At 65.6% G+C, this 57,671-nt stretch carries 47 protein-coding genes and 2 pseudogenes (1 of these 49 running past the window's edge); 26 read left to right on the top strand and 23 right to left on the bottom strand.

Annotated elements, in window-relative coordinates:
- Positions 1 to 311, top strand: partial view of a DinB family protein gene (locus E0H73_RS41380; protein WP_131366040.1) — the 3' portion only. Its footprint begins 478 nt before the window's first position; 311 of the gene's 789 nt are visible here — the last part of the coding sequence; its start codon lies beyond the left edge, outside the window; it ends in the stop codon at positions 309 to 311.
- On the opposite strand, the gene E0H73_RS41375 is transcribed toward E0H73_RS41380, so the two are convergent.
- Complete coding sequence (locus tag E0H73_RS41375) at positions 264 to 1,424, bottom strand: MFS transporter (protein ID WP_238164609.1); 1,161 nt, start codon at positions 1,422 to 1,424, stop codon at positions 264 to 266. The two genes, E0H73_RS41380 and E0H73_RS41375, sit on opposite strands and share 48 nt — an antisense overlap.
- A gap of 181 nt (positions 1,425 to 1,605) precedes the next feature.
- Between E0H73_RS41375 and E0H73_RS41370 the strand changes: the two genes are divergently transcribed.
- Positions 1,606 to 2,343 (top strand): class I SAM-dependent methyltransferase, encoded by a 738-nt coding sequence (locus tag E0H73_RS41370; protein ID WP_238164608.1) that lies wholly within the window; start codon positions 1,606 to 1,608, stop codon positions 2,341 to 2,343.
- Here the strand turns inward: E0H73_RS41370 and E0H73_RS41365 are convergent.
- Complete coding sequence (locus tag E0H73_RS41365) at positions 2,334 to 2,816, bottom strand: Lrp/AsnC family transcriptional regulator (protein ID WP_131366034.1); 483 nt, start codon at positions 2,814 to 2,816, stop codon at positions 2,334 to 2,336. The two genes, E0H73_RS41370 and E0H73_RS41365, sit on opposite strands and share 10 nt — an antisense overlap.
- Positions 2,817 to 2,916: 100 nt before the next feature.
- Between E0H73_RS41365 and E0H73_RS41360 the strand changes: the two genes are divergently transcribed.
- The 3 genes from E0H73_RS41360 to E0H73_RS41350 are packed head-to-tail and all read left to right on the top strand — an operon-like array spanning position 2,917 to position 4,593.
- Positions 2,917 to 3,324, top strand: a complete 408-nt coding sequence (locus E0H73_RS41360; RefSeq protein ID WP_165556073.1) for a DUF2000 domain-containing protein — start codon at positions 2,917 to 2,919, stop codon at positions 3,322 to 3,324.
- 5 nt (positions 3,325 to 3,329) lie between these two features.
- Positions 3,330 to 4,073, top strand: coding sequence for a class I SAM-dependent DNA methyltransferase (locus E0H73_RS41355; RefSeq protein WP_131366030.1), 744 nt, complete (start codon positions 3,330 to 3,332; stop codon positions 4,071 to 4,073).
- A gap of 58 nt (positions 4,074 to 4,131) precedes the next feature.
- Complete coding sequence (locus E0H73_RS41350) at positions 4,132 to 4,593, top strand: VOC family protein (protein ID WP_131366028.1); 462 nt, start codon at positions 4,132 to 4,134, stop codon at positions 4,591 to 4,593.
- A 3-nt stretch (positions 4,594 to 4,596) separates the two neighbouring features.
- Here E0H73_RS41350 and E0H73_RS41345 read toward each other — a convergent pair whose 3' ends face one another.
- On the bottom strand, positions 4,597 to 6,066 hold the full coding sequence (locus tag E0H73_RS41345; protein ID WP_131366026.1) for an alpha/beta fold hydrolase: 1,470 nt from the start codon (positions 6,064 to 6,066) through the stop codon (positions 4,597 to 4,599).
- A 117-nt stretch (positions 6,067 to 6,183) separates the two neighbouring features.
- Here E0H73_RS41345 and E0H73_RS41340 point away from each other — a divergent pair, with 117 nt between their 5' ends.
- A complete protein-coding gene (locus tag E0H73_RS41340; protein ID WP_131366025.1) occupies positions 6,184 to 7,053 on the top strand; it encodes an LLM class flavin-dependent oxidoreductase in 870 nt (289 codons plus the stop codon).
- 3 nt (positions 7,054 to 7,056) lie between these two features.
- Here E0H73_RS41340 and E0H73_RS41335 read toward each other — a convergent pair whose 3' ends face one another.
- Together E0H73_RS41335 and E0H73_RS41330 are read right to left on the bottom strand one after the other, a co-directional pair.
- Positions 7,057 to 7,836 (bottom strand): AfsR/SARP family transcriptional regulator, encoded by a 780-nt coding sequence (locus tag E0H73_RS41335; protein ID WP_165556071.1) that lies wholly within the window; start codon positions 7,834 to 7,836, stop codon positions 7,057 to 7,059.
- Between the two features lie 148 nt (positions 7,837 to 7,984).
- Complete coding sequence (locus tag E0H73_RS41330) at positions 7,985 to 8,212, bottom strand: hypothetical protein (RefSeq protein ID WP_131366021.1); 228 nt, start codon at positions 8,210 to 8,212, stop codon at positions 7,985 to 7,987.
- 226 nt (positions 8,213 to 8,438) lie between these two features.
- Between E0H73_RS41330 and E0H73_RS41325 the strand changes: the two genes are divergently transcribed.
- From E0H73_RS41325 to E0H73_RS41305, 5 genes are all read left to right on the top strand, one after another.
- Positions 8,439 to 8,630 carry a hypothetical protein gene (locus E0H73_RS41325; protein WP_131366020.1) on the top strand — a complete coding sequence of 64 codons (192 nt, stop codon included), beginning with the start codon at positions 8,439 to 8,441 and terminating at the stop codon, positions 8,628 to 8,630.
- A gap of 75 nt (positions 8,631 to 8,705) precedes the next feature.
- A complete protein-coding gene (locus tag E0H73_RS41320; protein WP_202867843.1) occupies positions 8,706 to 8,903 on the top strand; it encodes a hypothetical protein in 198 nt (65 codons plus the stop codon).
- 63 nt (positions 8,904 to 8,966) lie between these two features.
- The gene (locus tag E0H73_RS41315) at positions 8,967 to 11,276 is read left to right on the top strand and encodes a MinD/ParA family ATP-binding protein (protein WP_131366018.1); all 2,310 of its coding nucleotides are present in this window, start codon (positions 8,967 to 8,969) and stop codon (positions 11,274 to 11,276) included.
- Positions 11,273 to 11,944: a hypothetical protein gene (locus tag E0H73_RS41310; RefSeq protein WP_131366016.1), complete on the top strand. Its 672-nt coding sequence runs from the start codon at positions 11,273 to 11,275 to the stop codon at positions 11,942 to 11,944. Before E0H73_RS41315 ends, E0H73_RS41310 begins: the two co-directional genes overlap by 4 nt.
- A gap of 13 nt (positions 11,945 to 11,957) precedes the next feature.
- Complete coding sequence (locus tag E0H73_RS41305; RefSeq protein WP_131366015.1) at positions 11,958 to 12,380, top strand: hypothetical protein; 423 nt, start codon at positions 11,958 to 11,960, stop codon at positions 12,378 to 12,380.
- On the opposite strand, the gene fes is transcribed toward E0H73_RS41305, so the two are convergent.
- The gene (fes, locus tag E0H73_RS41300) at positions 12,365 to 13,603 is read right to left on the bottom strand and encodes an enterochelin esterase (protein ID WP_131366013.1); all 1,239 of its coding nucleotides are present in this window, start codon (positions 13,601 to 13,603) and stop codon (positions 12,365 to 12,367) included. The two genes, E0H73_RS41305 and fes, sit on opposite strands and share 16 nt — an antisense overlap.
- A 230-nt stretch (positions 13,604 to 13,833) precedes the next feature.
- Between fes and E0H73_RS41295 the strand changes: the two genes are divergently transcribed.
- Complete coding sequence (locus tag E0H73_RS41295; RefSeq protein ID WP_131366012.1) at positions 13,834 to 14,169, top strand: hypothetical protein; 336 nt, start codon at positions 13,834 to 13,836, stop codon at positions 14,167 to 14,169.
- On the opposite strand, the gene E0H73_RS41290 is transcribed toward E0H73_RS41295, so the two are convergent.
- A complete protein-coding gene (locus E0H73_RS41290; RefSeq protein WP_131366010.1) occupies positions 14,156 to 14,374 on the bottom strand; it encodes a hypothetical protein in 219 nt (72 codons plus the stop codon). The genes E0H73_RS41295 and E0H73_RS41290 overlap by 14 nt on opposite strands.
- Positions 14,375 to 14,556: 182 nt before the next feature.
- Positions 14,557 to 16,053 carry an MFS transporter gene (locus tag E0H73_RS41285; protein ID WP_131366009.1) on the bottom strand — a complete coding sequence of 499 codons (1,497 nt, stop codon included), beginning with the start codon at positions 16,051 to 16,053 and terminating at the stop codon, positions 14,557 to 14,559.
- A 106-nt stretch (positions 16,054 to 16,159) separates the two neighbouring features.
- Between E0H73_RS41285 and E0H73_RS41280 the strand changes: the two genes are divergently transcribed.
- Entirely contained in the window at positions 16,160 to 17,203 is a 1,044-nt protein-coding gene (locus E0H73_RS41280; RefSeq protein ID WP_202867842.1) for a hypothetical protein, read from the top strand.
- Between the two features lie 404 nt (positions 17,204 to 17,607).
- On the opposite strand, the gene E0H73_RS41275 is transcribed toward E0H73_RS41280, so the two are convergent.
- A complete protein-coding gene (locus tag E0H73_RS41275; RefSeq protein ID WP_131366005.1) occupies positions 17,608 to 17,697 on the bottom strand; it encodes an ALF repeat-containing protein in 90 nt (29 codons plus the stop codon).
- Positions 17,697 to 18,401, bottom strand: coding sequence for an SDR family NAD(P)-dependent oxidoreductase (locus E0H73_RS41270; RefSeq protein WP_131366003.1), 705 nt, complete (start codon positions 18,399 to 18,401; stop codon positions 17,697 to 17,699). Before E0H73_RS41270 ends, E0H73_RS41275 begins: the two co-directional genes overlap by 1 nt.
- A gap of 80 nt (positions 18,402 to 18,481) precedes the next feature.
- On the opposite strand from E0H73_RS41270, the gene E0H73_RS41265 reads away from it, so the two are divergent.
- Positions 18,482 to 18,844 (top strand): winged helix-turn-helix transcriptional regulator, encoded by a 363-nt coding sequence (locus tag E0H73_RS41265; protein ID WP_131366002.1) that lies wholly within the window; start codon positions 18,482 to 18,484, stop codon positions 18,842 to 18,844.
- A gap of 143 nt (positions 18,845 to 18,987) precedes the next feature.
- On the opposite strand, the gene E0H73_RS41260 is transcribed toward E0H73_RS41265, so the two are convergent.
- A complete protein-coding gene (locus tag E0H73_RS41260) occupies positions 18,988 to 20,319 on the bottom strand; it encodes an SWIM zinc finger family protein (RefSeq protein WP_202867841.1) in 1,332 nt (443 codons plus the stop codon).
- Positions 20,316 to 22,883: a hypothetical protein gene (locus E0H73_RS41255; protein ID WP_131366000.1), complete on the bottom strand. Its 2,568-nt coding sequence runs from the start codon at positions 22,881 to 22,883 to the stop codon at positions 20,316 to 20,318. The genes E0H73_RS41260 and E0H73_RS41255 overlap by 4 nt, the downstream gene beginning before the upstream one ends.
- 83 nt (positions 22,884 to 22,966) lie before the next feature.
- Here E0H73_RS41255 and E0H73_RS41250 point away from each other — a divergent pair, with 83 nt between their 5' ends.
- Complete coding sequence (locus E0H73_RS41250; protein ID WP_238164607.1) at positions 22,967 to 23,395, top strand: VOC family protein; 429 nt, start codon at positions 22,967 to 22,969, stop codon at positions 23,393 to 23,395.
- Positions 23,396 to 23,471: 76 nt separating this feature from the next.
- On the opposite strand, the gene mraY is transcribed toward E0H73_RS41250, so the two are convergent.
- Positions 23,472 to 24,557 (bottom strand): phospho-N-acetylmuramoyl-pentapeptide-transferase, encoded by a 1,086-nt coding sequence (mraY, locus tag E0H73_RS41245; RefSeq protein ID WP_131365999.1) that lies wholly within the window; start codon positions 24,555 to 24,557, stop codon positions 23,472 to 23,474.
- Positions 24,558 to 24,858: 301 nt separating this feature from the next.
- Between mraY and E0H73_RS48680 the strand changes: the two are divergent.
- From E0H73_RS48680 to E0H73_RS41230, 5 genes and pseudogenes are all read left to right on the top strand, one after another.
- Positions 24,859 to 25,125 (top strand): annotated as a pseudogene (locus E0H73_RS48680) (helix-turn-helix domain-containing protein); the annotation flags it as partial.
- The gene (locus E0H73_RS46790) at positions 25,125 to 25,637 is read left to right on the top strand and encodes a DDE-type integrase/transposase/recombinase (RefSeq protein WP_337590348.1); all 513 of its coding nucleotides are present in this window, start codon (positions 25,125 to 25,127) and stop codon (positions 25,635 to 25,637) included. The pseudogene E0H73_RS48680 and the gene E0H73_RS46790, both read left to right, overlap by 1 nt.
- Positions 25,638 to 26,207, top strand: coding sequence for an integrase core domain-containing protein (locus E0H73_RS48545; RefSeq protein WP_202867848.1), 570 nt, complete (start codon positions 25,638 to 25,640; stop codon positions 26,205 to 26,207).
- A 605-nt stretch (positions 26,208 to 26,812) separates the two neighbouring features.
- Positions 26,813 to 27,643 (top strand): DNA adenine methylase, encoded by an 831-nt coding sequence (locus E0H73_RS41235; RefSeq protein WP_131365997.1) that lies wholly within the window; start codon positions 26,813 to 26,815, stop codon positions 27,641 to 27,643.
- A 23-nt stretch (positions 27,644 to 27,666) separates the two neighbouring features.
- Positions 27,667 to 29,940, top strand: coding sequence for a DGQHR domain-containing protein (locus E0H73_RS41230; RefSeq protein ID WP_202867837.1), 2,274 nt, complete (start codon positions 27,667 to 27,669; stop codon positions 29,938 to 29,940).
- Here E0H73_RS41230 and E0H73_RS41225 read toward each other — a convergent pair.
- The 9 genes from E0H73_RS41225 to E0H73_RS41185 form a co-directional block, all read right to left on the bottom strand.
- Positions 29,919 to 30,443, bottom strand: coding sequence for an IS110 family transposase (locus E0H73_RS41225; RefSeq protein WP_131365993.1), 525 nt, complete (start codon positions 30,441 to 30,443; stop codon positions 29,919 to 29,921). The genes E0H73_RS41230 and E0H73_RS41225 overlap by 22 nt on opposite strands.
- Positions 30,434 to 30,946 carry a transposase gene (locus E0H73_RS41220; RefSeq protein WP_165556070.1) on the bottom strand — a complete coding sequence of 171 codons (513 nt, stop codon included), beginning with the start codon at positions 30,944 to 30,946 and terminating at the stop codon, positions 30,434 to 30,436. Before E0H73_RS41220 ends, E0H73_RS41225 begins: the two co-directional genes overlap by 10 nt.
- 280 nt (positions 30,947 to 31,226) lie before the next feature.
- Complete coding sequence (locus tag E0H73_RS41215; protein ID WP_238164605.1) at positions 31,227 to 34,391, bottom strand: helicase-related protein; 3,165 nt, start codon at positions 34,389 to 34,391, stop codon at positions 31,227 to 31,229.
- Positions 34,388 to 36,163: a phospholipase D-like domain-containing protein gene (locus E0H73_RS41210; protein WP_131365987.1), complete on the bottom strand. Its 1,776-nt coding sequence runs from the start codon at positions 36,161 to 36,163 to the stop codon at positions 34,388 to 34,390. Before E0H73_RS41210 ends, E0H73_RS41215 begins: the two co-directional genes overlap by 4 nt.
- On the bottom strand, positions 36,163 to 37,437 hold the full coding sequence (locus tag E0H73_RS41205; protein WP_131365985.1) for a DUF6361 family protein: 1,275 nt from the start codon (positions 37,435 to 37,437) through the stop codon (positions 36,163 to 36,165). The genes E0H73_RS41210 and E0H73_RS41205 overlap by 1 nt, the downstream gene beginning before the upstream one ends.
- A 4-nt stretch (positions 37,438 to 37,441) precedes the next feature.
- A complete protein-coding gene (locus E0H73_RS41200; RefSeq protein WP_131365983.1) occupies positions 37,442 to 38,653 on the bottom strand; it encodes a hypothetical protein in 1,212 nt (403 codons plus the stop codon).
- Between the two features lie 182 nt (positions 38,654 to 38,835).
- Positions 38,836 to 43,857: an AAA domain-containing protein gene (locus tag E0H73_RS41195; RefSeq protein ID WP_165556069.1), complete on the bottom strand. Its 5,022-nt coding sequence runs from the start codon at positions 43,855 to 43,857 to the stop codon at positions 38,836 to 38,838.
- A 408-nt stretch (positions 43,858 to 44,265) separates the two neighbouring features.
- Positions 44,266 to 44,967, bottom strand: a complete 702-nt coding sequence (locus tag E0H73_RS41190) for a DUF4352 domain-containing protein (RefSeq protein WP_131365979.1) — start codon at positions 44,965 to 44,967, stop codon at positions 44,266 to 44,268.
- A gap of 48 nt (positions 44,968 to 45,015) precedes the next feature.
- The gene (locus E0H73_RS41185; RefSeq protein WP_131365977.1) at positions 45,016 to 46,434 is read right to left on the bottom strand and encodes a Fis family transcriptional regulator; all 1,419 of its coding nucleotides are present in this window, start codon (positions 46,432 to 46,434) and stop codon (positions 45,016 to 45,018) included.
- A 176-nt stretch (positions 46,435 to 46,610) separates the two neighbouring features.
- Here E0H73_RS41185 and E0H73_RS41180 point away from each other — a divergent pair, with 176 nt between their 5' ends.
- The 6 genes from E0H73_RS41180 to E0H73_RS41155 all read left to right on the top strand — a co-directional run bounded on the left by E0H73_RS41180 (position 46,611) and on the right by E0H73_RS41155 (position 57,321).
- The gene (locus tag E0H73_RS41180) at positions 46,611 to 48,485 is read left to right on the top strand and encodes a helix-turn-helix transcriptional regulator (protein ID WP_131365975.1); all 1,875 of its coding nucleotides are present in this window, start codon (positions 46,611 to 46,613) and stop codon (positions 48,483 to 48,485) included.
- 40 nt (positions 48,486 to 48,525) lie between these two features.
- Positions 48,526 to 50,109, top strand: coding sequence for a class I SAM-dependent DNA methyltransferase (locus E0H73_RS41175; RefSeq protein WP_238164611.1), 1,584 nt, complete (start codon positions 48,526 to 48,528; stop codon positions 50,107 to 50,109).
- Positions 50,102 to 51,289 carry a restriction endonuclease subunit S gene (locus tag E0H73_RS41170; RefSeq protein WP_131365974.1) on the top strand — a complete coding sequence of 396 codons (1,188 nt, stop codon included), beginning with the start codon at positions 50,102 to 50,104 and terminating at the stop codon, positions 51,287 to 51,289. The genes E0H73_RS41175 and E0H73_RS41170 overlap by 8 nt, the downstream gene beginning before the upstream one ends.
- Positions 51,289 to 54,456, top strand: a complete 3,168-nt coding sequence (locus E0H73_RS41165) for a type I restriction endonuclease subunit R (RefSeq protein ID WP_131365972.1) — start codon at positions 51,289 to 51,291, stop codon at positions 54,454 to 54,456. Before E0H73_RS41170 ends, E0H73_RS41165 begins: the two co-directional genes overlap by 1 nt.
- 31 nt (positions 54,457 to 54,487) lie before the next feature.
- Complete coding sequence (locus E0H73_RS41160; RefSeq protein WP_131365970.1) at positions 54,488 to 56,263, top strand: hypothetical protein; 1,776 nt, start codon at positions 54,488 to 54,490, stop codon at positions 56,261 to 56,263.
- 533 nt (positions 56,264 to 56,796) lie between these two features.
- Entirely contained in the window at positions 56,797 to 57,321 is a 525-nt protein-coding gene (locus E0H73_RS41155) for a hypothetical protein (protein WP_131365968.1), read from the top strand.
- A gap of 67 nt (positions 57,322 to 57,388) precedes the next feature.
- Here E0H73_RS41155 and E0H73_RS47685 read toward each other — a convergent pair.
- Positions 57,389 to 57,671, bottom strand: a pseudogene (locus E0H73_RS47685) (hypothetical protein); the annotation flags it as partial.

The raw sequence follows: 57,671 nt of genomic DNA, 5'->3' as shown, positions 1-57,671 counted from the left end.
CCGCCACCAAGAACGACGGCGCGGATACGTCGGCCCTCACGACGACCGAGCCGGCGTACGCCGAGGTCCTCGAGGTCCGCGCCGGTCACGTCGCCACGGTGCGGGACTTTGTCGCCGCGGTGACACCGGAGCAGTTGGCCGAAGCGCGCAAGAACCCGCACGCCCCCGAGTACCCCGAGACTGTCCTCTCCTGCCTCCACGTGATCCTCGAAGAGGAATGGGAACACCACCGGTACGCAGTACGCGACCTCGATGCCATCTCGTCAGGTCAGGCGGGGCAGGTTGCGGATGCTGGGGACGCAGAGGGCTAGCAGCAGCGTTGTGGTGAAGGCTGCGGCCGCTGCGAGTTCGACTGTGCGGGGGCTGGTGTCGATGAGGCCCACGGTGAGTTGAGCGAGCGGCATAGCGGCGTACGTGGCGAGCATGACGTACGACGAGATCCGGGACAGCTTGCCGAGTGGGATGTGCTGACCGAGTGCCGTGTCGACGCCGACGCTGATCGCCTGGAATCCGATGCCGACGCCGAGCGCGCACAGGGCCACCAGGGGGAGCCGGGGTGCCAGGGCGAGGCACAGCAGCGCGGGGATCATCAGCAGGATGCCGAGAATGCCGAAGCGCAGTGGGTGGCTCGGTTTCACCCTGAGGACGAGGAACCCGCCGGTGAGAAAGCCGAGGCCCAGGAACACGTTCGAGATCGCCCAGCCGGCCCGGCCGAGCGACTCGTCGGCGATGACTGGGCCGAGGGTCACCCAGCAGCCGACCCAGACGAACTGATTCGCGAACATCACCAGGCTGATCACGACGACCCACCGGGTCCGGATGAAGTCCGACCAGCCTTCGACGAGGTCCTTGAGCAACGACTTCGACGTACGGGCGAGACGGGTCAGTGGAAGGCGGGACAGCAGTGACGCGGCCAGCAGGAATGCGGCGGCATCGACGGCCAGCCCGGGCGCAGGACCGATGAACCCGACGATGACACCGGCGACGGCGCCACCGAGGAGGGTCCCGGTGGATCGAGCGATCCCGGAGGCCGCGTTCGCCTGCGGCAGTTCGGCCGCGTCCACCAACTCTGGCAAGATTCCCGACAACGCGGGTAGTGACACCGCGGTCGCGACGCCGTTTGTTGCCCCGAGCACTATCAGGTGCCAGATCTCGGCCTGGCCGCTCAGGAGCAGAACTGCTGCCGTCGCCTGCGTCGTACCGCAGACGAGGTGTGCCACCACGAGCACCAGCCGGCGGGGCAGCCGATCGGCGATCGCTCCACCGAGCAACATCAAACCGACCATCGGCACGCTCTGCGACGCCAGCACCAGGCCCAATGTCCTCGCGGAGTCGGACAGATCCAGGACCGCGAATGCCAACGCAATCGGGCCCACCGCCGAGCCGAGCAACGAGACGAACCGGGCGCTCAGAAACAGCCGCACCTCGCGATGCCGCAAGACCGCAAAATCCGCGCGCCAACTCACAGTGATCCACTCGCTCGTCCCGACTCACTCTTACACCTGCGCGGGGTCGCCCTTCCGGTCCCACGAAAAGGTCATGAATTGCCGGGACGCTCGTGCCAGGATGCTCGGCATGTCTGGTCGCGCGTTGAGTTTCGGAGCAATGGCGGAAGCGTACGAACGGTTCCGGCCGGGATATCCCGTCGAGCTTTACGACCTGGTGATGACGTACGCCGGCCGGCCGGTTCGGACCGCCCTGGAGATTGGCGCCGGCACCGGCAAGGCGACCCGTCTGTTTGCCGAACGCGGGGTCGCAGTCACCGCGACCGAGCCCGACGACGCCATGCTCGCCGAACTGCGTAAGCATGTGCCGGCGAACGTCACGCCGATGCGAGCCGCCTTCGAGGACCTGAGATCAGGGGAGCGGTACGGGCTTGTCTATGCGGCTGCTGCGCTGCACTGGACGAATCCAGATGGCCGGTGGTCGCGCGTTGCCGGGCTGCTGGAGGCGGGTGGCGTGTTCGCGTCGTTCGGTGGACCTGTCGGGCTGGCTGACCCGGCGGTCGAGGACGCGGTTCGCGCGGCCCGGGCGCCGTACTTGGAGAGCGACGATATTCCGTCGCCCGATGGGACGCCTCCCGAACATGAGATGCAGTGGCCGGGAACGGAGCTCCAACGGTCTGAGTGGTTCAGCGATGTTCGGCAGGTGGTGATCGAGCGGCGCTGGACGATGAGTGCGGGCGACTACGTCGGCCTGCTGTCGACGATCTCGGCGTACCTGGAACTGCCGGTCGCGGTCCAGGAGCAGGCATTCCGCGACATCCTGCAGGTGCTGCCCGAGACAGTCGAGATCGCCGCCGACATCACCATCCATCTCGCGCGCCGGCGCTCTCAGTCATAGCTCTTGAGGTCCTCGAGGGCCCGCTTCTCGCCGTGGTCATAGACGATCGAACTGCGGAACTGGACGACCTCTCGACGACTGCTCAGCTTGTCCACCAAGAACGAGTGCAGGCCTTGGATATCCGGCACTCCGACGTGCACGAGGAAGTCGTCTCCGCCGGCCAGGACGAAGACCGCCATCGTTTCGGGCATCGCCAGTACGTCGCGGCGGAAGGTGGCGATGAGATCGCGGCTGAGTGGGCGGACCTGGGCGAAGACCATGGCCTGGACCGCGCGGCCGAGATTGGGCAGGTCCACGGCGGCATGGAATCCGGTGATGATCCCGCGGGACTGCAGTCGACGGATGCGTTCGGAGCAGGTCGAGGGTGCGACTCCGACGATCTCAGCGAGGTCGCGCATGGGGACTCGGGCGTTCCGCTGCAACTCCCTGACGATGTCCCGGTCCGTCCGATCGAGGTTCGAATCTGTGGCCATCTGCCGAACATATCGCCGATCCGCGCCGTACCGGCTGGGCGTCTGTGCAACGGTCATGCCCATGCATCAATCAATTCAACGATCTGAGGTGAAAGCCTCGATGCGGGTGGTTCTCACCGTCAAGACGGGCCTCCCGCTCGTGCACGCGGTGAATGCCGCCACGGTTCTGGGCGCAAGCGTCGGTGCCGCCGCAAGCCTGCCCCTCGGCCCGCCCGGCAACGACGCCTCCGGCACGCGCTACCCAGGCATCGTCACGACCCCGGTGCCGATCCTCCACGCCCCGGCAGAGGATCTGACGACTCTGTTCCGGACCGCGAACTCCCAGGAGGAACTCACGGTCCTCTGCCTCACCGAGACAGCCCGCCAGGCCCGAACGTACGACGACTACCTCACCACCCTGGCCACCACAAACGCCGCCGACAGCAACATCATCGGCCTCGTCATCGCCGGCCCAAGAACCAAAGTCACCAAACTGACCAAGCGCCTGCCCCTCCTCGGCACCCCCTGACCGCCATGTCAGAGGTCGTCGCACATTATGAGCAACTGCTGGCGCAGTACTACACGTGGATGTTGGGCGCGGATTTCGATGCGCTCGTCGCGGAGCAGCGGGACCTGCTGAAGTCATGCGGCATATCCAAGAGCGGTGTGGCTCTCGACCTCGGCTGCGGGTCGGGGCTCCACTCGGTCGCCCTGGCGCAACTCGGCTACAACTCGGTCCTAGCCGTCGACGTCAGCCCAACGCTCCTGGCCGAACTCGCCACTCGAGCGGTGCAGTTCCCGGGGATCCGCCCCATCCACGCCGACCTGTGCGCCGGCCTGCGACCCATCGTCGAACCGCAATCGATCACCACCGCGGTCTGCATGGGCGACACCCTGTCCCACCTGCCAGATCTCCCCGCAGTCCAACGACTTCTCGCCGACAGCTTCGAAGCCCTCATCCCAGGAGGAGTCTTGATCCTCTCCTTCCGCGATCTCACCAAGCCCGTCACCGGCCTCGACCGCTTCATCCAGGTCCGCGCCGACGACAGCCGAATCATGACCTGCTTCCTGGAGGACGAAGGCGACTACCTCCGAGTCCACGACCTGATTCACAGCAGAACCCCCGACAGCTCCTGGCAGCTGAACAAAAGCAGCTATCGCAAACTCCGCATCCCTCCAACGTGGCTCACCACCCAACTCCGCGACACCGGCTTCACCGTCGCATCCTCAGTGCCCGGTCCGCGAGGAATGCTCGTCGTCACGGCTTTCAGGCGGTAACTGTCCGTTGGTTGCGTCAGAGTGGGCGTATGAGAACCGCGACGGATGGAGTATGCCGATGAGCCAGGAATTCCAGGTCACCTTCGACGCGCATGACCCGCAGGCCCTGTCGAACTTCTGGCGCGACGTACTTGGCTACGTTCACCCCGGCCCGCCCGGGGTCGAGCTGCCCGAGGGCGCCGATCCGCTGGCGGCGTGGGACGAGTTCCTCGAGCGCGTCGGCGTACCGGAGGATGAACGCAACACGCGCTCGGCCCTCGAAGACCCGGACGGAAACGGCCCACGGCTGTTCTTCCAGCAGGTCCCGGAAGACAAGGCCGCCAAGAACCGCGTTCACCTGGACGTCCGCGCAGCCCCCGGCCTGCAAGGCGACGAACGCATGGCCGCCCTGGAGTCCGAGTGCGCCCGCCTGGTCGCCCTGGGAGCCCATCGAGTTCGCCGCTTCGACCCCGAACCACCCCTGGCCCTCGGCACCATCACCATGACCGACCCAGAAGGCAACGAATTCTGCCTGGACTAAGCCCTACGTGGCGCAGACCGGGGCCGGCGTGGATTGTTTCGTGAGGAGGAATTGGTCCGTCGCGTCGCGGGCGCAGTCGGAGGTGTAGTAGGAGGTGTGGCCGTCGCCGAGGCGGGAGAGGACGCTGCTGCCGCGGATCTGAGCGGCCAGGCCGAACGCCCACTGGTAGGAGACGGACGGGTCGTGCGTTGCGTGGACGATGAGGGTGGGCACGCCCTTCACGTTCAGGCTGCGCTGCGGGTTGGCGACCTTGAAGGGGTAGCCGATGCACAGGCCGCCCTGCCAGAACTCCGACGCGCCCTGCAGGTGCGGCGCCAGTTGCCGGCCCATCTCGATGCGCTGCTGCATCTCGGCGAAGGTGTGGATGTCGGACACGTAGTCACCGCAGTGATTCGCTATCCGGCTGAAGAGGAAGTCGGTCGGACCCCCGGGCGGCGGGAAGGCGAAGAACTGGGCGTCCCCGGCGACGGCTCGTCTGAGGACCTCCGAGAAGACAGGCCAGGACAGCTCGCCCGCGAGGACGTTGGGTGTCTTCGCGGCAAGCCAGTTCGGGGTGTTCATCCGGATGTCGTCGCCGGTGACGGGGCGCAGGGCTCCTTCGACCGGGATCGGATTCCGGTCGGCGCTCTGGACAAGGTTGTCGTAGACCGCACGAACGTCTTGTCCCCGCAGGACGCAGTCGGGAGCGGTGTCACACCAGTCGGCGAATCGTTCGAACGCCTCCTCCACGGTCTTGGCTGCATCGGCGATCAGTTGCACGTCCGGGCTGCTGTGGTCGAGAGCAGCGTCCAGGACCATCGCTCGCGTGCGCTTCGGGAACAACTGGGCGTACTGCGCTCCGACCTGCGTGCCGTACGACAGCCCCAGCCAGTTCACCTTCGAAACGCCGAGGGCGATGCGTACCGCCTCGTGGTCGCGGGCAACGCTCACGGTGTCCGCGTGCACGAACAGCGGTCCGGTCTGCTGCCGGCAGCTCCGCGCGAGCGCGCGGTTGTGCGCGACCATCGCGTCGAACTCTGCTTGCGTGCGCGGGAAGAAGCCGTAGTCAGGGGTCAGCGCCGGTACGCCGCAGGTGATCGGCGTACTCGCACCGACGCCCCTCGGATCGAGGCCGACGATGTCGAAGCGAGCCCGCAGCGTCGCGGAAAAGAAGGTCTCGGCCTCGACCACGTTGCCGACCGCGCCGTCGCCCGGGCCACCGGGGTTGTAGAACAGCGTGCCGATCCGGTGCGCGGGGTCGTCCGCGGGGCGGCGAGCCACCGCCACAGTGATCTTCGGACCCTTCGGCGCCGACCAATCCGCAGGCACCTGCAGCGTGCCGCACCGGACCACGGTCGATCCCGGACAAGGCTTGAAGTCGATGTGGTACGGCGAGGTCGCGGTATCGGACTGTGCCGCCGACACGAACGTCGTCGAGAACAGCAACCCGGAGCCCAGGACGGCCAGCACTTTGCGAATTCGTCGGATCTCCATCGGAATCCCACCCCCGCTTTCGACCCTCCTCGCGACCCACGACAGAGTCAAGACGAAGGTGCAGTCTGGTTGATGCCGCGAACATTCGGCCGCGAACGTTTGAATCAGGGAGCTCTCATGGATGTTGGTGTCGGTCTGCCGTCCACGATTCCGTGGAGTCGCGCTCGGCTGGTCCCGGACTGGGCGCAGGCCGCTGAGCAGGCCGGGTTCTTCACCCTGGCCACGCTCGACCGGCTGGTCTACGGGAATCTGGACGCGATACCGGCGCTGGCCGCCGCGGCGGCGGTGACCAGCCGGATCGGTCTGACGACGGCCATCATGATCGGCCCGTTCCGGGGCAACGGCGCCTTGCTGGCCAAGCAACTGGCCTCCGTGGATCGCCTCTCCGAGGGCCGGTTGACGGTCGGCATCGCGGTCGGAGCACGGCCGGACGACTTCGAGGCGACGGCATCGCCGTACGAGACGCGTGGGAAAGCTTTCGACGCGCAACTCGCGGAGATGCGGGCGGTGTGGGCCGGTGAGCCGCGCGGGTACGCCGGTGCGATCGGGCCGGCCCCGGTACAACCAGGCGGTCCACCGCTGCTCATCGGTGGTGGCTCGCCCGCCGCCTTCCGCCGGATGACGGAGTACGGCGCCGGCTGGATCCTCGGCGCCGGTGGACCGGAGGTCTTCGCCGGGGCAGCCGACAAGGCCAGGAGTGTCTGGCGCGAGGCAGGACGTGAAGGCGAGCCGCGCCTGGTCGCCATCGGCTACGTGAGCCTCGGCGACGACGCCGAGGAGCAGGCATGGCGCTACCTCGGCGACTACTACAATTTCGCCGGCCCGTACGCCGAGCGGATCATCGCCAACGCCCTGACCACCCAAGAAGCAGTCGCCGACGCAGTCGCCGGCTTCACCGCAGCAGGGTGCGACGAGTTGATCCTGTTCCCTGCCAACCCCGACCTCCAGCAGATCGCCTTGATCGCGGCCGCAACAGGCCTGACCTGACGTTCAGCGGGTTCGGGCCACCTTGCGGGACGCAACGGCCAGGTAGGGGCTCACGACCTCGCGGAACAGATCGCTGGGAGGGAGGCCCAGTTCGCGGCCGAGCATCTCCTGGAATCGTTGGTAATGGTTGATGGCTTCAACGAGATCGCCGTTGTCCAAGTGGGTTTCGACGATGGTCCGATGCGCGCTCTCGTGCAGCGGCTCGATGCTGATCGCGGCCCGCGCGGCCTGGAGCGCCTCGTGCGTACGTCGTTGCCGTCGGCGCCGAGTCGCGAGGGCGTCGAGCGCGCCCAGCCGCAGGTACTGCAGTCGTTCGCGGGCGGCCAGTACCCAGTCGTCGTACCACCCAGGGAGCAGCTCCGAGGAGTGCAGTACGACGAGAGCGGCGTCCTCGGCCTCGTCGGCGCCGCGGTCGGTGTGGTCGCGGATCAGCAACTCGGCGCAGTCGAGGAAGCGGTCGACGTCCACATCGACGTCGACCGCCAGAGACAGCGATGAGTCGCCGATCTCGAGCACGGGAGGTACGCCGACATGCCGGTGCCGCAGCCGCCACAGGACCGCGCGAAGACGGGCGGCCGCGACCTCGTCGGTACAGTCCGGCCAGAGCGTCGCGGCCGTGTGGGTCCGTGCGCAGCGGCCGTTGAGGGCAAGCAGCGCGATGAGGTGCTGCGGACCGGCCGGCAGATCGATCGGCTCCGCCGTGTCGGCCGGCTCGTCGGCAGCGGTCAGGAGCCAGTCGCCGAGCAACTGAAGTCGAAATTCACTCTCTAAGAACGTCCGCACCGCACGGCCTCCCCCTCGGGGAGCGACGGCGCGCGTCAATCGAGCCTGCCCCCCGGCTGTGTTGCTCGCAGATGTCCCCGCTGTGGGTGACGGCTGAACCACCAACCGCCACACACTCTCTGAAACATGGGACAGGAATGGCCGGATGTCAAGACTGACTGGCCGTTCGGCCGACGAACTCTTCGAGCCAGGCGCGGACCTCGCGGTAGACGGCCTCCGGCGAGGTCACCACAGCGGTCGTCTCGGCGTCGGCGGCCAGGTCGGGCCGCTGGGTGATGCGCGCCCTCATTCCGGTCTCGTCGGTCGGCTCCCGCCAGACCCGGATGACCAGTGCCGCAGCGTCGGGCACGGCCTCGGACTGCCCGTGATCGGTCATGATTCACTCCCCCGAGAGTCATCCGACCGGCAGCCTGGTGTCGTGCGGGCTCGGACCACCGGGAGACTCACGATGAGCCCAACGATCCCCGAAGTACGCCGTTACGTCGACCACCGTCTTCCTGACAACGCTGTGACAACGCCGGGACAACGCTGTGACAACACCCTGAGCATGCTCCCGGGCTTCCACTGGCTGTGAGCACCGAACAGGGCGGAGGAGGTGACTCATGAACGAGAAACTGACGGCGGTCGAACTCGACCTGGAGGAGATCCAGGTACTGCCGGAGCGGGAGGCGTTGGGTGGATTCAACTACGCGAACATCTACGCATCCAACACGGCGGTCGCGCTGAACGCGGCGTCGTACTGGTCAGTGGCGAAGGCCGCGGCCATCCAGACGATTGTGGTCAAGCAGCACTAGGCCGGCCGAATCGGGGTGTGCGGGCGGCGATGACCGAGTGCGCCGTCCGCATGCCGCAGGAACGAGGGGGTTTCGATGACGGATCTCGGCAGGATCTCGGGTACGGACGTCGCCGGCCAGTCGGCCGAGCTGCTGCCCGCGCGCGAGGCACTGGCACTGATCAACATCACCAACATCACGGCCGTCAACCTGGCGATCGCGGTGAATGCGGGGACGATCGGCTCGACCGCCACGGCCGCCGCACTGCAGCACCTGGCTGCCTTCCAGCGTTAGCTCCATCGGCGCACGGAACTGGCGGGGGGCCTGCGCCCCCCGCAGTGGGGGGACAACCGCATCGTGACAACGACAGAAGACCACCTCCGCGCGGTCCCGGTGCGCGGCGGACCCAGGCCGAGCCGGGTCGGCGGCGTACGCCTGCTCGGACGGTACGAGGGGTCCGGGTTCCGGGACGAGCGCTATCTGGTCGAACGGGCCGACCGGCAGATGGTCCTGCTGACCAAGCTGCTCTACCTGATCGTGGAGAACGCCGACGGACACTCGTCGACCGATCTGCTGGCCGACCGGGTGAGCCGCGCGTACGGTCAGCGTCTCGATCCCGACGACCTGGTCCGCCTGATCAACGACAAGCTCGGTCCGTCCGGCCTGGTCGCGCTCTGGAACGGCGCGCCGGTGCGACCGGAGAAGGCGGATCCCCTGCTCGCGTTGAGCCTGCGCGGCGTGCTGCTGCCGCCCGGTGCGGTCCGCACGATCGCACGGATCTTCGCACCGCTGTTCCACCGGCCAGTGATCTTCGCCGTCCTGGCGGCCGTGATCGCCTTCGACGTCTGGGTCCTGACCACCCTGGCGGCCTCGGACGTCTTCGCCGCCCTGGTCGATCCGGCCGGAGTGCTGGCCGTCCTGATTTTGTTGCTACTGGCAACGCTCTTCCACGAGTTCGGGCACGCGGCCGGCTGCCGGTACGGCGGCGCCAAGCCCGGACAGATCGGCGTCGGGCTCTACCTCTGGATCCCTGCCTTCTACACGAACGTGACCACCGCCTACCGGCTCAACCGGGCCGGCCGGCTCCGGACCGATCTGGGCGGCGTCTACTTCAACGCGGTCTACATCGTGATCGCGGCCGGGATGTACCTGTGGACCGGCTGGGCGCCCCTGCTCGCGGTGATCGCGCTGTCCCACCTGGAGATCATCCAGCAACTGCTGCCGGTGGTCCGGTTCGACGGGTACTACATTCTCGGCGACCTGGCCGGCGTACCGAATCTCTTCGGGCACGTCCGGCCCATTCTGCGCAGCCTTCTGCCGGGTCGCCGGAACGACGCCGGTGTGGCGACGCTGCGGTTCCGTACCCGGATCGTGGTCACCACCTGGGTGATGGTCACAGTCCCCGCCCTGCTCATCGGTCTGGGCGTCATGACCTGGAACGCGCCTGGCTACCTCGCCGGGTTCTGGGATCGCTCGAGTGAGCTGTGGGCCGGCGTACGAACACTCGTCGCGGCAGGGCAGATCGGCGCAGCGACGCTCGCGCTGCTGTCTCTGCTGGCGATCGCGCTCCCGATCGTCGGGCTGAGCGTCGTACTCGTCCGATCCGTGCTCCACGTCGTACGCGCGGTTCGAACCCGGCAGACCCCGCCGTCGCCGGCCGAGGAGGAACCGATGGACCACATCAGCGGGGCGACCGGTGCCGCCCTGTTCACCGAGGACAAGATGCTCCGCCGGCGGGTGACGCCGCCCCGGAACGGCTGGCGGCACGGCCTGTACTTCGTCTCGAGCGGCCGGATCAACGTCGGCCCCAGCCTCGCCGAGCAGCGCGAGCTCGAACGGATCGACCGGGTCCGTACGGCGCTGCGCGGCCCGCGCAGGGTAGTCACCCTGAGCCGTAAGGGCGGGGCAGGAAAGACCACAACCACTCTGATGCTGGGTCACACACTCGCGATGCACCGCGGCGACCGAGTGGTCGCGCTCGACGCCAACCCTGACGCGGGCTCGCTCATCTACCGGGTCCGCCGGGAGTCCCCGGCCACGGTGACCAACCTCCTCGGCGAGCGCGATCTGATCACGAAGTACGCCGATCTGCGCGAGTACACCTCGCAGGCGCCGAGCCGGCTCGAGGTGATCGCGTCCGATGACGACCCGACCATCAGCCAGGCGCTCGGCGACCGGGACTACCGCGCTGTGCTCGACCTGCTCACGCAGCACTACAACCTGATCCTGGTCGATACCGGCACCGGCATCCTGGACGGCGCCATCCAGGGCATCCTGCGTGAGGCCGACCAGATCGTCGTCGTGATGCCGCCGGCACTCGACGGCGCCCGGGTCGCGGCGGGGACACTGGACTGGCTGGACCAGCACGGACACGCCGACCTGGTGTCGTCCGCGGTTGCCGTGATCAACACCACCAGAGGCAAGCCGCGCTGGCTCCAGCTCGACGAGATCGAGAACCACTTCAACAGTCGCTGCGCCGGCACGGTCCGCATCCCCTGGGACCCGGCGCTGGACAGCGGAGCAGCAGTCGGCCTCGACGACTTGCGCTCGGCAACCCGCGATGCCTACCTGGAACTGGCCGAACTGGTCGCCGGCGGCTTCACCACGAACCGCTGGAGTCCCGTGTCGGTGGTTGATCCGTCCCTGACAGGCGAAGGAGCCTCATGAACCTCAGCCGGCGACTCCAAGCGATCACCGTCATCGCGTCCCTCATCCTGAGCGCGAGCGTGCTCACGTTCCGGGGTGGGCAGGACTTCGACCTGGTCGCGTCCGCCAACCCTGCGACGCCAGGCAGCTCGGACACCGACCGGACCGCGATGTTCGAACGTGCCCGAGGCAAGCGAGCCCAGGCTGATGCCGTGGCCACCGCATCGGCGACCTGCGACTCGTGCAGCGCCAGCGCTTCGGCAGTGCAGGTCATCTACGTGAACAAGGCCAAGAAGCGTACGGCGGACAACGTCGCGAACGCCTGGTCGAGTTGCAGCAACTGCCGCGCGACCAGCGTGTCCGTGCAGGTCATCGTGGTCCGGCCCGGTGCGACGGTCACCGCTCGCAACCGTGCCTTCGCGGTGAATGCGGCCTGTTCCGGCTGCACGACCTCGGCCGTCGCGGTGCAGATCGTGGTTGTCACCAGCAAGCACCGCGCGTTCTCGCGACACGGTCGGCAACAGCTCGAGGCGATGGCGCGAGAACTCGAGGCCCAGCTTTCGGCCGGCAGCAAGGCGGCTCGCCTCACCGCGGCGAAGAGCAGTGGGCTGACCGATATCGAAGCACTGGTCCGCAAGGAGTTGAAGCCGACCAGCCTGAAGCCACAACTGACAGTCAAGACCGGATGACCGGAGGCCCCCGATGTCTGCCCGCCGATGGACCGCCCTCGCGGTCGCACTTGTGGTCCCGCTGGTGCTGACCGGCTGCGAACCGATCAAGACCACACCCGGCGCCGGCACCGGCGCCGAGGGCAGCAGCAGCGGGAGCGGGAGCAGCAAGGGGAAGACGAAGACGAAGACGAGCACGCAGTCGGGGGCCACCGTCCGGATCACAGCATCGAAGAAGACCTGCTGGGCAGGCCGCATCGGCGCGACATCCAAGAAGGGATGTGGATCCGCCACGTTCCAGGTCAAGTCCTCGAACGGCTCCTACACCGTCAACCTGCACAAGACCAAGGGCGCCGACGGCCTCTCCGTCGTACTGGTCGTCAACGGCAAGAAGGTCGACAGCGGCAAAATCAGTAGCAGCTCAACCGTCGTGGCCATCAGCTACGCGGGCAACTGATCCGCCGTAACAGTGATGAGTGCGTCGGCGAGCGAGCCGCGCCAGCAGACGTAGTCGTGGCCGCCGTTGTACTCCGTGTACGTCACGTCGTAGCCCTTGCTGTGCAGGATGGTGCGGAAGTGGCGGTTCGCGACCACCATGGATGGACCGTCGTTGTCGGTTGGGCCGCGTTCTTGCAGGCCGACCTCGAGGTAGAGCCGCACTGGCCGTCGTTCGGCCTCGGCGTACTGGCGGGTCAGCCACTCGTGTTCGTGGTCGTCGTCGGGACTCCACCAGAACGATCCCGACTGCGAGATCACGGTGCCGAAGATGTCCGGACGGTTGAGCGCCGCGAACGCGGCGGCCTGACCGCCATGGCTCTGACCTGCCACGATCGTGCGCGCGGGATCGGTCGTGATCCGGTACTGCTCGCGGACCCAGGGCAGCAGTTCGTCGGTCTGGTACTCCAGGAAGGGCCTGCCGCAGGGGAGCTCGCGGTTGCGGACTTCCTGGCTCAAGCTGTCGACGAGGACGGCCACCATCGGCGGGATGCGGCCGTCGTCGATGAGGTTGTCCAGGATGGTGGGGAACGGCATCGGACCGCGTACGACGTCGCCGTCGAACAGCACGAGCAGCGGATACGGTTCGTCGTCCGGTCGATAGCCGGGCGGGGTGTAGATCCAGATGCGGCGTTGGTTGTCGAGGATCTCGCTACGGTGCAGATGCTGGACGAGCTCTCCGGGGTTGGCGTCGGGCCGCGGAGCCAGCCACGGTTGCGCGGGCGCGGCCGGTAGCTCGATCAACGACACCACGGTCTCGGCATTGCCAAGGAATTCGTCCTCGGGATAGACGAAGGTCGCCGGGTTGAGTGGATCGGTGAACCAGTTCGCCGTACGTTCCTCCCAGTCCTCCGCCTTGGCCGCGGCGCTGTCCACGTCATCGACCGCGAGCCGGTAGGTACAGCGCAGGTCGGCGCGGACCCGGTAGGTGAGGTACCAGACGTCGGTGCCGTCCAAGTGGTGCATCTGGTTGCCTGGTGCGCGCCATCCTGCTGGGCCGCCGAACACCGAGACATCGGTAACAGGCTCGCTCGACCGGTAGAGGAAGGTCAGCCAGACCTCGTGGTCGTCATCCAGCACAGGCTCCACCAGTGGCGCACCCTGCTCGGTGATCTCGGCCCAGAACTCCTCAGTTCCGGCCGGATCAAGTTTCCGCAAACGTGGGCTGTCGATCTCGTCGGCCATCCATCATCCCTTCGGCGTCGTCCCACCGTAGGTCAACCCCGGACCACCGGCGCCGGTGAACTCCTGCGGCGGCCGAATTCGATTGCCAAGCTGAATATGATCAAGCCTCACCTGCTGAGGTGTACACCGACCGCCTATCGATCAGAGTTACGGGGACAGCGATGCCGACCAGTGAGTGGACCTTGGCCGACGATGACTATGGCTCGCGTGCGCGGTCCAGGCGGACTCGGATGATCATCGGCTTTGGTTTGGTCGCGTTGATGGGCGTCGCCGTCGTGCTCTACCTGGCCGGGGTGACGGGAGGGACCGCGAAGAGCTACAAGACCAGCGTGGACTGCCAGGTGAACACCGTCGGATCGCAGGGCACGGTGACGATCAACGGCACGATCTCGGGCGACGCGTCGAGCTACTCGGTGACCGTCGAGGTCCTGGATGCAACCTCGCACCAGAGGATCGGCGGCCAGACCTTCGAGGTTCGCGGCACGACCACCTTCGGAGGAACCACCCCGGCGGAAGCTCCGATCGGCCCGGCAGGCATCGAATGCAAGATCGTCAAGGTCGCCTGACGGTTGCCAGTACTCCGATGGCGATGGCGATCCCCACTGTCGGCACCTGAAGCAGGAACCCCCGCAGGTTGTCGAAGCTGGAGATGACGTCCCCGCCGAGCAGGGCCGTGATGCCACGGAGCCCGAGCCCGCCGACAGTGAGCACGAAGAATCCGCCGACCACCAGGAGAAGGCGCGGCGGCCGATGGACAGCCCGGTGAGGCAAGCAGCACCTGCTCGGGCAGGACCAGGAGCGTGACGTCGATCCGGAACGCTCGCGAGACGCACGCGACGTACTTCTCGAGCATCTCGACACCTTCACCGCTGGAGGCCAGCAGAAGCTTGGCGATCCTCACTGTCACCGCGAACGGTGCGGGCGGGCTCATGCGCTGGCTTGCTCGGGGGAAGTCAGCTGGCTCGATCGGCGACGGGGGTTGCCGACGTGGGGAGGGTGTGCGTGTGGGCCGCGGCTGCGGCGGCTGCGTCCTGCAGGGTGCCGCGCGCTGTGGAGTGCCGTCCCATGACTATGGCCATCAGGAGTCCCGCGGCACTGATCACCGCCATCACCCAGGATGCGGCGCTCAGGCCAGAAGCCAGGGCGTCACCTTTCGAGGCACCTGCGGCGGTTTGATCAGCGATCACACTGCCGTAGATGGTGGCCGCGAGGGCCGTGGCCACGGCGGCGCCGACGTACCGGGCCATGTTGGAGACTCCTGACGCGGCGCCCACCTGGTTCTCCGCGACGCAGGCGGTCGACGCCGAGGAGGCCGGTCCGTTGGACAGCCCCATGCCGACCGCGATGGCGATCAGCGGAAGGATGAAGGCGGCGTACCTCCAGTCCGATTCGACGAACCCCACGGCGCCGAACCCGATGGCGGTGAGGAGGAATCCGGCCGCGATGACCTGCCGGCCACCGACGCGCGACGCGAGCCGGGGGACCAGGGGCGCGACCGCGACGAGGCCGGCCGTCGCCGGGAGGGTCGCGAGACCAGCTTGCAGAGGCGTGAAGCCCAGGGTGGCGGGATCCTGGAAGTAGAGGCTGAGCAGGTACATCAGCCCGTTGATGGTGCCCGCGCCGATGAGGATGGCGATGGTCGCTCCGACCAGGATCCGGTTGCGCAGCAGGGCGAGGTCGAGGAGTGGGACCTTGACGCGACCCTCGACGACGACGAAGAGGTAGCCGGAGACAACGGAAATCACGAGGCAGCCGATGGTGGCGACCGAGACCCATCCCCAAGCGCTGCCCTTGCTGAGGGCAAGGATCAGCGGGGCGAGGGTGAGGGCGACGAGCAGGGTGCCGGCATAGTCGATCGAACGGGAGCGGTTGGGGTCGCGCGACTCCGACACAGTGAAGTAGGTGAGGACCATGCAGAGCGCGGCGACGACCGCGTCGACCCAGAACAGGCCCTGCCACCCGGTGGTGTCCACGAGTACGCCGCCGAGCAGCGGACCCACCGCCGCCCCCACCGCAGCGGCTGCTCCCCACAGGGACACGGCACGTAGCTGTTCGGAACCGGTGTTGGCCACCGAGAGCAGGCTCAGCCCGCACGCCAGGATGGTCGCGCCGGCGGCTCCTTGGATGACGCGCCCGGCGATGACCATTCCGCCGCTGCTCGACAGCGCGATGAGCACACAGGAGGCGACGAACACCAGCAGGCCGAGCTGGAAGATCCGCTTGCGACCGAAGACGTCTCCCATCGACCCCGACGTCACGATCACCGCGGCGCCGACCAGTGAATAACCTGTCACCGCCCACTGGAGCGTCGTGACACCCATGCCGGTGTCCTCGCTGATCGCGGGCAGAAGGATGCTGACCGCGGACGTGTTCGCGTTGACGACCAGCGTGGACAGGCAAGTGGCGGCAAGCACGCCCGTAGCGCGCGTCTGGGTCGGGGCCTCACTCATATCCCGTCACGCTAATTCGCCGATCCGGCCCCCCGCCTCACCCGCCCCGGACTAGATGCAGTCGACGGCCTCCTCATCGAGCAGCGGCGGGTCTAGAGTCACGAGAGTGACTGCGACCTCGACCCCGCTGCCGATTCTGCCGACCTCGCTGGTGGGCAGCTACGCCCAGCCGGACTGGCTGATCGACCGGGCCAAGCTCGCCGGCCGCTTCCCGCCGCGGGTGCGGGCGAGAGAGCTGTGGCGGGTGCAGCCGGAGTACCTCGCGCAGGCGCAGGACGACGCCACGTTGCTGGCCATCCGCGCCCGGGAGGCAGCGGGACTCGACATCCTCACTGACGGAGAGATGCGGCGCGAGTCGTACAGCAACCACTTCGCCACCGCTCTCGAGGGAATCGACCTCGACAACCCCGGGACGGCCCTCGATCGCAGCGGACATCCCAACCCGGTGCCGCGGATCGCCGGCCCGATCGTGCGGTCGCACCCGGTCGGCGTACGCGATGTGGAGTTCCTGAAGGCGAACACCGATCACCTGGTCAAGATGACCGTGCCCGGCCCGTTCACGATGTCGCAGCAGGCGCAGAACGACCACTATCCCGACCTCGCGTCGGCGGCGCTGGCGTACGCCGCCGCGGTCAACGCCGAGATCAAGGACCTGCACGCCGCCGGCGCCGACCTGGTCCAGATCGATGAGCCGTACATGCAGGCACGGCCCGAGGCGGCCCGCGAGTACGGCCTCACCGCGCTGAACGCCGCGCTCGACGGCGTCACCGGCACGACCGCCGTACACATCTGCTTCGGGTACGCCGCGATCATCCACGAACGGCCCGAGGGGTACTCGTTCCTGCCCGAGTTGGCCGGCTGCCCGGCCGACCAGATCTCGATCGAGACCGCACAGTCGGGTCTCGATCTCGGCGTCCTGACCGACCTCAGCGAGAAGACCGTCATCCTGGGCGTCATCGACTTGTCGGACCACGAGGTCGAGTCAGCCGAACTGGTCGCCGACCGGGTACGCCGAGCCTTCGCCTACACCTCACCGGACCGGATCACGATCGCCACCGACTGCGGGATGAAGTACCTCCCACGCGCCAGTGCGGAGGGAAAGATGCGCGCCATGGCGGGCGCAGCATCAATCCTCCGCGCCGAACTCTGATCCTCCACCACACCCAACGACGACCCGGCACGTTGCCAAGGACCACCAACCCCGCCGCTACATGTACTCGGCCATGACCTTGGTGCAGGTGGTTCGCCAGGTCGAGGCGGCGATCACCCGCCGGAGAATCCTCGGTGGCGCCGGGGCGCGGACGTGCCCCACTCACCAACTTGCCCGTCGGCCCACCTCCACGCCCGAGGTGAGCGCGGCGACCTGAGCCTCCGAGTGGTTGGTGAGTGCGGCACGTCCGCCCATGCCGCGCGACCACCGGGCGCGACCAACGACCCCGGCTGATCGGCCGGCGTCCGGGTGCGTGCGAGACACGACTTTGAGCACGGGTCGGTCACGCGGGACGGGATTTGGTGGTTGATCGGTGCCCAAGGTCGGCCGTGGACAGCGGGCAACTAGATCTCGAACTGGCCGTGCTCCAGGAAGTACCGCGCCGCTTCCGGCGTACCTTCGTCGAGAGCCTGCTCCGCCGCCGCTCTGGGCATCAGCTGGATTTGTGGCGGGCGCCGCCCTCGATGTGGATCGTCTCGCCGGAGATGAAGCCCGCGCGGAGGAGCCACATCACCGTGTCGACAACGTCCTCGGTCTCGCCATGGCGTCCGACGAAGGTGCCGGCCGCGCTCTTGCTCAGCAACCCGGCCTTGTTGTCACCAAGGCGATCCCATGCGCCCGAGTCCACAACACCAGGCGAGACGGCATTGACCCGCACCGGAGCGAGATCCGCCGCCAGGTGGCGCGCGGCGTACTCGACCGCGCCGTTCGTGATCCCCTTGACCAGTGAGCCTGGACCAGGCCGCCATCCGACGACGCCGGAGAACATCACCATCGACCCGGTCGGCCGCAGTACCGAGGCGAAGTGCTTGGCGACCAGCAGGGGGCCGACCACCTTCGCCGTGAATGCCGCCAGCAGTTTCTCGCGATCCAGTTCGGTCGCGCGTACGTCGTGCGGCGCCGAACCGGTCGTCACGACGTGATCGATTCCGTCCTTCAGCTGCTCCGCCGCGGCCGCGATCGTCGACTCGTCCTGCAGATCGACCCGCACCGCGGTGGCGCCGATCTCGCGCGCCAGTACGTCGGCCGCCGCCAGATCACGCGCACCGACAACTACGTCGTACCCGTCCTTCACCGCACGTCTCGCCACGGCCGCGCCGAGCGCCCGTGCACCGCCGATGACCAGGATCCGCTCCATGCGTCTCGCTCCCTCTCGTAGGATCGGGTGCAACGGTATGGATTTGATACCGGTATCTTCAACGGAACTGGGAGCAGTCCATGGGCAAGGCGTACAACGTGATGGCAGCGACCTGCCCGAGCCGCACCGTCCTGCACCGCATCGGAGCCCGCTGGACCGTGTTCGTCGTCAACGCCTTGGACGACGGCCCGCGCCGCTTCACCGAACTGAAGGCCCACATCCAGGGCATCACCCCAAAGGTCCTCACCGAAACCCTGCGCTCCCTGGAAGCCGACGGCCTCATCGACCGCCACGAGTACGACGAAAACCCACCCCGCGTCGAGTACACCCTGACCCCGCTAGGCCGCTCCCTCCTTATCCCCCTCCGCGCCGTCCGCCTCTGGGCCGAACAACACGTCCCCGACATAGAAGCAGCCCGCTCCCGCTGGCAAAGCCACCCATAACCCAACTCGGCTGCCTCTCGGCGACCGCTGCGTGGGCAACCAGCACCCAGCGCATCCTCGCCGAAGCCTGCACATGGCAGGTCGCGACCTGACCCCCACGGAATGGGCCCGTCGTTCGGCGACCGTCCGTACCGAAAGACCTGCTAGTGCTGTGCTTGGACGTACAGGGTGACTGCCAGGACGTGTTTGCAGGGGCCGCGTTGGCCGTGGTATTTGGCCCACCACAGACAGGTGCAGGTGTAGGGATCGCCCTTGACCCAATGGCGGTGGTTGCCGGACGTGATCGACCAGCCGTTGGCGGATGGTGCGACCGCTCGGTCCTGCAGTAGTTGGCGGGCGTCCTTCAGCCGAGGGTTGTCACCCTCGATCCGTTCGCTGTTCCACGGCAACTCCCGGTGGAACCAGGTGCTTTCGTGCAGGTCGTAGCCCACCTTGCCGGACACGGCCAGGTAGCCGATGCCCGCGTCGACGTCGGCGAGGGGAAGGTCTGTCGTCGCCGCCAGCCGATCGCGATCGATGTCCGGCTGCCAGGCGAGATGTTCGAGTAGTCGGGCGGCAGCGGACGCGGCCGAAGGCGCCGTCAAGGTGGTCAGCAGGCCGCCTTCACCCGAGAAGCCTCGGTACGGTTCTGGGGAGAGCAGCAGCGTCAACCGCGCGCCCGGCAGTTCGAACACCCACGCGCTGGCGTGATCGTCGGAACCGAACACGCGCAGGCGGTGCGTGAAGCGCGCGACCCGCGCCGACGCTGCCAGCCGGGCGGCTCCGGCAAGATGCACGGACCCGGGCGATGGTCGGGTCGACTGTCGCATTCCGCCTGGCGCCGGGAGCAGGTGGTACGACGGACCCGGCGCAGACTTGGGCAGTGAGGCGAGCCATCGAGCCGCCGCCGGTCCGGCGAGCTCGGCCCGCTGCGTCATCCGTGCGGCGAGCACGGGCGTCTCGGCGAAGCCCCTGATCCATCGGTCCGGGAGATCGACCTTCCGTTCGTGGTGGGTCTCGTCGAGCGTCGCCACCGAGAGGCCTTCGGTTCCGACGTCGAGGTGGACAAGCTCGGCGCCGCCGACTCCGGCGAGTGCGGTGCGCAGCGGCTGGTTGATGTCCACGTTGGTGGTCCCGTGCGCGACCTCGCCCGAGTCGATGCCGTCGGCAAGCAGATCGAGCCGGGCGTGGACGCCGTTGCAGAGTGAGAACGCCTCGAACCGCAGCCGGTCGCCCGAGGCGGTGACCACGGGATCGAGGTTGCTGAGGCGGTGGACGAGACCCGCGTCGAAGTACCGGCTGTTGGCCACGTCGGCGACCGCGAGGATGCCGGCCGCGGTCACGTCCGGCCGCGCGAGCATTCCGCTGAAGAACCGCGGCTGCTCGACGAGTCCGCCGGGAGTCGCACCGAGCGCTGTCTCGAGCTCCAGCAGTGCGCTGCGATCGGTACGCCGTACGAGTGCCGAATCAGTGCGATAACCGGCCTCGATCGTCACGCTCTTCCTTCTCCCTGTGCGGCTGCTGCCACGAAAGCGGCTGCCTCCACCCGTGCCTTGCTACTACCCTTCGAGGCCGCCAGCTCCAGGACGGGTTCGGGGATCTGTGGATCGGGGACCGCGCTGACGTAGCGACGCAGTACGCCGTACAGGTCGGCCAGCCCAGCGGGCTTGCGCTCAAGCACCGAAGCCTTGCCGAGCACGGTCATCGCGGTCGGCCAGAGCGGTTGCAGCCCACCCGCGAGAATCAGCTGCTCCCACGAGTGGCCAAGGCGACCGAGACGCAGTACGCCGTCGTTGAGAAGATGCAGACAGCACTCGGTGTACGCCGTGCTGTCCCACCGACCGCGGCCCATCAGCGCCAGCGCTGCTTCCACGGCGACGAGCCGTCGATCCTCGTCGGCGTGGCACAGCGTGGCCGCGATGTCATGCTGGACAGCGAGACCGGGCCCGGGCGCGTATGCCATCATCGGCAGCCAGCGAGGTGGGTGCCGCGCCGCTTGGTCGTACTGCGTCTGCGTCTTGGCGGCCAACAGATCCGGCCAGGCCGGGACGATCCCGAACCCGGTTTCGGCTCTGATCGCCCACTCGTGGTACTCGCGATGGGTATCGCTCGTGTGACCGGCGAGGAGCCCAGGCGGGATGCCTGGGATGAGGCTGATGTCGATCGGAAGCCGGACCGGTTCGACGGTCACGGTTGCTCCGTCATGTCGAGCCACGAGCTTCGGGAGTCCGCCGCCTTCGATCCACTGTCGCAGCAGGTCGACCGCATCTCCGGTGTGTTTCGCCGTACGCCACCTGGATCCCGGGGACCACAGGTCGAGTGACAGTCCGTCGAGTTGGGTCACGCGTTCGGGTGGAGTGGCTTCGAGGCGGAGCAGTGCGAGGAAGAGATCCGTCGGGCCCACCGGCGTACGGCCGTAGCCTTTGAGACGGTCCACGAGGGCGTCGAAGGAGAGTAGGCCGTTCCATTGTGTCGGGGTGCTCAGCAGGTACGGGATCGTGCCGAGTCTGAGGGTCGTCTCGCTGGCGAAGATCTCGTGGACCGCGCCGGTCAGGGACAGGCTGGCGAACTCCCAGTCGGTCGGCGCGTGTACGCCGCTCGCGAATTTGTCGCACAAGGTCTTGTGGGTCTTCGCGGTCACGTCGGCCGCTGCGACTACTGCCCACAGAGCCGACGGCGGGCGCACCCCGTCGCCGAGGCTCTGGTGTGCGGACCAGGCCCAGTAGCGCACCTCTTGCGGCGATCTGGCAGACCAGCGGACGATCGCGTCCCAGAACACCGCGCCGTCAGCGGCCGTCGTTGACCTGATGATCCGGGAGAGAGCAGCGGCCAGCCCAGGCTCATCCGGCTCGATCGTGGCGGCGGGCCCGCTGTCATTGACCGGCAGAGGAGCGGCCCACAGATCAGACACGGGGGTCTCTGCGGCGGCTTCTTGGACGACTCCGATTGCGGTCAGCGCCTTGGTGGCTCGCTCCGCGAACGCCTGGTCGGGTACGTCGGCCGCGACCTTGAGCGCGATCGTCACCGTGTCGGATCCCCACCGGTCGACGGCGTGCGGCCCGGTCAACGCCTTGAGCAGCACGGTCTTCTGGGCCTTCTCCGGACGCGCGAAGATCGTGGCCGCGAGGTCGGGGAGATCGTCGGCGTGAGCGGTTTCGACCGCTGCGGGCAACAGCACGGCGGTCACCGATCCGTGGCTGGTCGCCAGCAACCCCTGGATCAACGGCATGCACTCGGCGAGGTCCGGACCTTTCAGGTCGAGTGCTGCCAGCAACTTCGCGATGCCCCTTTGAGTGCTGGGAGTGTCCTGGCGAGTCAACGCGACAAAGGCGTCGGCCAGAATGCGGGACCGGTCGAGGCGGCCCTCGGCGACCAGGTCGGCGACGGCCGGACCGAGCTCCCACGACGGTACGGCGTGCCGCTCCAGAATCCCGATCACGCCGTGGCCGGCCAATGCGGCTGACAGGGCTTCGGGCAGGACGGGGTCGGCGCGCAACTCCTCGACGAGTGACCCGGTGGGCAGCGGTTCCGGCGTACCGTTGTGACCCTCTTGCCGCCACAACGCCCACTTCATCTCCGACGCTGCCATCGCGTGCAGTTCGGCCCAGGACTTGGCAAAGGCTGGGCCGGTCGGCAGCTCGGCAAGACCGGCCGCGATCAGCGGCCGCGCGAGCCGCGCGATCCATGCAGAAAGGAACCCGTCACCCTTCGCCACCGTGGACGCGGTCTCGAGGAAGGCCACACACCAGTCCCGGCCGCGACGGGAAGCGAGTTCCACCAGTAACTCGTCAGCGGGACCGGAACGCCAGTCCGACGCGAGCTTCGACAGCCACCTCGCCGCCTGCTCCGGCTTCGCCAGCGCGACCGCGAGGGCGCGGAGACAGGCGGCGAGATCGAACTTGGGATAGTGGACTTCCCCGGTCCAGTGCGCCCGACGCGACCGGTACCACGCTCGAGTTTCCTTGCCGGTTCGGCTGGATGCGGGAGCGTGCAGATATGGCACCAGCTCACCCCAGGACCCGGTGGCCAGCAGCCGTTCCAGTTCGTCATACACGGACACGACGGTCACCCTAGCCCGGCGTGATGAGGACTACCGGGTGGTCATCGAGGACTTCACCGGGGATGGGTTCGGGGTGCAGAGTGGTGCGCACGCGTCAGATGAAGGTCGGCACTCGCGAGGAGAGCCCGATGGGGATCGAGCTGAACCACACGATCGTGCACGTGAAGGACCGGTGGGCTGCGGCTCGTGATGTCGGCGGGGTGCTTGGTTTGCCGGAGGCAGGGGCGTACGGTCCGTTCGCTGAGTTGAAGTTGGACAACGGGGCGAGCCTGGACTTCATGGATACCGAGGGCGAGATCCATGGTCAGCATTACGCGTTCTTGGTGAGTGAGGGGGAGTTCGACCTCATCCTTGGCCGGTTGCGGGATGGCGGCCGCCAGTGGTGGGCGGACCCGTTCAAGCGCCAACCGGGGGAGATCAACAACGGTGACGGTGGTCGCGGCCTCTATTGGGAGGGGCCTGACGGGCATTGGCTGGAGATCATCACCCGCCCGTACGGCAGCGGCGCCTGATCTCCGAACTCTGGCCGTGCGCGAAGTGGGAGAGAAACGCCGGCGGCCCGCAATGCTCGGCCTCGCCGGCGACGTCTCAGGCCAGCCAAGAGGCGTAGAAGATCCCGAGCCCAGTCGCGACGAAGACCCCGGCGACGATCCAGAAGCGGATCACTACGGTGACCTCGTCCCATCCCAGGTGTTCGAAGTGATGGTGAATGGGAGCGATTCGGAAGATGCGACGCCCCGTGCCCGTGAGTCGCTTGGTCAGCTTGAAGGAGATCATCTGCAGTAACACGGACATGGTTTCGAGCACGAACAGTCCGGCGATGACGGCCATCAGGAGCTCGGTTCGAGACATGATAGCCAGCCCGGCCAGGGCGCCACCGATGGCGAGGGAGCCGACATCGCCCATGATGATCCGCGCGGGCTTGGCGTTCCACCAGAGGAAGCCGATACAAGCCGCAGCGATGGCGGCCGCGAAGATCGCGAGGTCGAGAGGGTCGCGCACCTGGTAGCACTGTGACTGCACCACAGTGGGCCGCGCGGAGTCGCACAGCTGGTTGTTCTGCCAGACATTCACGATGGTGTACGCGCCGAAGATCAACGCCGAGGCGCCGGCGAGCAGCCCGTCGGCGCCATCGGTGAGGTTGGCCCCATTGGAGGTCGCGGTGACGAGGAACCAGATCAACAGCAGGACCACGATCAGGGGCAGCTTGATACCCCAGTCATGAGTCGTGGAGATGTACTGCGACGCCGGCCTGACACCGCGACCGTCGGCGAAGAACTGCGTGGACAGCACCCCGAAGACGAGCGCGACCAGCGTCTGACCCGCCATCTTGGCCCGGCTACTCAGACCCTGGTTGTTCTGGGTATAGACCTTGATGAAGTCGTCGAGGAACCCCACCACCCCACACCCGAAGAACAGCAACATCAGGAGCCAGGCGTTGGCACTCGGCCACCCGCCGGTCACGATCGTTGCCGTCAAATATGCCGCTGCGGCACTCAGCAGGATCACGAGACCGCCCATGGTCGGCGTACCCCGCTTCACATGATGTGTCCTCGGTCCGTCGTGCCTGATCGGCTGGCCGAAGCCGCGACGGGCGAACCATCCGATGGCGATCCGAGTCCCCAGCAGCGAGCAGACCGTCGCCAGCGCAACGCTCAGGAGTATTGCCCGCATACCATTCAGCCCCCTCGGCCATCCGGGTGGTCGATCCCTTCAAGCAAGAGGGAGTCCCCAAAACATACCGAACATACAGGTCCCCGCAGGCCGCAACCGCAGCCAGAGGACGAACGCGCCCCCGAGCCTCCACCCGCAATGAGCAACTCGAAGCCGACCCCAGCCCGACCCAAGCAGATCAGAGGCCACCTCTGATCGGTAGGCCCCGTGGTGTTGTGGTTCTACACATCCCGGACGGGTGTCTCACGACATGCCGGACTGATGTCTCGGGAGTAACCGGACGGATTGTGGATGCTCGGGCATGTCGAAGGCCCGGTTGGTGATCACGGCGATCGTGGTGGAGAAGCGGTCTGTGGGCGAGGTGGTTGCCGAGTACGGCGTGGCGCGGTCGTGGCTGTATGAGCTGCTGGCGCGGTATCGAGTCGAGGGTGAGGCGGCGTTCGAGCCCCGCAGCCGGCGGCCGAAGACCTCACCGCGCGCTACTGCGGCAGCGACGGTGGAGCTGGTGGTGGCGCTGCGTAAACAGCTGACCGAGCGGGGCCTGGACGCAGGCGCCGACATCATCGGCTGGCATCTGCTGCACCAGCATCAGGTGAAGCTGTCGCGGGCGACGATCTGCCGGATCCTGACCCGGGCCGGCACGGTGGCACCGGACCCCGGCAAGCGGCCCAGGTCGTCGTACCTGCGGTTCGCCGCCGACCAGCCCACGAGTGCTGGCAGTCCGACTTCACCCACTACCGCCTCACCACCCGCGCCGGCCGCTCGGGCCTCGATGTGGAGATCATCAGCTGGCTGGACGACCACTCCCGCTACGCGTTGTCGGTCACCGCCCACCTTCGGATCACCGGGCAGGTCGTGACCACCAGCTTCCGGGAAACCGTTGCAGAACACGGGATCCCGGCCTCGACCCTGACCGACAACGGCATGGTCTACACCACCCGGCTGTCCGGCGGGAAAGGCGGCCGCAACGGCCTCGAGACCGAACTGCGGCGCCTGAACATCGTCCAGAAGAACTCCCGCCCGAAACACCCGACCACCTGCGGGAAGGTGGAGCGGTTCCAGCAGACGATGAAGAAGTAGCTGCGCGCCCAAACCACCCAACCCACCACGATCGCCGAACTGCAGGTCCTGCTCGACAGCTTCGTCGAGGAGTACAACCAGCACCGTCCGCACCGGTCCCTGCCGCACCGCTGCACTCCGGCCACCGCCTACGCGGCCCGGCCGAAGGCCGCCCCGAGCCGCGACCGGACCGGTGAGGTCCATCACCGGGTCCGCACCGACCGCGTCGACGACACCGGCGTGGTCACCCTGCGCGTCAACGGCCGGCTCCACCACATCGGGATCGGGCGAACCCACGCCCGAACCTACGTCCTGCTCCTCATCCACGACCTCCAGACCAGGGTCGTCGACGCCGCCACCGGCGAACTCCTCCGCGACCTCGTCCTCGACCCCAGCCGCGACTACCAACCCACCGGCAAACCACCCAGACCCACCCCAAAAGAAACAGGTGAACCCACGAATCGTGGGTTCACCTGTCCGGGATGTCTTGAGACATCACACGGTAGGCCCCGTGGGACTCGAACCCACAACCCGCGGACTCTGACAAGAATGCACTCATCGTTTGCCATCAATTGCCAAACTTACCCGTAACCTGTGGATTCACACCACCAGGCTTCTCATCGGTCCTGGCGTATAGCCAACGTCGTCCGTTGACGAAGCTGAGTAAAGGCGGACAACTCAGACTGTCGGGGCTGTCGGACAGCCTGAGAACACGACATGGACAGGACGCTGGTCCTCGAGCTCGGCATGCGCTGCGACAGGCACCGGACTGGGGGATGCCGGCATACCCTGCCTGACACTGCGGGACACTCGGGCACTGCGCATGACACCCTGGACGCTCACCGAACATCCTGCTCTACGGCCAACAGCCCAGAAGCCCTTCAGCAATTGCAGGTGGCCATGCGTCCGGTCTGTGCTGAGGCGTCGCGTCGCGGACCATCTGGGCAAACCTGATGGATTGAATCGGTCGCGTCTCAGACTCGTCATGTCATCGCAGCTGACAACTCTCTGCGCCTCGGACTCTGGCTAACCCAACCGAGCTGCGCAGCGGGTGTCGCACGCAGCCATCCACGTTTGCGCCTACTCCGTCCTGGACACCCGAGGCGCAGGTGTTCCGCGCGACGCGCGACGCGCGACGCGCGACGCGCGACGCGCGAGTCTGGTGGAAATGTCCTTGAGAGTCGATAACCTTGGTCATGGTCGGAGAGAAACCTGTCACCGTCAGACCCTTGCTTCGGTGGGCGGGAGGGAAGCGGTGGCTGGTGCCAACTGTGGCCAGGCTGCTCGGCGACACCGAGGTCCAGAACTATCACGAACCATTTGCCGGGGGCGCCTCGGTGTTCTTCGGATTGAACATCAACGCCAAGGCGTACTTGTCCGATCTGAATACAGCTTTGATTGATACTTATCGCCAAGTGCGCGAAGTACCAGAGGACGTCTGGAGGTTCTTGCGGTCCTATCGCAACACCGAAGAGGCGTACTATGCCGCACGATCCGGGAGGCCGCGCCTGCCAGCGTCACAGGCAGCTCGGTTCATTTTTCTCAACCACACCTCGTTCAACGGCATCTATCGCGTGAATCTTGAGGGCAAATACAACGTACCGTACGGATACCGGGATCACTACAATATCCCGTTGCTGCAAGATCTGAAGGCCGCTAGCAAACGCCTCGAACGCACAACTTTGACCGCAGGTGATTTCGAGGCTGCACTCGACAACGTTGGCCCTGGCGATTTGGTTTTCCTGGATCCGCCGTACACCGTCGCGCACAACTTTAACGGCTTCGTCAGATACAACGACAAACTGTTCCGCTTCGCAGATCAGTATCGCCTGAGCGAGATGGTTGACACTCTTCGCGAGAGAGGTGCGTACTACATACTCACAAACGCCGCACACCAGTCGGTCGCTGAGCTCTTCGAGAAGGGCGACCGACGGATCGAAACTAGCCGGAGGAGCGCGGTGGCCGGCAAGAAAAGCAGCCGCGGCCGGGCCACCGAGTACCTATTCACGAATCTGCCTGAGTCATGACGCTACCGCCATCAGGAGCCCCGTTGAGGGACGCGCTGCTATCTCCAAGGAGCATACCGGCTGAAGTTCGAAAAAGGATGTCGCCGGACCACTTCATTACGGTCCAGCCAAGGCAGATTCCCGAGCGTGAAGCCGACGGCTGGGTGATCGACAAGCGGAACAAAAGGTCCGCGCGGATGCGCAAGCCCAAGCTACATGATGTCGCATTTGAAGACCGTGTTTGGGCCGCGTTTGCAAAACTGAACTTCACTTCACTAAACAAGGATCGAGATTTCGCTCTCAGATTCGGGAATGACGCTAGAGAAACGCAGCAAGTCAATGTCTTCGCCGCCGACGACGAGGTCGTACTCGTAATAATATGCAGGTCGTCGGAGACTGTGCGAACAGGGCAGTTCAGGAAAGAACTTGAGACTGTCCAGACGCAGCGGCCGGGGTTCCTGAAGGAGATCAAGAAGGATTTCCCGTACCACAAGGTCAAATTCATCCTTGCGACGAACAATTTTGGCGTGACACAGCCGACTGCTGAACGTATCGAGCAGGCTGATGTCATCCACATGGACGAGGATGTCATCGACTACTACATTGGGCTCGCGGATCACCTAGGGCGCGCTGCGCGCTATCAACTCCTCGGGAACCTGTTTCATGGGACAAAGATTCCGAATCTCGACCCAGAAGTTGTGGCTATCGAAGCTCACATGGGTGGACACAAGTATTACTCTTTTTCAATCGAGCCGGAGCGGCTACTGAAGCTTGCGTATATCTTGCATCGCAATAAGGCAAACTCGACCCTGATGCCGACATACCAGCGGCTGATCAAGAAGACTCGACTAAAGGGCGTCGCGCAGTTTGTTGACGACGGTGGATATTTTCCTAACTCTCTCATCCTGAGTCTGGATTCTGTTGGCAGGGGTTTGAAGTTCGAGCCGTTCCCGAAACACGCAGGTGAGACACGAGCCGGCGTCCTTCATCTTCCACAAACCTTCCGCGCCGCCTACGTCATCGATGGGCAGCACCGCCTGTATGGGTATGCCGACAGCTCGCGCGCAGCCACAGATTTGATCCCGGTCATCGCCTTTGTGAATCTTGAGCGCCCCGATCAGGTTCGGCTGTTCATGCAGATCAACGAGAACCAGCAGGCCGTTCCTAAGAACCTTCGGAACACGTTAAACGCGGACTTGCTATACGATTCAAAAGATCTGCGTGAGCAGATCCGAGCGCTTAAGCTGCACATTGCACAACAACTCGGTGAGGATAAATCCTCTCCGCTGTACGGCCGTATTCAGATTGGAGAGAGTCCGAAGACGGCCTTACGGTGCCTGACGATCGACGCAATCAGCCGCGGCATTGAACGCGGAGGTTTCCTCGGATCGTTCGCTAAGACCGAGGTCAAGGAGGTGGGCTCCTTCTACCGTGGCTCGAACGATGCGACCGCGGGGCCACTCATTGCTTATCTCACACTGGGACTTACATACTTACGCGACGGACTCGATACTCAGTTCAAGCTCGGCAGCGCTGAGGGCGGCTTCGTTTTCATCAATAACGGCATCGAGTCGCTGATCCGGATTCTTGGTGATATCGCCGAACACCTCACGCGGGAGAATGGCTACAATCCACGAGAATCCGCACCACAAGAATTGTTCGATGCGGCACGCCCATACATGGACCCGCTTATCAGTCACTTGGCGTCACTTGACTCGGCGCAGGGCCTGGAGTTTCGGCAAATGTATGGATCGGGTGCTGGCACGAAGTACTGGCGACGTGTGCAGCAGGCAATTAGCATCGCTTGCCCGGACTTCATGCCGGCCGGCTTGGCCGAGTATCTCGAAAGTGAGGAGAAGCAGTTCAACGACGAGTCGCGAGACATGGTCGCGGCATTGGGATTGTTCATGAAGGGCGATATTCGGAAGCGCCTCGAGAACGAATATGGATCCACGTGGCGCAAGGACGGCGTCCCACGCAGGATTATGATCGAAGCCGGGAAACTGGCGGTCGAGAAGAATGCCGATCTAGACGCCGATCATGAGCTTGAGGCGTGGGATTGCCTCTACGTCGTCGACTACCGAGCGATCATGACGCAAAGCCAGGACCTCTGGAAGCGACTCTTCGAAAAGCAGTACACGCGACCGGGCGACGAAGACAAGCCCGGTGGCTGGAGGGCGCGTTCGGATTGGATTCAGCGCCTCAATGATCTGCGCAACGACGTGATGCACGAACGTACGGTCACGTCCGAGGACCACGACTTTCTCGTGACGCTGACCACCTGGCTCATCAAGGGTCAGGCTGACAACGACCTCTGACCGCTGTGGACGTTGCAGCTAGTGTCTTGAGTCGGTGATTCGGGTGCGGCATGCGGCCAGGTGTCGAGGATCTGGTCGGCGGTGCGTTGAACCACCAAGTCATGCCGGTGATCCGACAACAGCTTCACCTCCCGCGCCGATTCGTCCAGCTCCGCGACCGGCAGATTGGGGTGACGCAGCGCGGCCAGCGCCACTGCCTCGGCGTCGATCGGGTCCGACTTGCCCGGCTCCCGGGCCGCGCGGCGGGCGCAAGCCATCAGCCTGGTCGGAATGCGCACCACGCGACATCCGGCCGCGAGCAGCTCGGCTTCCAGGCGGCGAGTGAGATGCCGGCAATCTTCCAGCGCGAAGGCGACCTCATTGAACTTGGCCGACCAGCGGACCAGCTCGAAGTGGCCCTCGCTGTTGGTGAGGACGGTTTTCACTCCCAGCCGGCGACCCACGTCGTCGAGCGCGACGACGGTGCGGGTGCGTTTGTGGGAGTCGGTGCCGATCATGACCATGCCGAGGGAACTCCTGATGTCGAGAGCAGGGAGGGATGCCCGGGACCGCGCGGAGGCGGGCACGCCTCAATCGAGCACGATGGCAGGCTCCTATCAAGCCACATCCCCACGCGCCCTGGGTGCCCTGCGGACCCGCACATCGAGGACAAGCCATCGAACTGCGAGGCAGCAAAGAAACGAGCGAACTCCGCCGGGCAACAAGATCGTGGCATTGACGCGAAGAAGGCCGTTGCCCGCTTGAGGATCTCGACATCCTCGCGCAGCCGCCGGTTCTCCCGCCGCAGTTGCGCGAGCTCGTCCTTCTCGCTCGAGGTCAAACCGCCATCACCGGTTCCGGCGTCGCGTTCGGCCTGCTTCAGCCATTCCCGGACCGCGGTCTCGGTCAGGTCGAAGTCTTTCGCGACCTGACCAACCGACCGGTCGCCACGCTGGCACAGTTCGACGATCTCAGCCTTGAACTCGGCCGTGAACGAACGACGAGGCCGCGGCTTCTTCTTGCCCATGGACTCCATGATGAACATCCTTCCGGAGCAACCGCTCCTGATCTCGGATGTCCGTCAAAATGGGGCAGGCCCAGCCTCGCAGGCGGTGAGTCGCTCAAGTGGCCGACCTGACCGCGCACGGGGAGCAGGCACGAGGTTCTCGTCACGGCCGAGTTCCCGCTGGCTGCACCCGGACGCAACGAGCTTCGCTGGCCAGTTATGGGCTCTCCTTCACCCGCGCCGAGCGCTGCCGTCCAGCCGATCACCAGCGCCACCAGCGCCGGATCGTCGTCCATGCCGGTCACGACTCGGCTGTGATGGCAATTTCGTCGTTGCTTGCCCGCTCGGCCATCGCCGTAGAGAAGTGCTCATGCTGGCCCGTGGGTGACAGGTCGATGGTGACAGCCTGGCGGAGCGCTTCCTGCTCGTCCTTTGGCAGTCCGGTCAGCACCTCGACGAGCTCGGCTTGTCGGGGTTGGCCGATCGTCATGCGGTAGACCGTGGTGGCTTTGACCAGTTCCTGGAGACGGCCGACGTCTCGGCTCATTGGGAGGAGCGGCACGAGGCGTTGGATGGCAGCAGGGCCGGTGAAGATCCACTCTGGCACCATCCCACCCAGGCCATCGTCGCCAAGCTGAAAGAGTGTCGACCACGGATCCGAGGATTTAGCGACCGCCCGGCTTCCGATGAATCTGTAGCCAAGGTTCTTCCGCACGGCGTGGTTCTTGTACCGGTGGACGCGACCCTCGCGTTGCTCCAGATCGACGGGGTTGCCCGGGAGGTTCCAGTGCACGACCGCGTGGGCGTAGTAGTGGAAGTCGAGCCCCTCCTGCCCAACCGACGTGGAGACGAGCACGAATGGCCGGAACGGCGAGTTGAAGGCTCGGCGCACATCCACCGGGTTGTCGCCCTCGGCGGTCTCTCCGCGCGCCTGGCCGAACCGCATGGCGAAGTGCGTACGCAACTCCTCCGTGCGTGGCAGACCGTCCTCGTCCCGCAGATCGAAGTAGTCGGTCTGCATGCTGCCGTCCTTGAGACGGAGGACACGAGAGACCGCGTCGACAACATACGCCACGGGCTGCGGGCTGGCGGCGTCAAGTCGCAGCTGGTCGGGGACAAGGTGGAACCATTCGTCGAGAACGCTTCCGAGTGCTCCGTCGCGGCAGTGCTCGGCGACGTGCGTCCAATAGTCGCCGTCCCGGCTGCGCGGAGCCACCAGCGCGGTGTTCTCGGCATCGTTGAAGAAGCTGAGAAAGGCCCACGCGATTTTGGCTGCGCCGGCATGGAGGTCAGGATCGTCCGGATCGACGCCGAGTCGCGGGGCGATCCGGCGCAAGGCTCGGAACGCGGCCACAGCAGGTCCGGCTATGGCCAGATCGGCCAATCGCCAAGGAAGGTCATCGGGCGGCGGACCCCACTCGTCCGGGAATTCCATCCCCTGATGCAGCGCCTCGAGGTGGTCCACTAGTCCACGCGACTCTCGTTCCTCGTCCTGCCAATCCGTCGGTTGGAGGTCAAGGAGCCCTCGATCCAGGTAGGCCTGCGCCGCGGCGTACCAGATGTTCAGCGAGCGACCGGTCGAGGTCGCCTGTCGGGTGACAGGCCGCAGCTCGTCCGCGATTCTCTCGGCTACCCGTCGACGGAGCGTCATCACGTCTACTGGCAGCACTGCGTCTTCGGTCTCGCCGGCTGCGGCGAGCGGATCACCGAGCTCGGCGAGGCGCCGGCACGGCAGCAGTAGGGCTAGCGTCGTGAACCGCTCACTGGCCGATCGCGAGAGTGCCGGAAGGGTTAGCCGTCCGGTTGCCTGGTGGGCGTTCCGATACGTCACACCTGCTCGGTGGTTCCGGCGCTCGTACTCGAAGCTCACTAGGCCGGCCACGGCCTTGGGTGCGACCGCCCAACCGGAGAAGATGAGCCGCTTCGTGAACGGCTCCGCACCCGCGTAGGCGCCTCGGAGGCTGGTCTGTGGCAAGGTCGGTGGAACCCAGAGCCGCTCGAATGCCCCAGCTGCGGCGAGGTCCTCAATCAGCCAACGTGCCCTCGGGTTGCGCGAGTCGATCCTTCGATAATGGTCGACGTCGTCCCATTCGAGCATGTGTCGGCCCTGTAGCGCCGCTACCAGGTCAGGGTTCTGATCGCGCCAGCCCTTCCGTATCGCATCCTTGACCTTGTACTGGTCCATGAAGTTGACCAGATATGGCGCCGACTTCCAATACTCGACAATGGTCGGGATGTTGTCGAGCGTCTGCGTCACCCTGTCCGTGCCTACGTAAGCAGACACGTCGGCCGGAGTCACCGGGCAGCGAACGTCGCTGCTCACGTCGAGCATGCCGCTTCGGTCCTCCGTCGCGGCCAGTCGCTCGGTGCGCACCATCACGCTGCGCAAGGTCGTTTGGACGCGGTCTCGAGTCGTCGCCAGCCGGACCAGGTCCCGCTCGCCGACCAGTCCGTGGCGGAGTCTCGTCAGGTCGTCTCGGACCTCGTCCAACGCGTTCGCGCGTTCGTTGCCCAGGAGGAACGACAGCGTCCTGGAGAACCCTTCGGCGTGACTCTCATCGTCACCGACGCCCGTGAGCATCTTGTAGGGCGTCGCCGACAACAGAAGCACCCGCGTGGACGGCCGTTCGAACAGCATTTGGGCTAGTTCTCCGTCGTCGCCCACGCCGTCGAGCACGGTGCTGAACCGCTGGAATTCGTCGAGGATGATGAGGTCGGGCGTGAGCTGATCGAAGCACGACTCCGCCAGCGCTCGACACAGCCTACCCACGAGACGTCGCTGCTCTGTCGGGTCCATCCGTCGGCGGCCGTCAGACCAGTACTCGACCTCATCGACAAGGCCCTGCCGCGCCAGAACGTTGTGATAACCGCGCGCCAACTCGGCGGTGATCGGGACACGCTGCGCCTCCGGCAGCGCCGCCTCAAAGCTCCTCGCCCCGAGGGAGAGGAGCGATGTTGCACCGCGGCGGGACATCACGCTCGGTCCGAGGGCACGCTCATGGGAGAGAATATGGAAAAGCATTGCGCGTTCCCGCGCTTGTCCTCCGGCATGACCAAAATTCAAGGATGTCGCCGGGGTGAAGGCGACGAGGTTGACCGGCGTCCTCGAAAGGTGAGCGAGGGCAGCAGGCAACATGGTGATGCGGTCTGCGGCCCGGGTCGGTACGTCGCTCAGCACATTCAGGTCACTGACGTTCTGCCGGGCGATCTGTCCGTTGGAGCAGATATAGACGATGTCGATACGATCGACGTCAGCATCGTCCCAGAGCCGCCGAATGGTCTCCGCGACGACATATCGCGCGATCTTCGTCTTGCCAAGTCCCACTTCGTCAGCAACGAGGAAACGACGCTGGCCACGCTCGAACATCGCCTCGACGACCGTACGAGCAGTCCGTCTCTGGAACTCCTTCAGACCCGATGTCGCAGCTGTCAGCTCGTCGTCCGGGCACGGTCCCCGCAGCCTCACCTGATCGCCCCCTTCCGGGCGGTGTGGACCGCGGCCCAGAGCTCGCGGAAGTCGGACGGCACGATCTCTGCGAACCGCGGCTCAGTCTCCAGCCGGCGGAGTGTTTGCTCGAGCGAGGCCAACCGACGCGGGTGCCGCGATGCCGTTGCCAACAGGTCCTCGAGCACCTTGTCTGCGTCGAGGTTTCCGGCGAACCATCCTCCCGCGCCATCGGCGTCGACGGAATAGCCGCCGAGGGGCCCGAGTCCGAGCAGGGCTGCCAGATAGCGCATGAAATCATCGCGGTTCGCAATGGCGTGGGCTAGCACAGCACCACGCCGTTCTTCGTAGTCATCGCCGATCAGGTGTGCCCGCACCAAAACGCTGCGAGTCTCACTCGGTGCCCGAAGCTGAAGCACGACGAACGGAGTGATCTGGTGAAGAGCGAGACCGTCCCACGTCGCTTCGCCGGATTCGACGGTGGTGAAGTCGGGCTGGCTCAGCAGCCTGGCCTGCATTACCACGTCCTCGGGTGGTTGATACGGGCTGATTCGCAGCGCGGCGCGGATGTGCTCGTGGACCGTGAGCGTCACGGTGATGTCCGCCGATGCCAGGTCGAATGCATGCCCGACCAGCGGCGATTCGTCCTCGGGTGCATCCTTCTCCGGGAGCTCATGGTCCTCGACCAGCCAAGAAAGGTTGTTCTGTTCGGGTTTCCGGCTCAGCACGGCGTCGTACCCGACATCCCTGCGGGAGCCTGTCAGCCGAACCAGCAGCTCCCAGTTCCGGCTCAGCGCCGCGTCCGTCAGATTCGCCGATCCGAGCCACGCTGTCGATCGGTCACCGACGTCTTGGACGAAGATCTTCGCGTGGAGTCCTCGCATGGCCGGACCGAGGTCCACGCCCTCAGCAGAGTCTTCGTCGTCGGCCGTGGCCTCAAACACGGGATCGACGGACTGCTGCGCGTCGAGCACGGCATCCTTGATCCGTTTCACGTCTTCCACCCCGGTCAACGCGCTCGGAACGCCGTCGAGGCTGCCAGCCCGGGAGACGATACCTCGCCAGCTGCTTGCGGTACCGAGGAAATCGACGACTGGGCGATGCGTAAGGAAGGGAGAGATCGCAAGGGCATGATCACATCGCTCGTAGAAAGGGAAGACTCGGCGGCCTGGCCTCAGCGGCACGAAAGCGCCGTCGGTGAATGGCGGGGGAACTGCCAGGCGTGCTCGGCGAGCCGTGTCACGGATGGATCCCACGAGCTCCTGCTGCGCGAGAGTGAGAGGTCGTACGGTTGCACCGGCCACGCCTGCGATGAAGTCGACCAATGGTGCGGCGTCGATGGCCGCAGAGCATTCAGGATCTTCATCCAGCCGCACCAGCACGTCCCAGGCGCGATCGAAGGTCAGGTTCCTGCTCATCACCAGAACGCGGTGTCGCACACGTCCGCGCCCCGACGTGAACCGCACGATCCACGACTTGGGGTGGAACAAGCCCCCGTCCGGTTTGCCTACCTCCACCACAGTCTGCTCGACGAAGGTCAGGGCAGCGCGGTACGCCGGAACCGAAATCGCACCGGCCTGACAGAACAGGATCGTGCGGTCCGCATATCGCCGGATCGTCTCCAGCAGATCGGCACCCTCGTCCTCCTGCTCCGCGAACGATGCCGCCACCGGAACGGCGAGAAGCGCCGACAGATCGAGCGTGAACGTGGTGCCGATCGCGGCGTCGATTGCCATCCCCGGAGGCGGACGCAATGCATCGATCAGCATCGCGGTCTGGTCAAGGCCCAGCATCACCGGACCCCGAATGCGACGGTGGCGGTCCCTAGACCATCGTGGATGTCAGACAGCAGCCGGTTCGCGACCTGCCAGTTGTAGTCGAACCGAAGATAGCCCGAATCCCCCTGCCAAGCACGAAGCCGATCAGTGTGCGTCAACTTCGCCCGTCCTGGCTTCATAGCGTTCTCCCGATTGGTGATCAACCGAGCTGCATCCGCACTCGCCAGCAGATCGTCGGACGAGTTCGCCAGTCCACGCCAGGCTCGGAGGAACCTGTAGGTCTGTTCCCACCGAGTCCGCGCGAGACCTCCGCCGGCCTCGAGTCGCGCGGCCACCCAACTATTGAGCTCGGAGAGCCGCTCCGAGTCGAGGAGCGCGGTCGGAGCTTCTTCCCGCCACTCCCGCAGGGCGTCCGCGTATGTCTCCAGCTGCTGATCCCGCGCGTCTCCATGGTCAGGACGTCGCTGCGCGCACAGATAGTTGTAAAGGATCCGAACGCCGTGCACGAGCTGGTCGAGATCACGACCGAGCCCCATGGCGAGAGCCGCCGGGGCCGGGAATCGACGACTCTCCGGATGGTCCCACACCTGCGGAACGCCGGTTATCCAGGTGTGGCGGCCGGGATCCAGGAGGTAGGCGACGAGCGAGCGCTGATCGGACGGAACGTGGCGTTCCCGGTCCAGAAATCGTTGGCGTAGCCATTGAGCTTGGTCGACAGACAGCCGGAAGCCGGTGAACTGTCCTGCTTGCGGTAGCTCGACCCACCGGTGATCAGGACCGTCCACAGGCTCGTCCTCCGAATGCAGAGCCGACCGTGCGGTCCGCAGCTCGTAGGCCTCGGCGAGGTCGCGACAGTACTGCGTCACCGAACCCGAGCCTCGGAGGATGCCGAGGTTGCGCAAGAGCGGCCAGTAGGCCACGCTCGCCGGCTGCTTCGCGTGTTCTCTGGTGTTCCGGCCGATGATCCCGCGGCCGGCATCCCGATCGTTCCTGTAGTGCTCGGCAAGCTGTGCTGCCAACCTCCCCTCTCCACGGCGTCCGCTGTGCAGCAGCGCCTCCGGCGATCCGCTAGAGGGCAACGACCGGTAGATCTGCGGCAGGAACAGGAGGTACTTGGCGCGCGTGTGCAGCACGCTCAGCCCTGGGTGGAAGACGCCGGCGATGAGGTCCCGCGCCGGCCCCAGCCCGAGCTCGTCAACGGTGCCCTGATTGGCAAGCGCAGCCATCATGAGCTGGACGCGGCGCTGCTGTTCGGCGTCGAAGCTCATCCAGGCGACACGACTTGTCATTGGCTCAGGCCTCGGGCTCGGCCGACGCAGCCGGCTCGTCGGTGGGCGTCTCCATGGCGTTCGACTTGGTACGGCGAGGTACCCGCGTGCTCACGGCGCGTCCGATCCGATCGCCGCCGGCGCGGACGATCGCGGAACCTTCCCGCGACGCAACTCCACCCAACGCGCGGGCCACTTGAGCAGCCTCGACCGTCCGGGTCAGCGCCGCATCCCGTGCGTCTGCGAGGGTTGGGTCACCGATCGCTGTCAGTTCTTGCGGCGGTGTCGACCTGGTGGCTGACGCGAATTCGCGTATCAATCCGTGGAAGATGGTTACCTGCTTGTCAAGGCCGTTCTTGCTGAGGACCCGATGGATTTCCAGCGGGTCGATTCCACGACCCCGCTCGACCGCGGCCACCAGCGCCTCAACCAGCTCCTCATCGAGAACATGCTGTGCAACCAACGACGCGCGCGCGTCGGCGAGCGCTGAGCTGATGTGCTCGGGCTCCCGTTGCCGAACCTGCTGCACGCGTAGGTACTCGTAGAGATGCACCGACTGTTCCGCGATCAGGATCAACTCGAGCAGGTCGCGAACGTTCCCCGTCTCATCGTTGAACTGCCGGAATCTCGCCCTGCGGTCCGGGACGTTCAGCTCACGGGTAACCTCCCCCGCCTTCGTGCTGACGAACGCGCGCAACGTGTCGAGGTCTCGAGCAGTCAACGCGCGCGTCCCCGAGACACTGTCCCAATCGGCGTCCAGCAAGTGGCCTCTATCCTGTGTTGCAGCCACGACGGCTGCGAGATGTCGGTAAGTCCCGATGATGTCGCCACGGAGCCGGCTGTCCAGGTGGCGGTTGATCTTGTCGACCTTGCCTTCAACGCGTTCAACGGCTTTCTGCACGTTCGCGATCGCGGAGCGCAGAGCCAGGGACACAGCTGCGGTTTGCAGAGCCAAAGCCTGCTCAGCCACCAAGGACACCGGTTCGAAGGTCAGTTGGCCGGCGAACTTCCCACCGTCGAGCACGTATCCGCGCAGCGCGCCCGACGCGTCGAACTGCGCGCCGAGCGCCCCGACCTTCGCCAGACCGTCCGCTGTGAGCCGGAGGTACTCGCCGGAGGTGGCAGCCAGCCCGGCGCCGGTGGCACCTATTGCCGCCAGATCGGACAAGGACAGACGCATTCGCGAAGCCGGCGCGACGTCGGCCTCGCCCAGCAACCGGTCGATCGCGCGCTCCACGATGTCCTGCTGTCCCTGGACGAAGATCCCGAATTCGTCGATGCTCACGAGGATGGCGTCATCCTCTTCGGGCTGCGCTCCAGGCGACAACTCGGACATGCGGTCCTGCCTCTCTGAACTCCACGAGATCGTGCGCGACGCTGTCGTAGCGCACCAGTCGTGTCTATTGCGGCCCGCGGCGGTCAGTCAATGACCTCGACGATGTCCGCCTCCTGGGTGCCTGATGCCGTGTCGTAACGAATGCTGTCGCCAAGTTGCGCATGCTCGAGCGCCTTGCTGAGTTCTGTCATCGGACTCAGAGGTGTTGCGCCGACGGGGATCCAGGCGCCGTGCCGAAGAGCAGAGACGATCAGTCGCTCGATGTCCGACTCACCGCGGTAGCGAAGTCCAATGATGCAGCCCGGCGTCACCCACCGACTGCCCTGGTTCAGCTGCTCCACGACCGACTGCGCCAGCACCCAGCCGAGATAGTCCAGACGGTCTTCCAGTTCTTCACGGTGCTGCTCCTGCCTTGCCAGTTCGACGGCATGAGACCGCGAGTCGACCGCATGGACCGATGGTGGATCGGCCAGCCATTGCCTGACCGCCTCGGCCTCCTGCCGTACTCGGTCCCGCGCAGTAGCGGACAACAGCATCTTCCCGTTGCGGAATCGCTGCTCCCCGGGCATCACCGGTTCTTCGACACCCGATGCTGCCGACGCAGACGTCACGGGCACAGCAGCGGTCGGCGCATCGGAACGCGGGGAATCGAGGTCCAGATCGAGTGGAACTGCCAGCGCCGCGACTTCCGTAACTGAGTCGGTCTCGGCAGCCGGGTCGTACACCAAGGGCTGGATATCGAGCGCTTCGAGTAGTTGCCACAGCGGCTCGAGTGCCTGCTCCGGATCACGGAAGAAGGTACTGCCGCGAACGCGCCAGAACGTCCAGCCGACCCGTTCGAGGTCTCGCTGCCGAGCAGCGTCGCTGTCCGCGGTTTCGGCATCGTGGAACGCATCGCCGTCGCATTCCACCGCGAGGCGCTTCGTCCCACCCTCGACGACCAGGTCGATCCGGTAGCCACCGACCTTGACCTGCGGTCGGACGAGGAACCCACGTTCGCGCAGAGCAATGAACACTCGCTGTTCGAAGAGGCTGTCGAACGCCGCGTGCCGGCGGTCCGGCCTGACCTCGCCGAGGTCGAGGGCATCCTGCTCGAGCGGTGGTTTGAGGAGATGTTGTAGGTAGCGCTGCCGCAGATCCTTTCCGGACAGATCGCCGGGCTGCACACTGTGGAAGAGCCAGACCTGGTCCCGCGCCCGCGACGCTGCCACGTTGAGCCGCTGCTGATCCGACTCCTTGCTGAGGGCACCGATCCGGACCGGCCCCGCAGTGGACTGCAGACTCGACACCATCGACATGAAGATGACATCTCGCTCGTCGCCCTGGAAGGCTTCCGCATTGCCGGCACGCAGCTTGCGTTCCTCGACTACTCGGACGCCGAGCACATCCACGAGCCGCTGGATGATCAGCCGGTCCTGGCTGTGCCCCAGTAGGGTGATGACGCCCATCGTCTTACCGTCGTACGCCGGATCTGCACAGCACTTCTCGACCTGGCTGACAATCTCGTCAGCCTCACGCTCGTTGACATAGTCACGCGATCCCGACACCACTGCACCGCTGACGTATGTCGTCCGCAGCGGAGTCAACCGCTCGGCGCCGTACTGCCGCAACGGCACGAGCTCGCCGCGATAGCACAGGTCATTTGAGAAGCCGATGATTTCCGGCATACAGCGGAAGTGTTCCCGCAGCATGATCCGTGAGCCGGACATGCCGACTGCCTGATCGAAGAAGCTGCTTCGCGGCCCGAACAGCGATCGATGCTCCAGCGGGCCGAGATAGTTGTCCAGCAGCGTGAACACGGCTTCGAGGTCAAGGCCGACGTTCGATGGGCTGACCTGCTTGTCGTCGCCGACAACCACCATGCGAGGAGCGAGCCAGGACAACAGGAGCCCCTCAGGGCCGGACTGGCTCGCTTCGTCGACGATGACGACGTCGAAAATGTTCGGCCGGTCGACCGGGACCGTATCGAAAACCCGATGCATCGGCATGATCCAGGCAGGAACCGCGCTCTGACACTCCTGGAGGTGTTTGCGAGCATCCTCACGATACCTGTTCGTGTACTTGCCGGTGGCCTTCCCGATCTTGCGCACCGCCTGGGAGTACATCTTCAGGTGAGTCGACTCCCGTGAGCTCATCCTTTGCAGCGCATAAACCCAGCCGCGGTTGGTCGCGAGCCGCTTGATTGCGACCTGTACATCGTCCGTCGCCACGTCGAGGCGGTCCCGCCACCGCTTCTCCGCCTCGGGATCGTTCTTGTCACGCAGCCGCTTGTCCCAGACCGACCACGCCCACCCCTCCATCAGCTTGGGGAGCCGCTCGTCCCAGATCGGGTCGGATGCAGTTTCCTCGATCTTCACCGCGAGGATCGGGGCAGCCTGCGCTACCCGGAGACGCGCCTGATCGAGCTGCTCGAGAACCGCATTCGCCGCGTGCGCGGTCGCGAATGCCTGGAACGCGCCGCGGTAGTCAGCCGCGTCCCAGCGCCTGAGCGCCTCGGCCCCCTGGCTCACCGCGGATACGGCACCGGCCGCTGTTTCGAGGTCGGCCAGCAATTCCTTGGTGTGCTCCGTCCTGGCCTGCACATCGTCCTGCAAGGACTGCAGTTCCACCGCGTCCAATGCTCTCTGCAAACGAACTAATCCGTCGCCTTCGCGCAGGTCGATCGCCGGCATCGTCGCGACCGATTTCAGTCGTTGGTCGAGCGCCGATGCCGCGTCTGCAAACGTCAACACCTGCCCCAGGACGACGTTCTCATCGGTCAGGACGGCAATCCGCTGTTCCTGCGGCCCGAACGGCGAGTGGCTGTATCCCCAGAGATCCTCCAATCGGGAGAGCTCGACCTCGGCCATCACGCGACCCCGCACCGGTTGCAGCTGATCTAAATCCTCGATCGACTGGCCGTTGACTCGGACGCACTCGAGGAGCAGCGCTGCGGCCTTCGCGGCCTTGGAGCGCCCGAGCAGACCCTTGATCTTTCCGCCGCTGGCGAGGTGTTGTTCCAGCGTGGTGACCTGCCCGACCGCATCAGCGAGCTCAAGACGGTCAAGTCCGGTGACGAGCGATCCACCGACAGCCTGCAGCCAGAACTGTGCGCCAGCGATACCAGCGGTGGTCGCCTCCGACCGCTGCCGCCATGAGCGCTCGCGTCCGCCGGTCACATCTCGAACGGCGTCTGCTAACCAAGGCTCAAGCCGGCGGCCGAGATCCTGGCGCCGGCGGGCCAAGTCCGCAACACCGACGCGGATCTGGTCACGTTCTGCCGCATCACATCTCGTCAAGGCGGCAAACTCGTCCGTACGGCGTGCGTCCGCCAGATCCTGTGCCCGTGCACTCAACTCGGCGCGACGCTCTACCAGGTGCTGGAAGTCGGCAGGCTGAACGATCTCGCTCAGGTCAGGTACGCGTCCACAGAGCGCACGCAGCTCCGGCGTCGCCCGACGGAGAAGTTGCAAGTAGCCCACAACGTCCGCAACGGTCAGGGAAAGCGTCTCGTCGTGGTCCTTGTCGAACCATCCCAGAGTGTCCTGTTCGCCGGCAAGCCGCTCTGCGATCTGCTGCAGCGTTCCCGAGTAGTCGCCGATCTCCGGGGCGTAGACGTACGTCTCCCGCTCGCGGATGCTGCGGAGCTGGGTCATTGCCTCCTGCTCGCGCGCCCGAGCGTCGGCGAGCTGCCCTCGGAGCCGTGATTCCTCACGTTCCGATGCCTTCGGGTTCGCTCGGTCGGCCTCGGCGAGGATGGTGGCAACAGACCGCTCGAGATCGGCTTGCCCTCTGCCCGCGTCGTCGGTCACGCTGACGCAGAGGTCTCGAATCTCGTTCGGGAGTTGCTCCTTCAGCACGGTGAGCGCCCGAGTCGTCGTGCTGGTGACCAGTACCCGTTGCCCATGGGCCAGTAGGTCGCTGATCAGATTCGCGATCGTGTGCGTCTTTCCGGTTCCCGGAGGACCCTGGACCACGACTGTCTGATGGTCAGCCAGACGCTGCCGGATCTGCCGTTGCTCGTCGTTCGCCGGCTTCGGGAAGTACACCTCGGTATCGGCGTACGCCGTCTCCCATGGAACCTGATCCACCTCCGAGACACGGCCGTCGGTGATTTGCGCGAACTGCTTGACGCCGGACGGCACCTCTGCACCGGCTCGCAGCTGCGCGATGATCTGCTCGCACGCGGCGACCAACGATCTCTTCGTGCGCTCCCGAAGGATCAGGGCTGGTGCGAAGGCGACCGTCGGCTGCCCGTCGGCGCGGCGCGTGCCTCCGGACGGCGACTGCATTCCGGGATCGAACGCAGCGTCCGGGCCGGCCCCGTTGACCCAGGTCCGCAGCACGCCCGCGATTCCATCCGGCTCGGCTGCCCACGGGTCGTCCAGGCTGTTCAGGCCGGCGCGGATCGCCTGGCGCACCTCGTCCGAGGCTGTATCGGCGGGGGCAAGCATGTCTTCCTCCAGCACCGGTGCCCGTCCGTCCGGGGACGAAAGTACCGTCAGTCGCCCCGAATCGAGATCGAGCTCGATCGAGGCAGGCATGGTGACCAGATGACGCTTCACGTCCTGACCGCCCGACCTCGACACCAGGCATCCGAATCCGACGACGACCTCGTACGTCTCTGCGAGCGCCGTAGCATCCTGGTAGATCTCGTAGAGGTGGTGATATGCCTCCGCTACAGCGGCACGCGGGCGGTCGTCCGCTGCCCATGCCTGCCATTCCGGAGCCCACTCGTCCAGCTCAGACTCGATTTCGGGGTGATCCTCGAGCAGCAGCTCCTCGGTCCGCGTCTCGTGGTCGCCCTCCGGCGTGACAACCTGGATCGCCCGCGCCGAGCGGCTGCTCAACGTCGGCAATGTCTGGGACGAGTCACGAAGCGATCGCTCGGTGAGCCAAGGACGGAGGACATCCGGCGGGACCGGCGGCGCGATCCGCTCGACCCGGTCGATCGCGAGCCAGGTTCCAGACTCCTCGGTCTCAGCGCCGAATCGGAGCGCGTCGGTCGTCGGCAGCTGGCCCAGCCACATAACCGCGCGGTAGGCATCCACCGAACGCACGACGCGCGTCCGGAGCTGCTGCAATTTGACCAGAAACTCGAAGATCCGAGCTGCACGATCGTTCAACGACCCGTCCGCTACGGCCCCCAGCGACGCACCGATATCCAATGACCCCATAGTTTCCCCCAGGAGAACAGCTCTGCTCCCCGCATCGTCACCGCTGTAAGAGGCCCCGCCGACACTGTCAGCGCGACCGCTCTCACCGACCACCTAGCCCGGCGCCCCTTTGTTGATCGTTATCGGGTCCAGACCGTTACATCTGGCCCGGACATTGTCGGCGAGTCCGAAGGACTGAATCGTCGGGCACACGCGTCTGCGCCGGTTAAGCGTCGCCCGCCCACGACGAGTTGTACGGGCTTGCTCTGCCGAACGGGGCACTACCCGACTACGTTCCATCGAGAGTGAGCAGGATTGGCGTAGTCAGCAGGAGACCGGCTCCCTCCCTCCTCGAAGCCGGTCTCCTGGCCACGGACGTCAGTTCGACAACTTGCCCTCGAAGTGGCTGCCCTCGTAGTCCCAACCAGGCGCAACCTCGAGCTGGAGTGTTGAACTCACGTGAGCCTTCGGAATCGCGAAGCCGTACCGGGCGGTCTTCTTCTTGCCCGGCAGGATCGAGCCCTCGAACCCGCCACCCAGGTTCTGCTCGGAGTCGAAGACCGAATCGGCCTGGTCGCCGTTGGGTCCGCTGGCGAGCTTGACGTCGACGAGACCGGTGTCGAAGGTGTCCGACGACCCGTTCTGGAGCGTGACCGTGACAATGACTCCCACGTCGCCCGGCTTGCCGCCGGCGGCGTACTGGCTGATCCGGAACCGCTTGAGAGTGGTGACCTGGACCTTCACTCCGTCGCTGTAGTCGAACCACTGCGTGGCACCAACCTTCGCGACGCGGTCTTCCTCGGTCGGCGTCGCGGTCGGTTCGGCGCTGGCGGGCGGCTCGCTCGCCGGTTCGGTCGGTCGGGTCGCCGGCGACGTGACGACCGGTGCTTCAGCTTTGGTGGCCGTGCTGTCCTTCGCGGCGTCGTTCACTCCGTTCGCCAGGACGGCGACGCAGCCGCCTGCGAGCACGACGAAACCGACGGACAGCGCGATCATCGTGTTGCGCAGGATGTGGCGCTTCTTGACCGGCTGCGGCGGCAGACCGGGCTGGTACTGCGGATTCTGCTGATGCTGCGACATTTCGTGATTCCCCCACCGGGTCTGGCTGAATGGATTGGTTGTGAGTTGTCAGGCGGCGCCGGACACGACGCCGGTCAACGGAGCGGGCGCGGCAGAAGATCCGGCGAGAGCGACCAGAGCCTCGTCCAGCAGTCGGCGGATGGACGCGTTCAGGCCGGTGCACTCGCTGTCGATGGTTCCGGCGTTCTTCTGGATCCCGTTCGCGAGCTTCTTGACCTTCGCGATCCTGTCCAGCTGTGCGAGTGCTTCGCCGATCTTCTCCTCGGCCGTCGTGACCTCGCTGGTGCCGGTCCGCGAGGTCGCCGCGAGTGCGACCGTGCGGATCAGCAGTACGACGGTGCGCAGCAGCTCGGGATCGTCGCCGTTCGGGTCGAAGGCCAGGACGACGCGCCGTGGTCCGAGGACGCGGATCGACTGGCCGTCGTTCTGCTCGGGCGAACGGACGATGCCGATGGCCGCGATTGTGCCCCGGTTCCGCTCGGCCTCGTCGAAGTACTCGCCCCAGCCGGTCCGCGGCGAATCGGTCATCTCGAGGACGACGTGAGCGCAGCCGGCCGCTGTGAGGACGCCATCGCCCTTCTTGCTCCGCGGTACGTGACCGACCTTTGCGGTTGTGTCGACGTACTCGTCGCCGAGTGCCGCCGCCATACCGCGGAGCAGGTCGTGCATCTGCGCCTCGAACGAATCGCCCTTGATCGGGGTGACATTGACGAGCTTCGTCTTCGCCTGCTGGACCTTGAGCATGGTCGTCAGCTCGTCCACCTTTGCCGCAAGCTCTCCGTGGTTCTTCTCGAGCTGCTGAGTTACCTTCTCCTGCTGAGCCGTCAGGCTGGCGGCGTGCTTGGCCATCGGCGAGGACGGGTCGGTCGGGTCAAACTGCTTCGCGGCCCGTTCGAGGAGCTCGCGTGTGCTCGTCCGGACCTGTGTCTCGAGGCCGGAGCCGAACTTGTCCAGCACTGGCTGGAGGCGTTCGAGGAGCTCCGGGTTGTCGCCACCGACGAGCCGCCTGATCTCGACGCTCAAATCGTTCTTGGCGCCCTGAACGGCTGCGGTGAACTCCTTGCGACTCTGCTGATCAGCTTCGGTGATGGCCTTCTTCGCGTCGTTGGCGACCTGAACAACGGCCGTCGAGGCGTCCTTGACGGCAAGTTCGGTCAATTCGGCCGCTTTCGAGCTCGCGGCTTCCGTTTTCTCGCCGACCTCCTTGAGCATCTGCTCCAGCAGGCGCGCCTCGGAAGTCTGCGCCGTGGCAGCCAGCGCCCGCGCACCAAGGAGGACCGCCTCGGTGGCGAAAGCCGACAGGTCGGCGCCGGCCAGCTGGTTCGGGTCCTCGACGATCGGGCCCCGGCGGCCGGTGGCCCAGTGCTGTGCTTCGCGTACGACATCGGGTCCGGCGATGGTCAGCGACTCGATGACGATCCCTGTCAGGGCGGCGTCGAAGTGCGCCGCGTTCTCACCTCTGGTCATGGGAAGGCTGTGCTCCTCAGTTCGGCGCTGTCCCGATGACAGCGGTGAAAGCAGCATGAGAGCATCCATCTCTGGCAGCAACGTCGATAGTTGATAAGCAGGCTTATCAATAGATCATCAGCAAATGTCGGAGATCCGCCGTAGTATCGGGCCATCAATGACGAGGGAGGTGCGGAATGGAGCAACAGCCGACGCTGACGCTGCCGGATGTGGCGCTCCTCGCCCGCGTCAGCCGGCCCGTGGTCTCGATGTGGCGCCGCCGCCCGAGGGCCCGGGGACAGTTCATCCCGTTCCCCTCGGCGGTCGCTACAGTCGGCGGTGTCGAGCGGTTCGATCGCGACGAGATCGTCGCCTGGCTCGAGCAGACGGGCCGCGGCAACAACCCCGAGGCACGGCAGGACGCGCCGGCGCTGTCGATTCCCGAATCCGCGGACGCCGATGACGTAGTAACGCTGCTCTGCCTGCACGCGATGAGCGGGACAGAGCTTGCCGAGCTCGACACGGCCGAACTGCACGCGCTCGCGGAGCAGATCGATCCTGCCGATGAAATCCTGCAGCGGGAGGTCTACCAGCTCCGTGCCGACATCGACCTGTTGGGGTACGTGGACGACTTGGCCGGGGCGTCGTACGGCGTGTCCGACGCCCTGGCGCGATTCGAATCTGGACGCCTGCAGAGGCAGGCGGGCGAGCGAGGGCTTTCCGAGGGGGTGGTGGAGTTGCTGTGCACGGCCGGCGATGCCGCGCGGGTGCACCTCGGCGGAGAATCGGTCGCCCTTGTGCCTCCGTCCAACCACCGACTTGCGAGCCGGCTGGCCGAGCGATTCCCCGCGATTCTGGCCGGTCCCGCCGTGTCGGGACGCGAGCTGCGGCGCCGCGCCGTGATCGGCGGCTTCGAGGTGATCGGCGAGGCGCGCAGCACGGTGCGAGTGGTGTCTGTGGTTGGAGAATCCGAGACGATCGCGCTCGACGCTCTGGACGATCTGGTCGTCTCGCTGAGGCCGACCGATATCGGTATCGCCCTGGGCTCGGCCGCCGTACTCTGCGACGAAATGACCGGCGGTGGTGAGCAACGGCGAGCACAGACTCTCCGTGCGGGGAACCTCGCGATGGCGATCCGGCTGCCTCGTGGGCTCTGGAAGGCCGCGCATCGGCAGAGCCTCGCGGTGTGGATCGTCCAGGGAGGGCGGAGCACCCGGTCACTCCGGATGGCCGACGTGACGTCGGAGAGTTTTGACCTGACGGACCTCGCGTCCGACATTTCGGCCGCCCTCAAGCTCACCGAAGCACGCGCCTACCGATATGCACGCGCCGGCGAACTGGCCTCGGTACTGGCAGGTGGGCCGGTGGTGCCTCGCGGCGTTCGGGCGGTCCAGCTCGGATCCACAAGTTCCACCAGCCATCTCGACCAGATCCACACCGCGACCCTGACGACGAGTGAACCGCTTCCCGGGTACGACGTGACAGCTGCACCCGCGCCCGGGCAGGTCCTGCTGAAGCAGCGGTCGCTCGGAGAGCTCGTCTCAGCGGGCCACCTTGCGATGAAGCGTGGCAGCCGTATTGATGTCACAGAGCAGGACCGCGACGGGACCGTCCGACTGCTGACCGCCGACGCGAGCGTCGAGGACGCCCGGCTTGACCCACTGGACGCCGTGCAACTGTATCCCCGCGCGACGCGAACCGAGCCGGGCGACGTCATCTTCCTTCAGCGGCCGCGGCCGCTGGCCCGCGTCGACCTCGAGGGCGGTGCCTTGGTCGCGTCACCCAGCCGGATCCTCCGACTCCGGCCCGGCGCGACCATCGGTCCGCAGGCGTTGGCGGCGATTATCAACCTGCTGGCCCCGCCCGGAACCGACTGGCAGACCTGGAGCGTTCCCGACCTCCACGCGGGTGAAGCCGAGGCGCTCGACGCCACGCTGGCGGGCGCCGCCCAGTACCTGGCGAATCTCCGGCGACACATGCAAGCCACCCACGACCTCACCACCAGCCTCATTCGCGGCGTCGCGAGTGGTGCGGTCTCCATCGATCCCATCAACACCAAGGAAGCAGGCTGACGTGCCACCACGTAAGAAACAACCAGAGACTCCTTCCACCATGAAGGAGCTGAAAGACACGCTCTGGAAAGCGGCCGACAAACTCCGCGGCTCGCTGTCGGCCAGCCAGTACAAGGACGTCATCCTCGGCCTGGTCTTCCTCAAGTACGTCTCGGACGCGTACGACGAACGTCGCGAGGTGATCCGCGCCGATCTGACGGGCGAGGGGTACGACGAGGAGCAGATCGCCGACCTCATCGACGACCCGGAGGAGTACCAGGGATACGGCGTGTTCGTTGTGCCGCCCGAGGCTCGATGGTCGTACCTCGCTGAGAATGCCAAGGGCAAGCCGGCCATCGGTGATCAGCCGGAGCGGTCGATCGGGTGGCTGATCGACCACGCGATGGAAGCGATCATGAAGGAGAACGAGAGCCTCAACGGAACGCTGCCGCGCCTCTATAACCGTGACAACATCGACCAGCGTCGGCTCGGTGAACTGATCGACCTCTTCAACAGCGCCCGGTTCAGCCGGCAAGGTGAGCATCGCGCGCGCGACCTGATGGGCGAGGTCTACGAGTACTTCCTCGGCAGCTTCGCTCGCGCCGAGGGCAAGCGGGGCGGCGAGTTCTTCACACCGCCCAGCGTGGTGAAGGTGATCGTCGAGGTGCTGGAGCCGCACGGTGGCCGTGTCTACGACCCATGCTGTGGGTCGGGTGGCATGTTCGTGCAGACCGAGAAGTTCATTTACGAGCACGACGGCGATCCGAAGGACGTGTCGATCTTCGGCCAGGAATCCATCGAAGAGACCTGGAGGCTGGCGAAGATGAACCTCGCCATCCACGGCATCGACAACAAGGGCCTGGGCGCGCGCTGGGGAGACACGTTCGCTCGCGACCAGCACGCGGATCACCAGATGGACTTCGTGATGGCCAATCCGCCGTTCAACATTAAGGACTGGGCCCGCAACGTCGAAGATCCGCGCTGGAAGTACGGCGTACCACCGGCCAACAACGCCAACTACGCCTGGATCCAGCACATCCTGTCGAAGCTCGCCCCCGGCGGCCGAGCCGGCGTCGTCATGGCCAACGGCTCCATGTCCTCGAACTCCAACGGAGAAGGCGACATTCGGGCCCAAATCGTCGAAGCCGACCTGGTCTCCTGCATGATCGCCCTCCCCACCCAGCTCTTCCGCAGCACCGGCATCCCCGTCTGCCTCTGGTTCTTCGCAAAAGACAAAACCGCCGGCAAACAAGGCTCAATCGACCGCACCGGCCAAGTCCTCTTCATAGACGCCCGCAACCTCGGCTACATGATCGACCGAGCCGAACGAGACCTAACAACCGAAGAAATCGTCCGCATCGGCGACACCTACCACACCTGGCGTGGCTCAGACTCAGCAGCCGCCAAGGGCCTCAAGTACGAAGATATCCCAGGCTTCTGCAGGTCCGCGACGCTTGCCGACATCAAGGAAGCTGACTACGCCTTGACTCCGGGTCGATACGTCGGCGCATCGGAAGCCGAGGACGACGGCGAACCCATCGACGCAAAGATCCAGCGCCTCACTAAGGACCTACTTACCACCTTCGACGAGAGTGCGCGCCTCGAGAAGCTCGTGCGAGAGCAGCTGGAGCGAATCGATGCCTAGGGTTGACACGCTTGGCGACGCATGCTCTGAGATCGTTGACTGCGCTCACAAGACTGCACCGATCGATCAGGATGGCGAGTACTTCGCTGTGGGCACACCTGCGATGCGGGGGAACACCATCGACTACTCGCAAGCACGAAGGATCAGCAAGGACACCTTCGACCGATGGACGACTCGGCTGCGCCCCGAATGCGGAGATCTCTTGCTGGCCCGCGAAGCGCCAGTCGGGCCAGTCGTTCGAGTCCCCGAAGCCGAGAATGTCGCACCGGGCCAGCGCACGGTTCTACTGCGCCCTCGCCCAGGAGTGGTCGAGTCTCGATTCCTGTACTACTACCTGACGTCGCCGTCGACGCAGTCCGCCCTGCAGGTGAAGGCGTCAGGATCTACGGTCCCGCATCTGAATGTGGCTGACGTCCGACTCCTCCCCACGCCAGGGTTCCCGGACTACTCGGAGCAGCAACCGATCGCGGAGGTGCTGGGGGCGCTCGACGACAAGATCGCCGCCAACGATCGACTTGCCGGAATCGTATTGGAGTTGGCTCGTACGAGCTACACACAGGCAATAGAAGGCCGCACTACTGCGGTTATGGCATCTGTGTTGGAGCCAGTTCTTGGCGGCACACCAAGCAGGTCCGATGCGTCATCGTGGGACGGCACGATCCCATGGGTTTCAGCAAAGGACATCACTGGCGCGACTCAGGGCATTGTAATCTCCACAGCCGAAAAGATCTCTCAAAGCGCAGCATCGGTGAAGCGGCTTCGCCCCTTACCAGTCGGATCGGTCGTCTTAACAGCGCGCGGCACCGTTGGTGCCGTGGCTCGGTTAGGCATAGCCTCCGCGATCAACCAATCCTGTTATGGATTCGTACCGGGTTCTATTCCCGCAGGATGCCTGATGTACCTGATTGAAAATGCATCTGATCAGGCAAGGGCCATGGCGCATGGTTCCGTCTTCGACACGATCACGATGCGTACGTTCGAGCATGTACGTGTGCCGAAGCTGAATATGTCCGAGTGGGCTCGCATTGAAAGTGTGGTGCAACCACTCATTGCCTCGGCGCAGCAGGCTGTCTCAGAATCGTCCGTCCTTGCACGGACCCGTGACGAACTGCTGCCATTGCTGATGTCGGGCAAGGTTGGGGTTCGGGAAGCGGAGAAGGTTGCGGAGGGGGTTGTGTGATGGTTAGTGAGGCGGAGTGGGAGAGAGTTGCGCTGGATCAGCTCTTCGAGCATGGGTGGGAGCCGCTTCATGGCGTGGAGGTTGCACCTGGAACTGAAGGCGGGCGGGTCTCGTGGGATGACATCGTGTTGCGGGGGCGGTTGCTGGAGGCTGTGCGGCGGCTGAATCCGATGGTGCCCGCCGAGTACATCGAGCAGGCGCTGGCGGAGATTGCGGCGCCGAAGTCGCAGGATGCGTTGGCGGAGAATTATCGGTTGCACGACATCCTGGTCCACGGATACCGCGGGATCAGTTATATCGACTCCGACGGGATTGAGCAGAACCCGACGATCCGGCTCGTCAGTCATGTTGTCGAGGACAACGAGTTTCTCGCGGTCAACCAGGTGACAGTCCGGTCTTCGGAGTACGAGCGGCGGTTCGACGTCGTTTTGTACCTGAACGGTATGCCGGTGGTGATCGTCGAGCTCAAGAAGGCCGGCTCCGAGCACGCGGACATCGCGGCGGCCCACGCCCAGTTGGCGACGTACCTGCGTGAGTTCCCGCTGGTCTTCCGGTTCTGTGCGCTCTCGATCATCAGCGACGGCATCACCGCCCGGTATGGCACGCCGTTCACTCCCCTCAACCACTACTCGCCGTGGAACGTCGACGACGACGGCCAGCCTCTCAAGCTCGGCGAAGTCGAGCCCGACGACGGCCTGGGCATCGAGCTGGAGTACCTGCTGAACGGGGTCTGCAACCAGGAACGGTTCCTGCAGCTGCTGCGCAGCTACGTCGCCTTCGACGCGGGCGCTGACGGATACGCGAAGCGGATCGCCAAGCCGCACCAGTACTTCGCCGTCACCAAAGCCGTCGGCACGACAGTGGACGCGGTCGAGAGCGACGGCAAGGCCGGCGTTGTCTGGCACACGCAGGGTTCCGGCAAGTCGATGGAGATGGAGCTCTACGCGCACGCGGTTAGCCTGCAACCGAAGCTGAAGAACCCGACGATCGTCGTCGTCACCGACCGCAACGAACTGGACAGTCAACTCTTCGAAACCTTCAACAGATCGCGGCTGCTCGCCGAGACCCCGGTAAAGGTGACCACCCGCTCGCAGCTGAGGGCCGAACTGTCCAACCGCACCACCGGCGGCATCTACTTCACGACTCTGCAGAAGTTCGGCCTGACAGAGAAGGAACGGCACGCCGGTCTCGACCATCCGCTGCTGACCGACCGACGCAACATCATCGTTATCGTCGACGAGGCACACCGCAGCCACTACGACGACCTCGACGGGTTTGCCCGGCACATCCGCGACGCCCTCCCGAAGGCCGCGTTCATCGCGTTCACCGGTACGCCGATCTCGTTCGCGGACCGGAACACGCAAGAGGTGTTCGGCTCCGTTATCGACACCTACGACCTGACACGCGCTGTCGACGACGGCGCCACCGTGCAGGTGTACTTCGAACCTCGCATCATCGGCGTCAAGCTCGCCGGCGAGGTGAGCGAGGACCAGCTCGACGAGGCGGCCGACGAGGCCACGGTCGGCCTCGACGACGTCGAACGCGAGCGGATCGAGCAGTCCGTTGCCGTCATCAACGCTGTCTACGGAGCGCCGGCACGCCTCCAGGCGCTGGCGGCCGACATCCTCGACCACTGGCAGAAGCGATCCGAGGCGATGCTGCCGTTCATCACCTCCCCCGGCAAGGCCTTCATCGTCGGCGGGACGCGTGAGATCTGCGCCAGCCTGTACGAGGAGATCATCAAGCTCCGTCCCGACTGGCATGACGACGCCGTCGACAAGGGCGTGATCAAGGTCGTGTACTCGGGCAACGCCACAGACACCGGCCTGATTGCCAAACACGTACGACGTGACGGTCTGAACAAGGTGATCCAGAAGCGCCTGAAGGACGCCGAGGACCCGCTCCAACTCGTCATTGTCAAGGACATGATGCTGACGGGCTTCGACGCGCCGCCGCTGCATACCCTGTACCTTGACCGGCCGCTCAAGGGCGCACTACTGATGCAGACGCTGGCCCGCGTGAATCGCACCTTCCGAGGCAAGCCTGACGGCCTCCTGGTCGCGTACGCACCCCTGGCCGACAATCTGAACCAGGCCTTGGCCGAGTACACCAAGACCGACCGTGACAAGAAGCCGGTCGGCAAGAACGTCGGCGAGGCTGCCGACCTCGCTCGAACGCTGCTTGCCACCCTGGACCAGCTGTGCACAGGGTACGACTGGCGCAGCAAGATCGAGCCGAGCACCACAAGTTGGATCAAGACGACCCTGGGGCTCACGAACTACCTCCGCTCGCCGGCCACCCCGGGCAATCAGCCAGTAGAGGGCGAGGAGACCCTCACCCAGCGCTTCCGGAAACTCGCGAACCAGCTCGCCCGCGCATGGGCGCTGGCCTGCGGTGGCGACAACCTCGCCGACGTGCGGACCGAGGCGAAGTTCTACGAGGAAGTCCGCGTCTGGATGGCGAAGTTCGACGCCCAGGAGCGGCAGGCATCCGGCCGGCCCGTGCCCGAGGAGGTTCAGCGGCTGCTGTCGAACCTGGTCGCCTCCTCGACCGCGACCGGTGAGATCGTCGACATCTACGAAGCCGCCGGCCTGCCCAAGCCGTCGCTGTCCGACCTCGGACCCGACTTCCAGGTCAAGGCACAGCAGGTCGAGAACGCCCATCTCGCGATCGAGGCGCTGCGAGACCTGCTGACCGAGGAGTCCGGCAAGGCGACCCGCAACAACCTCGTCCGCCAGCGAGCGTTCTCCGAACGCATCCGCGAGCTGATGAACAAGTACACCAACCAGCAACTCACCTCAGCCGAGGTCATCGCCGAACTGATCGAGATGGCCAAAGAAGTCGCCGCCGAAGCCAACCGCGGCAAGGACTTCAGCCCACCACTGTCCGAGGACGAGCTCGCGTTCTACGACGCCGTCAGCACCAACGAGTCGGCCGTCGAGGTCCAGGGCGAGGACGTGCTGGCGCAGATCGCCCGGGAACTCGTCGAGGTCATGCGCCGCGACATCAAGACCGACTGGACTGTGCGCGACGACGTACGCGCCAAACTCCGGTCGTCCATCAAGCGCCTCCTGGTCAAGTACAAGTACCCGCCCGACAAGCAGGCCGGCGCGATCAAACTCGTCATCGAACAAATGGAAGCCATGGCGCCGCGCTACGCGGCCTGACACCGACCGAAGCGGATACAGGGGGCGAGTCATGGTTGAGGTCCAACGAATCGTCGACGACCGGGGAGCCGTGGCGCTCGCGGACCGCCTGAACGGCAACTCCCGGACCAGACCCATCGTGGTGATCACGACGGCGGCGGGAAAAGGCGAGCCGTACATCGATCCGGAGGCGGTCCTCTGCGAGGTTGCGGACCTCGCCGACATCTATCTCATCGCAACCGGGCCCCACACATGGACGTTCTCCGGGAAGATGCCCGAGGGGACTCAGGTGTATGGCGGGGCGGGCAGGGCCTATCCGGTAGGGCATGACGGGGTGACACGTCCACTCCTCTCGCCGCTGCGCTTCGCCTACAACGAGCAGGAAGGCGAGCGTTCGACACGAGCCCTCATCGCGGACGCGTTGCAGATGGCGGCCGCCTCCGGTCTCGTCCAACGCTCGCCAGTCCGCCGCCGGGCGCGTGGCGAAGCCGAGGTCATAGGCTTTCCAGTTCCGGGACGTGCGCTGGTGAAGCTGGACGGGCAGGTCGCTCAGGTTGCACAGGAACTCACGCTCTCGTCGGTGCCCCTGGAACGAATCCTTGCTGTCGGGATGCGGGTACTGGGCTACCTCGACACCGATACTCGCCGACTCGACATCACCGAGAGCCTGCTCCCGGCAGATGTCGCGGTCCGGGCCTATCGGGTCGGGGACGTCGTACTGACAGAAGTCGCGTCGGTACATGCAGACCAAGCCGAGCTCCTCCTGCACCCGGAGATCCGCATCACTGTGACGAGAGCAGATGTCACGGGCAACGATCTGGACGATCTCCGGGACCTCATGACACCGGGCGAAGTCGTGCCCGCGCGCGTCCAAACGGAAGGTCCGACCTGGCATCTCAGTCTGGCCGATGTCGACGATCACGAAACGCCGGTGCCCGCCACGGCACTCGTCTACGGCGGACCTCCATGGTTGCCCCTCGCTCCACCGTCCGGACACGTGCCGAGCGGGGACGATCAGGCGGCTGCCGAGGTAGCGAATGCCGCGGTCCTCGCGATGGCAAGACCCTCTCCTACGACGCCCAGCGCGACGCCGGAGACGCTCCGGCCGCGACCGACGCCCGCCATCTTCGACAAGCAGCGCCAGACCAAGCCCGCCGACCGACCGCCGAAACAGGCGACGGAGTCGATGACACTCACGATCGACGCGCTTCGCGGGCGAGTGAAATCGCTCGAACATCAGCTGGACCAGGTACGCGACGAGCTTCGCGCCGGCACTGCGGAACGAGCCGCACTCGTCCTTATGCGCCAAGAGCTCGAACGCCAGGTTGCCCGGCTCGAACATGACCTGCAGTTCCAGCGAGCCCAGCTCCGCAAAGCAAAGAAGCCCACCGCCACCGCCGCACCCCAGCCCCTTCCCGAGTTCGCCGACCGCGAGCAGGCATTCCGGTACGCCGTACTCACAGCCTGGGCGAAACGCACGCCCGCCGGGGAGCAGCCGCTCCTCCCCCTGCCGGAGTACGACCTCGGAGCGCACTTTCTCGACTCGCTCACGGAGATCGCGGGCGTCCGCCTCGAGAAGGTCGCCGACGTCGCAGTCGAGATCCTGACCGGCCGGGTTCAGAACGTCGCTGGCCGACAGGTCCACCAACTCCGCGAGTCACTGTCACCAGGCGCGCCGTACGTCCGACGGACTGCGGACGACGCCACCTGCTGGAGAGCGGCACTACAGGTCAACAGCCCTCAAGCCCGCCGCATCCACTACTGGATCCTCCCCGGCGGCCGAGTCGAGTTCTCTCGCATCACCCTCCACGACGACTACCGCCCCTAGTACGACAGTCATAGTTCGTGATGCTCATGCTGAGATGGGTTGTGGGCCTTCATACTGCCGAGGCCTGCGGCTGCAGTGGCGAGGCTGTGGTCCGCGTGATCAGGTCCTCCGCGTGTGTCAGGTGAAGAACGACGTGTGGACGCGGCCGACTCGCTGGTGGTACGCCGCCAGCTTGTCGAGGTCGGTCGGGGGGAACCGAAGTGCGTTCAAGGGGTCTTTTCCGCGTGGGATGGATGCCCTCACTCCATTCGATCACGTCGTGCTCCTCGAAGCACCACGCACGCTGGCAGGTCTCTGAGGTCGAAGCCGACGACGTAGGGAGTGACCGCTTCCCGGACGATGTCTCATCCAAACTGGCTGCGCCTTGCCCTGACTGATCATCTAAGCCGTGCGGCTGCATCTTCATCTGTTCGACTTGGGACATGGACGGCTCCTCACTTGGTTGGACAATCAGCGACCTGGTGAGGTCCGGATTGACAAGCCGCGCGGTAGCGCGGCAATGATGTTCCCGATACGGGAGGACGATCAGGCAGATGATTCGACGCAAGAACGCCTTGTTGGACACGGCTCTCGCCTGCGTGGAGCGTGGGATTCCGGTGCGGGCGGCAACTATCGCGGGAACGCCGGACGGCGACTGGATCACCGATGCCGACGCAGCCCGCGTGGTCTGGGACGTCGCCGAGCCGCCGAACCTGGCGGTCACGTCGTGCCCGACCGTGGCGATCTGGCGCCTGCCGCGGATCGCCGGCGCTTACGGCAAACGGCTGTACGAGCAGGAGCGACCTGGGATCTGGCCGCCGACGATGAAGCTGCCGGACGGCGACTGGATCACCTGCACGCCCCAGCCCGAAGCCAACCTCGGCCCGCTGGTTACCGGCGTCGAGTGCGTCGAGCCGGGGACATCCGTGGTCATCCCGCCGTCGACGACCACGGATGGCCGGCTGAGGTGGGACGGGTCGAACTTCCCGCTCCATCCGCTGCCGAGCGCTGATGCGGTGTTGTCGAGGGTGCTGCGTGCCGAAGTGGAGTACGTCGAGCTGCACGGCCGGCTTGGCTGAGATCTCGCCAGCCGCGCAGCACGACACCATGGCTCAAACCTTCTGGCCAACAGCCAGGAACAGCGAGCTAGCCGTGAAGGAGGTGGGCGTTGATCTCCTTGACTAGTTCGGCCAGGGCAGGCAGCTCGACTACCTCGACACCGGCGGCGCTCAGCAGCTCGGCTCCTTCGCAGTCGACGAAGGTCGAGGGTTCGCTCCAGGCGAGGACTACACGGGGGATGCCAGCCGCAAGGATGAGTTCGGTGCAGGTTCTAGTGCCGCGCGTCGTTAGTTGATTTACGGTTGGTGGTTGGGATGATGAGGCATGGCGAATCGTCCTGCTGCTGCGTTGGTTCTGCGTGAGGGTGACG

It is taken from the genome of Kribbella pittospori (genome assembly GCF_004331465.1).
Lineage (GTDB): Bacteria > Actinomycetota > Actinomycetes > Propionibacteriales > Kribbellaceae > Kribbella > Kribbella pittospori.
This window is presented reverse-complemented; position numbering and strand designations above follow the sequence as displayed.

Excerpts from the sequence above, each read along its gene's own strand:
- E0H73_RS41175 (WP_238164611.1), top strand. The coding sequence starts at position 48,526 with ATGAAGGAGCTGAAAGACACGCTCTGGAAAGCGGCCGACAAACTCCGC.
- E0H73_RS41180 (WP_131365975.1), top strand. The coding sequence starts at position 46,611 with ATGGAGCAACAGCCGACGCTGACGCTGCCGGATGTGGCGCTCCTCGCC.
- E0H73_RS41170 (WP_131365974.1), top strand. The coding sequence starts at position 50,102 with ATGCCTAGGGTTGACACGCTTGGCGACGCATGCTCTGAGATCGTTGAC.
- E0H73_RS41270 (WP_131366003.1), bottom strand. The coding sequence starts at position 18,401 with ATGGAGCGGATCCTGGTCATCGGCGGTGCACGGGCGCTCGGCGCGGCC.
- fes (WP_131366013.1), bottom strand. The coding sequence starts at position 13,603 with ATGGCCGACGAGATCGACAGCCCACGTTTGCGGAAACTTGATCCGGCC.
- E0H73_RS41310 (WP_131366016.1), top strand. The coding sequence starts at position 11,273 with ATGAACCTCAGCCGGCGACTCCAAGCGATCACCGTCATCGCGTCCCTC.
- E0H73_RS41330 (WP_131366021.1), bottom strand. The coding sequence starts at position 8,212 with ATGACCGATCACGGGCAGTCCGAGGCCGTGCCCGACGCTGCGGCACTG.
- E0H73_RS41360 (WP_165556073.1), top strand. The coding sequence starts at position 2,917 with ATGCGGGTGGTTCTCACCGTCAAGACGGGCCTCCCGCTCGTGCACGCG.
- E0H73_RS41350 (WP_131366028.1), top strand. The coding sequence starts at position 4,132 with ATGAGCCAGGAATTCCAGGTCACCTTCGACGCGCATGACCCGCAGGCC.
- E0H73_RS41285 (WP_131366009.1), bottom strand. The coding sequence starts at position 16,053 with ATGAGTGAGGCCCCGACCCAGACGCGCGCTACGGGCGTGCTTGCCGCC.
- E0H73_RS41355 (WP_131366030.1), top strand. The coding sequence starts at position 3,330 with ATGTCAGAGGTCGTCGCACATTATGAGCAACTGCTGGCGCAGTACTAC.
- E0H73_RS41295 (WP_131366012.1), top strand. The coding sequence starts at position 13,834 with ATGATCATCGGCTTTGGTTTGGTCGCGTTGATGGGCGTCGCCGTCGTG.
- E0H73_RS41220 (WP_165556070.1), bottom strand. The coding sequence starts at position 30,946 with ATGGGCAAGAAGAAGCCGCGGCCTCGTCGTTCGTTCACGGCCGAGTTC.
- E0H73_RS41235 (WP_131365997.1), top strand. The coding sequence starts at position 26,813 with ATGGTCGGAGAGAAACCTGTCACCGTCAGACCCTTGCTTCGGTGGGCG.
- E0H73_RS41275 (WP_131366005.1), bottom strand. The coding sequence starts at position 17,697 with ATGCCCAGAGCGGCGGCGGAGCAGGCTCTCGACGAAGGTACGCCGGAA.
- E0H73_RS41155 (WP_131365968.1), top strand. The coding sequence starts at position 56,797 with ATGATTCGACGCAAGAACGCCTTGTTGGACACGGCTCTCGCCTGCGTG.
- E0H73_RS41205 (WP_131365985.1), bottom strand. The coding sequence starts at position 37,437 with ATGACAAGTCGTGTCGCCTGGATGAGCTTCGACGCCGAACAGCAGCGC.
- E0H73_RS41160 (WP_131365970.1), top strand. The coding sequence starts at position 54,488 with ATGGTTGAGGTCCAACGAATCGTCGACGACCGGGGAGCCGTGGCGCTC.
- E0H73_RS41305 (WP_131366015.1), top strand. The coding sequence starts at position 11,958 with ATGTCTGCCCGCCGATGGACCGCCCTCGCGGTCGCACTTGTGGTCCCG.
- mraY (WP_131365999.1), bottom strand. The coding sequence starts at position 24,557 with ATGCGGGCAATACTCCTGAGCGTTGCGCTGGCGACGGTCTGCTCGCTG.
- E0H73_RS41340 (WP_131366025.1), top strand. The coding sequence starts at position 6,184 with ATGGATGTTGGTGTCGGTCTGCCGTCCACGATTCCGTGGAGTCGCGCT.
- E0H73_RS41210 (WP_131365987.1), bottom strand. The coding sequence starts at position 36,163 with ATGCTGGGCCTTGACCAGACCGCGATGCTGATCGATGCATTGCGTCCG.
- E0H73_RS41345 (WP_131366026.1), bottom strand. The coding sequence starts at position 6,066 with ATGGAGATCCGACGAATTCGCAAAGTGCTGGCCGTCCTGGGCTCCGGG.
- E0H73_RS41370 (WP_238164608.1), top strand. The coding sequence starts at position 1,606 with ATGGCGGAAGCGTACGAACGGTTCCGGCCGGGATATCCCGTCGAGCTT.
- E0H73_RS41185 (WP_131365977.1), bottom strand. The coding sequence starts at position 46,434 with ATGACCAGAGGTGAGAACGCGGCGCACTTCGACGCCGCCCTGACAGGG.
- E0H73_RS41325 (WP_131366020.1), top strand. The coding sequence starts at position 8,439 with ATGAACGAGAAACTGACGGCGGTCGAACTCGACCTGGAGGAGATCCAG.
- E0H73_RS41165 (WP_131365972.1), top strand. The coding sequence starts at position 51,289 with ATGGTTAGTGAGGCGGAGTGGGAGAGAGTTGCGCTGGATCAGCTCTTC.
- E0H73_RS41265 (WP_131366002.1), top strand. The coding sequence starts at position 18,482 with ATGGGCAAGGCGTACAACGTGATGGCAGCGACCTGCCCGAGCCGCACC.
- E0H73_RS41190 (WP_131365979.1), bottom strand. The coding sequence starts at position 44,967 with ATGTCGCAGCATCAGCAGAATCCGCAGTACCAGCCCGGTCTGCCGCCG.
- E0H73_RS41365 (WP_131366034.1), bottom strand. The coding sequence starts at position 2,816 with ATGGCCACAGATTCGAACCTCGATCGGACGGACCGGGACATCGTCAGG.
- E0H73_RS41320 (WP_202867843.1), top strand. The coding sequence starts at position 8,706 with ATGACGGATCTCGGCAGGATCTCGGGTACGGACGTCGCCGGCCAGTCG.
- E0H73_RS41225 (WP_131365993.1), bottom strand. The coding sequence starts at position 30,443 with ATGGTCATGATCGGCACCGACTCCCACAAACGCACCCGCACCGTCGTC.